Origin of the sequence: Streptococcus sp. 1343 (genome assembly GCF_013277355.1) — a bacterium.
GTDB classification, from domain to species: domain Bacteria; phylum Bacillota; class Bacilli; order Lactobacillales; family Streptococcaceae; genus Streptococcus; species Streptococcus pseudopneumoniae.
This window is the reverse complement of record NZ_VMMT01000003.1, coordinates 1-41,035: the sequence shown is the minus strand read 5'-3', so window position 1 is coordinate 41,035 and position 41,035 is coordinate 1. Positions and strand designations below refer to the sequence as shown.

General features: G+C 40.0%; 42 protein-coding genes, 2 pseudogenes and 1 other annotated feature. Of the genes and pseudogenes, 6 read left to right on the top strand and 38 right to left on the bottom strand.

Going from position 1 to position 41,035, the window contains the following annotated elements; all coding sequences use genetic code 11:
* Positions 1-161: 161 nt before the first annotated feature.
* The gene (gene eno, locus HT709_RS00600) at positions 162-1,466 is read right to left on the bottom strand and encodes a surface-displayed alpha-enolase (protein ID WP_000022813.1); all 1,305 of its coding nucleotides are present in this window, start codon (positions 1,464-1,466) and stop codon (positions 162-164) included.
* 163 nt (positions 1,467-1,629) lie between these two features.
* On the opposite strand from eno, the gene HT709_RS00595 reads away from it, so the two are divergent.
* Positions 1,630-2,076: a DUF1694 domain-containing protein gene (locus HT709_RS00595; protein WP_000131108.1), complete on the top strand. Its 447-nt coding sequence runs from the start codon at positions 1,630-1,632 to the stop codon at positions 2,074-2,076.
* Here HT709_RS00595 and HT709_RS00590 read toward each other — a convergent pair.
* The 15 genes and pseudogenes from HT709_RS00590 to HT709_RS00515 all read right to left on the bottom strand — a co-directional run bounded on the left by HT709_RS00590 (position 2,073) and on the right by HT709_RS00515 (position 20,886).
* Positions 2,073-3,188, bottom strand: a pseudogene (locus HT709_RS00590) (glycerate kinase). The gene HT709_RS00595 and the pseudogene HT709_RS00590 overlap by 4 nt on opposite strands.
* A gap of 8 nt (positions 3,189-3,196) precedes the next feature.
* Positions 3,197-3,526: an HAD hydrolase family protein gene (locus HT709_RS12015; RefSeq protein WP_171039144.1), complete on the bottom strand. Its 330-nt coding sequence runs from the start codon at positions 3,524-3,526 to the stop codon at positions 3,197-3,199.
* Positions 3,471-3,842, bottom strand: coding sequence for an HAD-IB family phosphatase (locus tag HT709_RS00575; protein ID WP_171039143.1), 372 nt, complete (start codon positions 3,840-3,842; stop codon positions 3,471-3,473). The genes HT709_RS12015 and HT709_RS00575 overlap by 56 nt, the downstream gene beginning before the upstream one ends.
* A gap of 58 nt (positions 3,843-3,900) precedes the next feature.
* Positions 3,901-5,334 carry a glycogen synthase GlgA gene (gene glgA / locus HT709_RS00570; protein WP_138703539.1) on the bottom strand — a complete coding sequence of 478 codons (1,434 nt, stop codon included), beginning with the start codon at positions 5,332-5,334 and terminating at the stop codon, positions 3,901-3,903.
* Entirely contained in the window at positions 5,331-6,470 is a 1,140-nt protein-coding gene (glgD, locus tag HT709_RS00565) for a glucose-1-phosphate adenylyltransferase subunit GlgD (RefSeq protein WP_000687036.1), read from the bottom strand. The genes glgA and glgD overlap by 4 nt, the downstream gene beginning before the upstream one ends.
* A complete protein-coding gene (locus tag HT709_RS00560) occupies positions 6,460-7,602 on the bottom strand; it encodes a glucose-1-phosphate adenylyltransferase (protein ID WP_050261562.1) in 1,143 nt (380 codons plus the stop codon). The genes glgD and HT709_RS00560 overlap by 11 nt, the downstream gene beginning before the upstream one ends.
* Positions 7,592-9,520 (bottom strand): 1,4-alpha-glucan branching protein GlgB, encoded by a 1,929-nt coding sequence (gene glgB, locus HT709_RS00555; protein ID WP_050261564.1) that lies wholly within the window; start codon positions 9,518-9,520, stop codon positions 7,592-7,594. The genes HT709_RS00560 and glgB overlap by 11 nt, the downstream gene beginning before the upstream one ends.
* Before the next feature lie 381 nt (positions 9,521-9,901).
* Complete coding sequence (gene pulA, locus HT709_RS00550) at positions 9,902-12,181, bottom strand: type I pullulanase (RefSeq protein ID WP_172925409.1); 2,280 nt, start codon at positions 12,179-12,181, stop codon at positions 9,902-9,904.
* Positions 12,182-12,203: 22 nt separating this feature from the next.
* A complete protein-coding gene (locus HT709_RS00545; RefSeq protein ID WP_138703536.1) occupies positions 12,204-13,163 on the bottom strand; it encodes a diacylglycerol kinase family lipid kinase in 960 nt (319 codons plus the stop codon).
* A 2-nt stretch (positions 13,164-13,165) separates the two neighbouring features.
* Positions 13,166-15,124, bottom strand: a complete 1,959-nt coding sequence (ligA, locus tag HT709_RS00540; RefSeq protein ID WP_172925408.1) for an NAD-dependent DNA ligase LigA — start codon at positions 15,122-15,124, stop codon at positions 13,166-13,168.
* Between the two features lie 92 nt (positions 15,125-15,216).
* Positions 15,217-16,395, bottom strand: coding sequence for an MFS transporter (locus HT709_RS00535; protein ID WP_172925407.1), 1,179 nt, complete (start codon positions 16,393-16,395; stop codon positions 15,217-15,219).
* Between the two features lie 79 nt (positions 16,396-16,474).
* Positions 16,475-17,338 carry an XRE/MutR family transcriptional regulator gene (locus HT709_RS00530; protein WP_138704241.1) on the bottom strand — a complete coding sequence of 288 codons (864 nt, stop codon included), beginning with the start codon at positions 17,336-17,338 and terminating at the stop codon, positions 16,475-16,477.
* A gap of 2 nt (positions 17,339-17,340) precedes the next feature.
* Positions 17,341-19,242 carry an ABC-F family ATP-binding cassette domain-containing protein gene (locus HT709_RS00525; RefSeq protein WP_172925406.1) on the bottom strand — a complete coding sequence of 634 codons (1,902 nt, stop codon included), beginning with the start codon at positions 19,240-19,242 and terminating at the stop codon, positions 17,341-17,343.
* Between the two features lie 422 nt (positions 19,243-19,664).
* A complete protein-coding gene (locus HT709_RS00520) occupies positions 19,665-19,940 on the bottom strand; it encodes an HU family DNA-binding protein (RefSeq protein WP_001284639.1) in 276 nt (91 codons plus the stop codon).
* Positions 19,941-20,046: 106 nt separating this feature from the next.
* On the bottom strand, positions 20,047-20,886 hold the full coding sequence (locus tag HT709_RS00515; protein ID WP_023933529.1) for a DegV family protein: 840 nt from the start codon (positions 20,884-20,886) through the stop codon (positions 20,047-20,049).
* Between the two features lie 141 nt (positions 20,887-21,027).
* Between HT709_RS00515 and HT709_RS00510 the strand changes: the two genes are divergently transcribed.
* Entirely contained in the window at positions 21,028-21,876 is an 849-nt protein-coding gene (locus tag HT709_RS00510) for a YitT family protein (protein ID WP_100103962.1), read from the top strand.
* Positions 21,877-21,968: 92 nt separating this feature from the next.
* On the opposite strand, the gene HT709_RS00505 is transcribed toward HT709_RS00510, so the two are convergent.
* Complete coding sequence (locus tag HT709_RS00505) at positions 21,969-22,886, bottom strand: bifunctional riboflavin kinase/FAD synthetase (RefSeq protein WP_100103963.1); 918 nt, start codon at positions 22,884-22,886, stop codon at positions 21,969-21,971.
* A 436-nt stretch (positions 22,887-23,322) separates the two neighbouring features.
* On the opposite strand from HT709_RS00505, the gene HT709_RS00500 reads away from it, so the two are divergent.
* A complete protein-coding gene (locus HT709_RS00500; RefSeq protein ID WP_171043512.1) occupies positions 23,323-23,493 on the top strand; it encodes a hypothetical protein in 171 nt (56 codons plus the stop codon).
* Positions 23,494-23,733: 240 nt separating this feature from the next.
* Here HT709_RS00500 and rpmA read toward each other — a convergent pair whose 3' ends face one another.
* The 4 genes from rpmA to HT709_RS00480 all read right to left on the bottom strand — a co-directional run bounded on the left by rpmA (position 23,734) and on the right by HT709_RS00480 (position 25,636).
* Positions 23,734-24,027: a 50S ribosomal protein L27 gene (gene rpmA / locus HT709_RS00495; protein WP_000916509.1), complete on the bottom strand. Its 294-nt coding sequence runs from the start codon at positions 24,025-24,027 to the stop codon at positions 23,734-23,736.
* Positions 24,028-24,043: 16 nt separating this feature from the next.
* On the bottom strand, positions 24,044-24,388 hold the full coding sequence (locus tag HT709_RS00490; RefSeq protein WP_023933525.1) for a ribosomal-processing cysteine protease Prp: 345 nt from the start codon (positions 24,386-24,388) through the stop codon (positions 24,044-24,046).
* 15 nt (positions 24,389-24,403) lie between these two features.
* On the bottom strand, positions 24,404-24,718 hold the full coding sequence (gene rplU, locus HT709_RS00485; protein ID WP_000109141.1) for a 50S ribosomal protein L21: 315 nt from the start codon (positions 24,716-24,718) through the stop codon (positions 24,404-24,406).
* Positions 24,719-24,753: 35 nt separating this feature from the next.
* Positions 24,754-24,873, bottom strand: a sequence feature (ribosomal protein L21 leader region).
* 64 nt (positions 24,874-24,937) lie between these two features.
* Positions 24,938-25,636, bottom strand: coding sequence for a YoaK family protein (locus HT709_RS00480; protein WP_023933523.1), 699 nt, complete (start codon positions 25,634-25,636; stop codon positions 24,938-24,940).
* Between the two features lie 395 nt (positions 25,637-26,031).
* Here HT709_RS00480 and HT709_RS00475 point away from each other — a divergent pair, with 395 nt between their 5' ends.
* Both HT709_RS00475 and HT709_RS00470 read left to right on the top strand, forming a co-directional pair.
* Positions 26,032-26,331, top strand: a complete 300-nt coding sequence (locus HT709_RS00475; RefSeq protein WP_000981524.1) for a YbaB/EbfC family nucleoid-associated protein — start codon at positions 26,032-26,034, stop codon at positions 26,329-26,331.
* A gap of 135 nt (positions 26,332-26,466) precedes the next feature.
* A protein-coding gene (locus HT709_RS00470; protein WP_172925405.1) for an IS3 family transposase occupies positions 26,467-27,824 on the top strand; the annotation gives its coding sequence in 2 pieces (ribosomal slippage) (positions 26,467-26,908 and positions 26,908-27,824; 1,359 coding nt in all).
* A gap of 281 nt (positions 27,825-28,105) precedes the next feature.
* Here the strand turns inward: HT709_RS00470 and pta are convergent.
* Genes pta through HT709_RS00450 form a run of 4 tightly spaced genes read right to left on the bottom strand, consistent with a single transcriptional unit; the run spans position 28,106 to position 31,490 of the window.
* Positions 28,106-29,080: a phosphate acetyltransferase gene (gene pta / locus HT709_RS00465; RefSeq protein ID WP_000451579.1), complete on the bottom strand. Its 975-nt coding sequence runs from the start codon at positions 29,078-29,080 to the stop codon at positions 28,106-28,108.
* 43 nt (positions 29,081-29,123) lie between these two features.
* Positions 29,124-30,020, bottom strand: a complete 897-nt coding sequence (locus HT709_RS00460; RefSeq protein ID WP_054393139.1) for an RluA family pseudouridine synthase — start codon at positions 30,018-30,020, stop codon at positions 29,124-29,126.
* Positions 30,017-30,835, bottom strand: coding sequence for an NAD kinase (locus HT709_RS00455; protein WP_000799048.1), 819 nt, complete (start codon positions 30,833-30,835; stop codon positions 30,017-30,019). Before HT709_RS00455 ends, HT709_RS00460 begins: the two co-directional genes overlap by 4 nt.
* Positions 30,819-31,490 (bottom strand): GTP pyrophosphokinase family protein, encoded by a 672-nt coding sequence (locus tag HT709_RS00450; protein ID WP_172925404.1) that lies wholly within the window; start codon positions 31,488-31,490, stop codon positions 30,819-30,821. Before HT709_RS00450 ends, HT709_RS00455 begins: the two co-directional genes overlap by 17 nt.
* Positions 31,491-32,188: 698 nt before the next feature.
* Between HT709_RS00450 and HT709_RS00445 the strand changes: the two genes are divergently transcribed.
* Positions 32,189-32,377, top strand: a complete 189-nt coding sequence (locus HT709_RS00445; RefSeq protein ID WP_000109850.1) for a hypothetical protein — start codon at positions 32,189-32,191, stop codon at positions 32,375-32,377.
* 186 nt (positions 32,378-32,563) lie between these two features.
* Here the strand turns inward: HT709_RS00445 and HT709_RS00440 are convergent, their stop codons facing one another.
* From HT709_RS00440 to HT709_RS00380, 13 genes and pseudogenes are all read right to left on the bottom strand, one after another.
* The gene (locus HT709_RS00440; RefSeq protein ID WP_000379281.1) at positions 32,564-32,995 is read right to left on the bottom strand and encodes a DUF2335 domain-containing protein; all 432 of its coding nucleotides are present in this window, start codon (positions 32,993-32,995) and stop codon (positions 32,564-32,566) included.
* Positions 32,979-33,185: a hypothetical protein gene (locus HT709_RS00435; RefSeq protein ID WP_000917045.1), complete on the bottom strand. Its 207-nt coding sequence runs from the start codon at positions 33,183-33,185 to the stop codon at positions 32,979-32,981. Before HT709_RS00435 ends, HT709_RS00440 begins: the two co-directional genes overlap by 17 nt.
* A 176-nt stretch (positions 33,186-33,361) precedes the next feature.
* Positions 33,362-34,318 (bottom strand): N-acetylmuramoyl-L-alanine amidase family protein, encoded by a 957-nt coding sequence (locus HT709_RS00430; RefSeq protein WP_172925403.1) that lies wholly within the window; start codon positions 34,316-34,318, stop codon positions 33,362-33,364.
* A complete protein-coding gene (locus HT709_RS00425) occupies positions 34,318-34,653 on the bottom strand; it encodes a phage holin (protein ID WP_054388048.1) in 336 nt (111 codons plus the stop codon). Before HT709_RS00425 ends, HT709_RS00430 begins: the two co-directional genes overlap by 1 nt.
* A 14-nt stretch (positions 34,654-34,667) precedes the next feature.
* Complete coding sequence (locus tag HT709_RS00420; RefSeq protein ID WP_023937803.1) at positions 34,668-34,985, bottom strand: hypothetical protein; 318 nt, start codon at positions 34,983-34,985, stop codon at positions 34,668-34,670.
* Positions 34,986-34,993: 8 nt separating this feature from the next.
* Positions 34,994-35,776: a hypothetical protein gene (locus tag HT709_RS00415; protein WP_000067166.1), complete on the bottom strand. Its 783-nt coding sequence runs from the start codon at positions 35,774-35,776 to the stop codon at positions 34,994-34,996.
* Between the two features lie 5 nt (positions 35,777-35,781).
* Entirely contained in the window at positions 35,782-36,102 is a 321-nt protein-coding gene (locus HT709_RS00410) for a hypothetical protein (protein ID WP_050207561.1), read from the bottom strand.
* Positions 36,103-36,108: 6 nt separating this feature from the next.
* A complete protein-coding gene (locus HT709_RS00405; RefSeq protein WP_000227062.1) occupies positions 36,109-36,585 on the bottom strand; it encodes a hypothetical protein in 477 nt (158 codons plus the stop codon).
* Positions 36,586-36,600: 15 nt separating this feature from the next.
* Complete coding sequence (locus HT709_RS00400; protein WP_000134981.1) at positions 36,601-36,879, bottom strand: hypothetical protein; 279 nt, start codon at positions 36,877-36,879, stop codon at positions 36,601-36,603.
* Positions 36,880-36,889: 10 nt separating this feature from the next.
* Complete coding sequence (locus HT709_RS00395; protein WP_000036642.1) at positions 36,890-37,042, bottom strand: hypothetical protein; 153 nt, start codon at positions 37,040-37,042, stop codon at positions 36,890-36,892.
* Positions 37,035-37,568, bottom strand: coding sequence for a hypothetical protein (locus HT709_RS00390; protein ID WP_023937845.1), 534 nt, complete (start codon positions 37,566-37,568; stop codon positions 37,035-37,037). The genes HT709_RS00395 and HT709_RS00390 overlap by 8 nt, the downstream gene beginning before the upstream one ends.
* On the bottom strand, positions 37,565-37,771 hold the full coding sequence (locus HT709_RS00385; protein ID WP_000368698.1) for a hypothetical protein: 207 nt from the start codon (positions 37,769-37,771) through the stop codon (positions 37,565-37,567). The genes HT709_RS00390 and HT709_RS00385 overlap by 4 nt, the downstream gene beginning before the upstream one ends.
* Positions 37,764-40,827: pseudogene (locus HT709_RS00380) on the bottom strand (tail fiber domain-containing protein). The gene HT709_RS00385 and the pseudogene HT709_RS00380 overlap by 8 nt, the downstream one beginning before the upstream one ends.
* Positions 40,828-41,035: the final 208 nt, after the last annotated feature.

Genomic DNA, 41,035 nt, shown 5'->3' with positions numbered 1-41,035 from the left:
GTAGCAGGTGCCCACCGAGGACTTACACCTCAGATGCACGACATGCCCGTCGTACCAAAAATAGCCCTTCGGATAAAATCCGAGGGGCTAGAAACGTTGTTAAATCAACGGCCGAACTTTTGAATTTCAAGGTTCGGGATAAAATAGTTTACTGAACTACTTTATTTTTTCAAGTTGTAGAATGATTTCAATCCACGGTATTCTGCTACTTCACCAAGTTGGTCTTCGATGCGAAGCAATTGGTTGTATTTAGCGATACGGTCTGTACGTGAAAGTGAACCAGTCTTGATTTGTCCTGCGTTAGTTGCAACTGCGATGTCAGCGATTGTTGAATCTTCAGTTTCACCTGAACGGTGTGATACAACGGCAGTGTAACCAGCTTCTTTAGCCATTTCGATAGCTTCAAAAGTTTCAGTAAGAGTACCGATTTGGTTAACTTTGATAAGGATTGAGTTAGCAGCACCTTCTTGGATACCACGTGCAAGGTAGTCAGTGTTTGTTACGAAGAAGTCGTCACCAACAAGTTGTACTTTCTTACCAAGACGTTCAGTAAGAGCTTTCCAACCATCCCAGTCGTTTTCATCCATACCATCTTCAATAGTGATGATTGGGTATTTGTTAACCAATTCTTCAAGGTAGTCGATTTGTTCTGCAGATGTACGAACAGCAGCACCTTCACCTTCAAATTTAGTGTAGTCGTAAACTTTACGTTCTTTATCGTAGAATTCTGATGAAGCACAGTCAAATCCGATAAATACGTCTTTACCTGGTACATATCCAGCAGCTTCAATCGCAGCAAGGATAGTTTCAACACCATCTTCAGTTCCTTCGAAACGAGGAGCGAACCCACCTTCGTCACCTACGGCAGTTTCCAAACCACGTGATTTAAGGATTTTCTTAAGAGCGTGGAAGATTTCAGCACCGTAACGAAGGGCTTCTTTAAATGTTGGCGCACCAACTGGCAAGATCATGAACTCTTGGAAAGCGATTGGAGCGTCAGAGTGAGAACCACCGTTGATGATGTTCATCATTGGAGTTGGAAGAACTTTAGTGTTGAATCCACCAAGGTAGCTGTAAAGTGGGATTTCAAGGTAGTCAGCAGCAGCACGAGCTACAGCGATAGACACACCAAGGATTGCGTTTGCACCCAATTTACCTTTGTTAGGAGTACCGTCAAGAGCGATCATAGCACGGTCGATAGCTTGTTGATCACGTACATCGTAGCCAATGATAGCTTCAGCAATGATGTTGTTTACGTTGTCAACAGCTTTTTGTGTACCAAGACCACCGTAACGAGATTTGTCACCGTCGCGAAGTTCAACTGCTTCGTGTTCACCAGTAGAAGCTCCTGATGGAACCATACCACGTCCGAAAGCACCTGATTCAGTGTAAACTTCTACTTCAAGTGTTGGGTTACCGCGTGAGTCTAGGACTTCGCGAGCGTAAACATCAGTAATAATTGACATTTTTTACTCTCCTTATGAGTTAAATTTTTTACACCTCTATAATACCTTAAAACCCCTCCTTTTTCAAGAAAAAACGTTATCTTTGTGCAACTTTTCCTTAACTTTATAAAGTAATCGCTTTCTTTTGTCTGTTTTATTCTAACTTTTATGATATACTGTTTTCATGACAGATTTATCAAAACAATTACTTGAACAAGCTCATGGTGGAGCAAAATTAAATCCGGATGAGCAAAGACGCTATCTTGGTACTTTTGAGGAAAGAGTTCTTGGATATGCAGATATTGATACAGCAAATAGCCCTCAGTTAGAAAAAGGATTTTTATCTATTTTAGAAAACCTTCAGGAAAAAGCAGAGCCACTATTTGTGAAGATTTCACCAACTATCGAATTTGACAAGCAAGTTTTCTACTTAAAAGAAGCAAAAGAAACTGATAGTCAAGCTACCATAGTATCTGAAGAGCATATTACTTCTCCCTTCGGTCTGGTTATCCATAGCAATGCACCCGTTCAAGTAGAAGAAAAGGATCTTCGACTTGCTTTTCCAAAACTTTGGGAAGTTAAAAAGGAAGAACCATCCAAAACATCCTTATGGAAAAAATGGTTTGGCTAAATATTGCGCATAGTTAATAAGTGCCCAATATTGGCAGCCGTGTGCTCCAGATAGAGACTGGCATTTTTCAAACTATCTTCTAAAGGTTCACTTTTCTCCAAAATAGAAAAGACAGCTTGGATATTTTCAAATGGTAGGGGAGGTAAATCTTCAGCAAGACTACCGCAAATAGCAATAACAGGAACTCCAACAGGGGTTCTTTTTGCAACACCTATAGGCGCTTTCCCAGCAAAGCTTTGACTGTCAAGTCTTCCTTCTCCAACAACAACCAAGTCAGCATCTGAAACTTTCTTATCAAAGTTGATTAAGTTCAAGCAGGTATCAATTCCAGACACGATATTTGCCTGAGCAAAGGCACACAAACCGCCAGCAATGCCTCCACCAGCTCCTGCTCCTTTAATTTGCAATATTGCAGGTGAGACTTTTTCATAAAAGTCTTGGATTGCTTGATCTAGGACTGGAAACATAGTAAGATTTAGGCCTTTTTGCTTGCCAAAAGTGTAAGTCGCACCTTGATGACCACATAAGGGACTCACGACATCTGATAAAATATGAATTTGAACACCTTCAGGAATTTTATAGCGATTTTCTGTTGAAACAGAAGCTAAGTTTAATAAGGATTGACCGGAAGCAGGCAAGACATTTCCGTCCCTATCATAAAATTGATAACCTAAACCAGCAGCAATCCCCAGTCCTCCATCATTACTGGCCGTGCCACCAACACCGATATAAATATCTTTAATCCCTTTAGAAATGAGATGGAGAATCAACTCTCCGATACCACAAGTTTGGATTTGAAGTGGATTTCGTTTCTCTAGCGGAATTTTTCCAAGACTAACCAAGTCAGCTACTTCAAATAGTGCCAGTTGACTTTTTTGAAAATAGCGCATGGCTTCTTTTTGTCCAAAAGGGTCTGTCACTTGGATCCATTTTTCTTTTAGGTCAAGAGAATGTCGGATAGCATCTACAGTACCTTCTCCCCCATCACCAACAGGGCAGAGGAGACATTCTACATCTGCTATCGATTACTGGAAGCCTCTTTTTATTGCTTCAGCTACCTGTTGAGCTGTCAAGCTTTCCTTAAACGAATCCGGTGCAATTACAATCTTCATATTTTCCCTCATTCTAAACAGTCAATCAAAGGAAGAACTTCTAAAAAATCCCTCTTGTCAACATGATGTGGTATTTCTTTTTTGAGTACTTCTTTGGCACAAAAAGCGATTCCCAGTCCTGCTGATCTCAACATCAATAAATCATTGGCCCCGTCACCGATTGCAATCGTTCTTTCTTTAGAAAGTTTTAGTTCCTCTCTCCATTGTTCCAGAGTCTCTTTTTTAATCTGGGGACTTATAATTTGTCCAACTAATTTTCCTGTTAAAAGACCTTCTTTGACTTCAAGCTGGTTGGCAGTGAAATAGGCAATACCAAGGGATTTTGCTAATCTCTCCAACTATTGGTGTAAATCCACCAGACACCAGAGCAACTAGGATGCCATTCTTTTGGAGAATAGAGATGAACTCTGGGACATTTAGCGATAGATGATTTGAGTTGAAGACGTTATCAAAGACCAAAATAGGAAGACCTTCCAACAAGGACACTCTTTTTCTTAAACTGCTTTCAAAGACCAACTCTCCTCGCATTGCCCGACTTGTAAGCTGCGCAATTTCCGCCTCACGATCTGCCTCTCTTCCCAACAAATCAATCACTTCTTCTAGGATTAAGGTTCCATCTACATCCATAACACACAAGCCTTTTACTTGAGACATTAGTTCTCCTCTCTAAACAGCCCAAAAATCGTATGAAGTCATCATACGATTTTATCTATTAATTAACTAAACTATGGTACAAGTCAAGGTATGACTTGCAGGCTGTATCCCATGAGAAATCACACTCCATAGCTTGTTTTTGTAGGTTTCTCCAAACGTCAGGATGATTTCTATACAAGTCCAAAGCTGTTTGGAAAGTCCAATTTAACCAATAAGGTGATAGATTGTCAAAGCTAAAGCCAGTACCGCTTCCTTCGATTGGATTAAATGCTTTAACGGTATCTCGCAAGCCTCCAACTTCATGGACCAATGGCAAGGTTCCGTAACGCATAGCCATCATTTGAGACAAGCCACATGGTTCAAAACGACTTGGCATGAGGAAGAGGTCACAAGCAGCGTAGATTTCTTGAGCAAGTTTGACATCAAAAGTGATATTTGCTGATAGCTTGTCTGGGTATATCTGAGCAAACCATGAGAAAGCTCCTTCAAAGCCTGGATCTCCAGTTCCCAAAAGAACAATCTGAACATCATTTTGCAAGATATGGTGAAGACTTTCGACCACCACATCAAAACCTTTTTGACGTGTCAAACGAGAAACAATTCCCACCAGTGGAACGTCAGCTCTAACTGGCAAGCCAACTCTTTCTTGCAATTTTGCCTTGTTTTTGGCTTTCCCAGACAAATCTTCCTGATTGAAATGATAGTCTAAAAGAGCATCCGTCTGAGGATTATAAAGATCAGCATCAATCCCATTCACGATACCAGATACTTTACCAGACTCCATTCTAAGAATCTGATCCAAGTTACATCCGAATTTACTGGTCATAATTTCCTGAGCATAACTAGGTGAGACGGTTGAAACACGATCCGCATAGAGAATACCTGCCTTCATCCAGTTCAGACAGTTGTTCCAGCGAAGGGTACCATCAGCATAACGTTCAAAGCCAACTCCAAACAAGTCCCATAACATTCCTTCTGAAAATTGTCCTTGGAATTCCAAATTATGAATGGTTAAAACAGTTTTTATTCCTTGATAGGCTTGAATCCAACGGTATTTTTCCTTTAACAAGAAAGGAATCATGGCTGTATGGTGATCATGAACATGGAGAAGGTCAGGAATAAAGTCAATCCTTTCCATAGCCTCAATGGCAGCAAGTTGGAAAAAGGCAAAGCGCTCTCCGTCGTCAAAATCACCGTAAACATGACCACGGAAGAAATAATATTGGCTGTCAACAAAGTAGAAGGTTACACCATTTAATACTGTTTTCTTAATTCCACAATACTGTCTGCGCCAACCGACGCTCACCTCAAAATGAAGAACATCTTCAATCTGATTTCCAAATTTAGCCTCTACCATGTCATAGTAGGGTAAAATCACTGCAACTTCATGTCCCGCTTTTACAAGTGATTTAGGAAGAGCGCCAATGACGTCTCCCAAACCACCTGTTTTTGAAAAGGGTGCACCCTCTGCTGCTACAAATAAAATTTTCATGAATGAATATCCTCTGTTACTTTGCTACCTTTCTTAACGACAACTGGATGTTCTGCAGTTCCTCGAATCACAACACCAGGCTCAACTTCAACACCCTTGTCCAAGATAGCATATTCTACCTGAGCTCCTTCTCCAATCACAACACGAGGGAAGAGTAGGCTATCTTTAACCAGGCTATCCTTATGGATATGAATATTACGTGATAGAACAGAATTAGCCACTTGACCTTCAATGATACTACCAGAGGCAAACTGAGAAGTACTTACCTTAGATGTATTAGCATAGTAAGTTGGTTCTTCGTTCTTAACCTTTGTATAAATCTTTTGGTTTGGTGAGAAGAGAGAATAGAATTTCTGTGATTCAAGCATATCTTTATTAGCTTGGTAATAAGACTCTACAGAGTGAATATTGGCTAGGTAGCCTGTGTACTCGTAGGCGAAAGCTCCCTCTTTTGCAGCCAAATCACGTAAAACATAACGCAATTTCTCTGGATGTTCTTTTTTAGCTTCTTCTTCCAAGCGTTCAATCAACCACGGTGTATCAACGACAAAGATATCTGTAGACATATTGAACGTTTCAGCTGTTGACTTGCTATCAAAGAGTTTATGAGAAAGAACATGGTCTGTTTCATCCACTTCTAAGATTGCATTTACTTCTGAAATATCTTTCTTAGCTAGTTTTTTATAAACTACAGTGATAGGCCCTTTTGTTGTACTATGTAGATGGAAAACTTGGTTCAAATCAATGTTAATCAAGACATCGCAGTTGAGGGCAACCGTTTGGTTTGATCCAGAGCGTTTTAAATAAGTAAGAAGCTGTTGGTAGTATTCTTTTCCTACTGTGCTACTCTCCACACGAGTATTGTAAATACCTAGATAATAGTGACTGAGAAGGGTTGATAAGCCCCACTCGCGTCCTGAACGAATATGGTCAAAGACTGAGCTGATATTATCCTGCTGGAAAATACCAAAGACACTACGAACACCTGCATTAGCAAGGCTTGAAAGTGGGAAGTCAATCAAACGATATTTCCCACCAAATGGCAAACTTGCTACTGGACGGTGGTCTGTCAATGTCGACATATCGTGAAAACCAACTGTGTTTCCTAAAATGGCAGAATATTTATCAATCTTCATCTGTTGCTACCCCCACTACTTCATTATATCCTACAACTTGTACTTCATCTGTTCCATCAATTTCGACACCGTCAGAAATAATCGCACCTTCACCAATAATGGCACGTTTAATCTTAGCTCCTTGACCAATGATAGCTCCACTCATGATAACTGAATCAACAACTTCCGCTCCTTCGCGAACTTGCGCGCCTGTTGAAAGGATAGAATGTTTAACAGTTCCATCAACGAAACATCCGTCTACAACTAATGAGTCTTCCACATCAGCATTTGCTCCGAGGAAGTTTGGTGGTGAAATCAAGTTTCTTGAGTAAATCTTCCATTGACGGTTACGACTATCCAAGGCATTCTCTGGAGAAATGTACTCCATGTTCGCTTCCCAAAGAGACTCAATCGTACCAACATCTTTCCAGTAACCGCTAAATTCGTAAGCATAAACACTTTCACCTGACTCAAGGTAATTTGGAATGACATTTTTACCAAAATCTGACATATCTACATTGCTCTTTTCAGCAGCAACGAGCATATTGCGGAGACGTTGCCAATCAAAGATGTAAATACCCATAGAAGCTTTTGTAGATTTAGGTTGAGCCGGTTTTTCTTCAAATTCAACAATGCGGTTATTGGCATCTGTGTTCATGATACCAAAACGGCTCGCTTCTTTAAGAGGGACGTCTAAAACTGCTACTGTCAAGCTGGCATTATTATCCTTGTGAGACTGGAGCATATCATCATAATCCATTTTGTAGATATGGTCCCCAGACAGAATCAAGACATACTCAGGACTGACACTGTCGATATAGTCGATATTTTGGTAAATAGCATGACTAGTCCCTTCGAACCAACGATTTCCTTCACTTGCAGAATAAGGTTGAAGAATAGAGACACCAGAATTGATACCGTCTAGTCCCCAGCTTGAACCATTCCCGATATGGTTGTTGAGAGCAAGTGGTTGATACTGGGTGATGACTCCAACATTGTGAATACCTGAGTTGGCACAGTTTGAAAGAGCAAAGTCAATGATACGGTAGCGCCCACCAAATTGCACAGCTGGTTTTGCGATGCTTTGAGTGAGTTTACCGAGACGAGTTCCTTGCCCACCAGCAAGAATCAAAGCTAACATTTCATTCTTCATTTTCTACTCCTTTTTGGTTTTTACTTGTGACGGTTTTTGCAGATTTCAAGCGGCGTTTGATTTTCCAAACACTTGCTCCCATAGCCGGTAGGGTAAAGGTCAAGGTCTGCTCATAATCTTTCCATAGTCCTTCTTGCGTTTGAACAGTTTGATTATGTTCTTTCCAAACGCCTCCCCACTCTTCTAACTCAGTATTCCAGACTTCTTCATAAATCCCTGCAACAGGCAGACCGATTGTAAAATCTTTTCGTTCAACAGGTGCCATATTAAAGACGCAGACTAGCATGTCGCCCTTCTTACCCTTACGGATGAAGGAAAGAACACTCTGGTCTCGATTATCCGCATCAATGATTTCAATACCATCATAGCTGGTATCGATTTCCCACAGACAGCGATGATCTTTGTAAAACTGGTTTAGCTGAGAAGTGAAATACTTCATCTTAGCATTCATAGGGTCTTCTAGATTAGACCATTCCAACTGCTCTTCAGATCTCCATTCTAGGAATTGGCCGTATTCACTACCCATGAAGAGCAATTTCTTACCAGGGTGACAAATTTGGTACGTATAGAGATTGCGCAAGCCTGCGAATTGATTATAGCGATCTCCCCACATCTTGTGCATCATACTCTTCTTGCCATGAACAACTTCATCGTGTGAGAATGGTAGGAGATAATTCTCCTTGAAGACATACATAAAGCTGAAAGTCACTAGGTTAAAGTCGTATGTACGATAAATCGGATCTTCTTCATAGAAACGGAGAATATCATTCATCCAGCCCATATTCCATTTGTAGTCAAAGCCAAGACCATCTGAATCCTTTGTATCAGTAATCTGAGTAGCTGATGAACTTTCCTCAGCTATCATCATCACATCTGGATGAGCTAGTTTAATGACATCATTCAAGCGTTGAAGGAAATAATATCCTTCATAGTTGAGATTACCGCCATCTTTATTCGGTGTCCATGGGGCATCATCGTAATCTAGATAGAGCATGTTGCTAACCGCATCCACGCGAATACCGTCCAAATGGTAAAAGTCAATCCAAAACTTAATGCTAGAAATCAAGAAGGACTGGACTTCATTCTTCCCAAGGTCGAAATTGAGTGCTCCCCAACCATAGTTATGAGCCTTATTATGGTCCTGATACTCAAAAGTCGGTGTCCCATCGTAATAGGCTAAGGCATCATCATTAATAGTGAAGTGACCAGGTACCCAGTCCACAATAATCCCAATATTGTTTAAGTGACATTCCTCAACAAAATCTTGAAACTCTTCAGGACGACCATAGGCATGCTCTAAAGCAAAGTAACCCATAAGCTGATAGCCCCAACTCAAACCGAGAGGGTGAGACATCAAGGGCATAAACTCAATGTGAGTATAGTTCATCTCAACTAGGTAAGGAATGAGTTCATCTTTCAATTGAGCAAAACTATAGGGACTACCGTCTGGATTTCTCTTCCAAGAGCCAGCATGAACCTCGTAAATATTGACAGGACGCTCTTCAAAGCTTAAGCGTTTTCTACGGGCTAGCCAGAGTCTATCCTTCCATTTTTTCTCTGGAATCTCTGTTAAAATCGCTCCAGTACCAGGTCGTGCCTCATACCGTACAGCCAAAGGATCAATCTTCATAAGCTGATGACCATTTGCACGTGTGATATGGTACTTGTAAATTTGGCCTTCTTGAGCAAAACTGGTAAAGACTTCCCAGACTCCAAATTCATTCCGTTCCATCGGAATTTGATTTTCAACCCAATTGGTGAAATCCCCTACCAAGTGAACTGCCTGAGCATTGGGTGCCCAAACTCGGAAAGTATAGCCAGACTCACCATCTTTTTCTTCCCTATGCGCTCCCAGATAATGCTGGAGGTGAAAATTCTCACCTGTCATAAAGGTGCGCAATGCTTCTCTTCTATCCATATACTCCCTTTCTACTGTAAGCGTTTTCTGTGTTTTTATTATACTACTTTTTTAGAGAAGATTCAAGTAAATTACTATACTTCTTTAAAATTATTTTGAAAATCTACAAAAAGTTCACTTAGTTGTTCAATTGTAAATTAATATTTTTTCAAAAAAATTGCGAAAATGCATTTCTTTTTCTACTACAATACCAAAAAGTTCGTATTTTTTCTATGATTATTATTATTTTATAGCAAAAAAATAAAACCAGGAAAACAATTTCCTGATTTTACACGTTTGATGAAAATATATATCAAATTTTCTATACGAGTGAGTTATCAACTAAGTTCTTTCTATTCGTTCACTTCCAATGATCTGTTAGAATAGCGAGATAGATGGTCTTTATAAAACACTCAAGACAGCTAGACTAATATCATCTAACACATTGTCTTCTTTTGAGCGACTGTTGGTTACCAACATAGCTAAATTTCCTGCATTTTCAAATGGATAGGGTTCTGATTTAGCATTCACAACAACCAAGAGGTGTTCTTTCCCATGAACTTCATAGATAAGGCAGCCGCTATGTTCAATCGCAGAATGCACAAAGACATGATGGTAAATTTCATCATAGCTAGAGTAAGAAAAGGCATCAGTTTTTGTCTTCAATCGGATGACTTGACGAATAAATTCAATACTGTCTTGACGCTCATTAATCGAGTCCCAGTTCACTTGGTTCACACTGTCTGGAGCATTATAGCTATTCATAGCACGCTCTCTATCATCATGGGTCAACTCACCATTTTCACCAGTCGCAACTAGTTTGGTCCGACCAAATTCTTGACCGATTTCCATAAAGGCCATCCCTTGCATGAGTAGGTTCATAGCTGTGGCTGTCTCAACCTTGCGCATGATTTGTTCTGAACTTTGGTCTGGATGAAGAGTTGCCAATAAATCGTGAAGATTGTAATTGTCATGGGCTTCCACATAGTTAAGCACCTGATTTGGATGTGTATAGGTTCCTAATTCACGACTGCCTAGGATTGCTTTAGCAAGAATTGGCTCTGTCGCAGCACCGCTGACAAAACCTGACTTGATAGCACCATAAACTTCTCCACCTTTGACAGCATCACGCTGATTGTCATTAAAGAAACCAATATTTGGCATTTCGTAGGCGTTGTCTTTCTTAGCCTTATCATAAGGTGCAAGACCTGTTCCCATGTCCCAACCTTCTCCATAGAGGATAATGTTAGGGTCGATTTCATCTAAGCTTTGACGAATCATCTGCATAGTCTTGACATCATGAATCCCCATTAAGTCAAAACGGAAGCCGTCAATATTGTATTCCTGAACCCAGTATAGAAGAGAATCAATCATATACTTGCGGAACATTTCGTGTTCACTGGCTGTTTCATTTCCAACGCCTGTTCCATTCTGGAAGGTACCGTCTGGATTCATACGATAATAGTAATCAGGGACAGTTGTTTGGAAAGGTGCATCAACAACTGAGAAGGTATGGTTATAGACCACATCCATAATAACACCAATACCCGCATCGTGGTAAGCTTGAACCATGGTCTTCAAATCACGAATAACCTGAGCTGGGGCGTCTGGATTAGTTGAAAAACTAGTTTCTGGCGCGTTATAGTTTTGTGGGTCATAACCCCAGTTGTAGGTTACATTCCCATCCTCATCGTATTCTTTGTGACGGTCTGCAATTGGTTGCAACTGAACATAATTGTAGCCCAGCTTCTTGATGTAATCAAAAGCAGTTGCTTGGCCGTACTGGTTAACCGTTCCAGTCTGTGCAGCACCTAAGAAAGTTCCTCGAAGATGTTCATCCACACCTGAGGTCGGTGATTTGGTCAAATCACGAATGTGCATTTCACAAATAACTGCCTTACATGGATTTGCCAAGCGCCAAGTAGCCTCTGAACCGTGCTTGACCTCGAAGTTTGCAACTTGCTTTTCTTCATGGCTCAGGATAGCTGAACGTTTGCCATCAGGACTGGTCGCGATGGTATAGGGATCGCGTGTCACTGTTTGGTGGTGAGGGAATTGGACTTGATACTGATAAGCCTTACCAGTCAAATCTTCCTCAACATCCAAACTCCAGACACCGATTGTATTGTCCTTGTGATTATAAGAGTAGCTATTGCCTCTCTCCATCTCAAAGGTCTTCCAAACAGGAGCATCATTAGCAGCTGATTCATAAACGACAACCTGCACTTCTGTCGCTGTTGGAGCCCAGAGAGCAAAACGAGCCTGATTGTCCTCTACACGGCAACCCAATTCCCCTTGGTAGCCCCAGTGGTGGTCGAAACTAGCGCTATTGATAGCCTTGTCAAAAGCAAAAGGATTTTGATTTTTATAGAAAGGACTTGCAATTGCAGGATTTTCAGAATAATAAATTCTATCATCGCCTTCCAAAATCCAGACCTCTGTTAAGAGGGGATAGTGATTAAAACGGATAGCATATTCTTTACTAGTTTGGCCTGTGTGAACCACAAAATTCAAGCTTTCTAAGGGATGAGCACTTGGGTGTTCAAAGCTAAATAAGGCTCCAAAATAATCTTCTTGGTAAGTTAGTAAATCAATTCGTTGATCCTTACTCTTTACAAAAGAGCAAGTGTCGTATTCACCATTCTTGCGATGGTAATGAATGCGCATAGGGTAGTTATACATTTTTATTTTTCCTTTTTACTTTTTAATTCGTTTCTATTTCACTAATAAATTCTTGACTAATCTCGTCTCGATTGACAAAAAATTCGATGTGATGATGGCAGACTTGAAGTTCAACTGGGGTATCTCCTCCATATTCCCCATCTAGGTTCAGCATAAATCGTTCTTGGTCATCTAAAACTTCTAAACGTAGTTTGCTAGTTTTAAGGTATTCGATATTGACGTCTGAGACATGCTGACCACCATTAATGGCCTGTATCAATAAGCCCAACATATCAAATAGCTTGTCTGTCTTGACCAAAATCAGAGTAAAATTACCATCGTCTAACTTGGTATCAGGCGCTAACTGCTCAAACCCTCCAATGGAATTGGTCAAGGCAACAAAAATCAAGGACACCTCTCCTTCAAAGACCCCCTGATCGTGTGTGATTCTCACTGGACGAACCTTGGTCTTAGGAAACATTTCAATGCCTTTAGCAACATAGGCAAAATAACCAAGACGCGTCTTGACTTCACTTGGAACACTGTAAGTCAATTCGGTTAAGGTTCCAGCAGCGGCAATATTAATAAAATATTTGTCGCCAAAAGCTCGTCCAATATCCATATGAATGGTCTCATTTTTAGCAATAATCTGAGCAGCCGCAACAGGATCACCCATTGGAATTTTTAGGGCACGCGCATAATCATTAGTCGTACCTGTTGGGATGATAGCAAGCCGAGGTCTCTTATCGAGCGAGGCAACCCCATTGACTACCTCATTAATTGTTCCATCACCACCTGCAGCAATAATCAAATCAAAACCAGCTTTGGCTGCTCTCTCAGCTTCTTTTTGTGCCGAAAGAGGTTCTGGAGTCGTTTGAAAGGCACTGGTTTCATAGCCAATATTTTCCAAAACATCCAGCACTTCTGCTATATTTTTCTTGATAATTTCCTGCCCTGAGGTTGGGTTATAAATTAAACGCGCACGTTTTCTTTCTTCTGTCATTGTTACAAACTTTCTAGCCAAGTTTCATCTCGAACTTCGATGCCAAGTTCTTGTGCTTTTTGCAGTTTACTTCCAGCATCTGCTCCTGCAACGACGAGGTCGGTCTTTTTAGAAACACTGCCTGTCACTTTGGCACCTAGACTTTCGAGTTTACTTTTAGCTTCTGAGCGCTTGAGTCGTTCCAATTTTCCGGTCAATACCACTGTCAAACCTGACAAGGCTGCGTCTGCTACTACAGTCTGACCTTTATAGTCCAGATTAACCCCAGCTTCTTTCAATTCTCTGAGGAGAATTTCAGAGCCTTCTGTCGCAAAGTAAGTCTGAAGACTCTTGGAAATCACGCCACCTAAACTTTCAATACTAGCCACTTCCTCTGGATCTGCCTGAGCCAGATTTTCAATCGAGAGAAAATGTTGAAGTAAAAGCTGACTGGCCTTACTGCCGACATGGCGAATTCCCAAACCAAACAAGAGTTTCTCAGCTGAGTTTTCCTTAGATGCTTGGATGGCCTGATACAGTTTAGTAGCAGACTTTTCCTTAACCCCCTCTAAAAGGAGAAAATCTTCCTCTTTCAAACGATAAATATCCGCCACGTCCTTAACCAAATTGGCAGCAAAGAGTTTTTCAACTACTGATGGACCAAGGCCTGTAATATTCATGGCATCTCGAGAGGCAAAGTGGATCAAACCTTCCATGATTTGGGCAGGGCAACGTGGATTGATACAACGGAGAGCCACTTCATCTTCAAAATGCAACAAATCAGAGTCACAACTTGGGCAGTTTGTAGGGATATCTAGTTTCTCTTCAGAAATCCGTTTGGACTCTACCACACGTAAAACGGCAGGAATGATATCTCCAGCCTTATAAACGATAACCGTATCGTCTTTGCGGATATCTTTTTCAGCAATATAATCCACATTGTGTAGGGTAGCACGACTAACAGTTGTACCAGCAAGCTGAACAGGTGTCAGATTGGCAGTCGGAGTTACAACACCCGTACGGCCAACTGTCCAATCAACTGATAAGAGTTGAGCTTCTTTTTCTTCAGCTGGGAACTTGTAAGCCACTGCCCACTTTGGAGCCTTAACAGTAAAGCCGAGTTCTTCTTGGCTTGCTAGGTCATTGATCTTGATTACAACTCCATCAATATCATAAGGCAGATTTTCCCGTTCCTGTCCTACTTCTTGAATAAAATCCCAGATTTCATCTATGTTTTCAGCCAAGATTCGCTTAGGATTGACCACAAAACCTAGTTGTTCTAGGTGCTTCAAAACCTTTTCTTGACTATCACGAGTTGAAGGGCTGGCTTCTTGATAAAGGAAAGTGGCAAGATTACGCTTGGCAACTACTGCTGTATCCAGCTGACGCAGTGTTCCTGCCGCTGCATTACGAGGATTAGCAAATTCGGGCTCTCCATTTTCTTGGCGAGCTTGGTTAACCTGGTCAAAAGAAGCGCGTGGCATATAACATTCCCCACGAACTGTGATATCTAGTTCTTCTGGCAAGGTCAAAGGAATGTCCTTAACACGTTTGAGATTTTCTGTTATATTTTCACCAATAGAACCATCTCCACGCGTTGCCCCAGCAACTAAAATCCCCTTTTCATAAGTCAGCGAGATAGACAAGCCATCGATTTTCAGCTCACAAATATAGGTTGGGTGGGCCACTTCCTTACGAACACGCACATCAAAAGCTTCAAGCTCCTCACGTGAAAAAGCATCCTGCAAACTATAAAGAGGATACTGATGACTGTATTTTTCAAAACCATCTAAGACTTTGCCACCAACACGATGGGTCGGACTGTCTGCTAGCACTTGATCTGGATAGGCAGTTTCTAACTCAACCAACTCTCGGTAAAGGCAATCATACTCACTGTCTGAAACCGAGGGATTATCGCTGGTATAGTACTCAGCCGCATAGCGATTGAGCAAGGCGACTAACTCATTCATTCTTTTATTCATAAAACCATTTTACCATAAAACAAGCCCTCCTCACAAACGAGAAGGGCGGAAAAAACACTTAGATTGGAATTATTTTTAAAACTCAAGCAACCTTATATAAATTTTTCAAAATGAGTTCGAACATAAATAAACGATATACAAGACAAGATGATAACACCACTTCCAATTATCAGGAAAGAAGAGAGATGTACACTTGGCAGGACTGTCATAAATCCTTTTGCAATAGGCATAAATAGAATAGCTAAGGTAAAAATTGTACTTAGTACTCTCCCAAGAAATTCGCTCTCAACCTTGGTTTGTACTTGAGTAAAAAAGTGAATATTAAAAATCGTCATAAACAATTCACAAACTAAATTTCCAGAAAAGGAAAGAAAAGTTGGCAGTGGTAATCCCATCATAAAAACTCCGACACCTGTCAAAGCCAGTAAAATCAAAAGATTATAAACATTAGCTTTAATTTTACTAGCTAGAAGAGCCCCAATGATGGAACCAATAGCCCCCATAGTTAAAATACTTGCATAGGCTCCTTCTGACCCGTAAAGCTGATTCGAAAAGGGGAGGAGAAATTCAAAAGCTGCAAAAAAGAAATTAACGCTGGAAGCTACCAGCAAAAGGAAGAAAATTTCTTGCTGATGCCAGATATAGTGTAACCCATCCTTGATATCTACAAACATATCTCTCCCAGTAAAAGCCTTTTTCTCTCGAACTTTTGCTTCCTCTTTTGGAAGGAAAGCCACTAGAACAAAAGCAATGAAAAAAGTCAGCGAGTCTAGCAGTAGCGTCATATGGAGACTTGCAAACTGTAAAACAAGGAAGGAAAGAACAGGAGAGCTAACACCTACAACCTGCAAAACTAATTCTAGGCGAGAGTTATAGATCACAATCTCATCTTTCTCCACCACTTCAGTTATGATAGCTTTATTGGCTGTACGAGAAAATGCAAAAGCAATAGCCTGAACAATATTGGCAACAATCAAAGCTCCAATCATCCAGCTGTCATTTCTTATAAAAGAAATAGCCAGACAAAGAATCCCACAAACAAGGTCTGCCACCATTAAAATCTTACGACGAGAAAAACGGTCTGAAATGACTCCACCAAAGGGATTGACTAGAATAGATGTGACGAGTTCAGAAATCTGATACATTCCTAAAACTGTCTGTCCGATAGTTCCCATGGAAGCCAACCAGACACTATTGCCATAATCATAGAGCATATTCCCTATCCTGTTAACAGCTCCACGGCTAATCAACTGTACTGCATAGCGATTCATATAAAAACTCCTCTCAAATTTTGAAACTATTGTATCAAAACCGAAAGGAGCTTTTTATTTTTTCCCTTATTTGGGAAAATTAATCTTTGACAAATTTTTCGTAGTGTTCCTGATAGTAGGCTACTTGCTCTGGAAGACCTAGCACATCAAAAATATGCATGGCCTCTTGCATTTGGCTACAACCTTCTTTACACTTTCCTTTTTGATATAAGGCAAAACCTTTTAAATAATGGAAAACATTACGCTCATAAAGCTTAATACCTTTACCAATAATCTTCTCTGTATAAGTCTCGAAATAGCTTGCATTGTCAAAAGAAAGATGCTCTAAACAATACTGGTAACAATTGAGGGCCAAAATCAACACTAATCTCTTATGGCGACCAATCTCTTGGTAAAATTCCTCCCTCTCCATGACTTCTCTACCAATCCGAGTGACATAGTCCACATCGTAGAAACTATAGAGGTTCCCGAAAAGAATCAACTCATACATGGTCCATTCTTCTGTTTTGAAGAGATAATCTGCTACCTTATCCAAATCATCCTGCTTCATATCATAACTCGCATCTCTTTGACAAATCAGACCTTGTAGCAAAATCCAGTTCAGCTCAAAATAAAGGGGAGTCGTCGAACTCTTAGCCTTTTCAAGTTGTTCTTCTTGAAGCTTTTGAAAACCTGCAATATCATTTGAGTAGTAAAGTGGGATAATCTGTGCCATCATAGCAACATGTTCATGATTTTGAAAATCCCTAGCCTTGTCCATGAAATTTTCAATGGTCACATGAATATTATCCAAAATTTCAAAAAAACGTGAGACTGCTAGGTCAGATTCCCCAAGCTCAAAGCGAGATAACTGAGAGGTTGAACAGGACTCGCCTGCTGCTTCCTTTAAAGAATAATTTCCACTTGTTCGAAATTCACGAAATACTTTTCCAAGATGTTCCATCTTTACACCTGCTCTGATAATTCTTCCCACTCAAGCATAGCTTCTTCCTGACGGTGGCTGATTTTGTCCAGCTCAGCCTGCAATTCCATCAGTTTGTCGGCATCGTTTGTTTCCAACATTTGTTCAGAAATGGCTTGGCTTTGACTTTCTAGCTCTTCAATTTCAGCTTCTAGACTTTCGATTTGTCGCATGAGCTTACGAACTTCTTTTTGACTTTCTTTCTGAGCTTGATAGTCATTAACTGGGCTTGCTTCTTTTGCTTGATTGCTGGTTGAAGCTTCCTCTGTCAGACCGACTTCCATTTCAGCCTTTTTATCGACATAATAATCGTAATCTCCCAAGTAAAGAGTCGAGCCATTCTCAGACAATTCCAGTACATGAGTTGCCACACGATTGATAAAGTAACGGTCGTGGCTGACGAAGAGAAGAGTTCCATCGAAGTCAATCAAGGCATTTTCCAACACTTCCTTGCTATCAATATCCAAGTGGTTGGTTGGCTCGTCCAGAATCAAGAAGTTGTTGTTTTCCAAAGACAATTTAGCCAAAAGCAAACGTGCTTTCTCGCCACCAGACAGCATGCCAACTGATTTTTTGACATCATCTCCTGAGAAAAGGAAGGCACCTAGACGGTTACGGATTTCAACTTCTGGTGTCAACTTAAAATCATTCCAGAGTTCATCCAGTACAGTATTACTTGGTGTCAGCTTGCTTTGGGTCTGGTCATAGTAACCAACCTCAACATTAGCGCCAAAGCGCTTTTCCCCCTTGATAAAAGGAATCTGGTCCACAATAGACTTGATAAAGGTTGACTTGCCGATACCATTTGGACCAACGATAGCGACAGCATTCATCTTACGAAGATCTAGGCTAATCGGTTGTGACAGGACTTCCCCATCATAGCCAATAGCTGCATTTTCAACAGTCAATACAACATTACCAGACGTTTTTTCAGACTGGAAGGTCATATTGGCTGATTTCTTGCCAGCTTCAGGCTTGTCCAAACGCTCCATTTTTTCTAGTTGTTTACGACGGGATTGGGCGCGTTTGGTCGTTGAAGCACGGACTAGATTGCGATTGACAAAGTCTTCCAGAGCAGCGATTTCCTTTTGTTGCTTTTCATAGTTTTTTGCTTCAGTAGCTAGCTTCTGCTCCTTCAACTCAACAAAACGAGAGTAATTCCCCACATAGCGATCCAAGGAATGCTTGGTCAAATCCAGCGTAATCGTCGCAACCTTATCCAAGAAATAACGGTCGTGGCTGACGATAATGAGGGCGCCGCTATAGTTTATCAAATAATTCTCTAGCCAGGCGATGGTTTCAATATCCAAGTGGTTGGTTGGCTCGTCCAAGACCAAGAGATTTGGCTTTTCAAGAAGCATTTTGGCCAGCGCCAGACGGGTATTTTGACCACCAGAAAGCTCAGCAATTTTCATCTGCCACATAGACTCGTCAAACTTGAATCCATTCAAAATCGCTCGAATATCAGCTTCATAAGTGAAACCACCTGCTTGGTGAAAATTTTCAGATAAGCGGTCGTAATCTGACATCAGTTTATCCAAATCCTCACCAGACTTTTCACCCATCTCCAGCTCCATCTGACGCAGTTGTTTCTCAGTCCGACGCAAATCATCAAAGACATGAAGCATTTCATCGTAGATAGTGTTTTCAGATTCAAAACGGCTATCTTGGGCTAGGTAAGACAGAGAAATATCTTTTTTCTTATTGATTTCTCCGCTAGTTAGCTCCTCTTCTCCAACTAAAATCTTCAAAAGAGTAGACTTACCTGCACCATTTTTCCCAACAAGGGCAATCCGATCTCGTTCATCAACTTGCAGGTTGATAGTATCGAAAAGAACCTCTCCTGCAAAAGAACGTTCAATTTTATTAGCTTGTAAAATAATCATACAAGTAGTATAGCATGTTTCCCTAAGGCATTCAAGATAATGGTAAGTATTTTAGTGAAGGGTTTGTAACATAAAGTAAATTATGTAAAATTTATGTTAGATTCCTTCGCTATCTTGTTGGACTTTCTAACCAGCTAATCTTGCTTCAAATAGTTATCGCACAAGTCTATTATTTAGTTCTTTTCATTATATACGTACGTATAGCAAATTGAAATAAGATGAGAACAAATCGATTGGGAAAGTAAAATTAATTTCTATAAATGTTTTAGCAATTGTTTCGTACTATTTTAGATTCAGTCTACTATATATACAATATTTTCGGAACATTCAACTTTTTAACTCTATTTATTACTAGATTTCATAATTAAAAAGCCTACCGACCAAGCTAGAAAGCTTGATACAATAGGCTTTTTAAAGACTGATTATTTAACAGCGTCTTTAAGAGCTTTACCAGCTTTGAATGCTGGAACTTTAGAAGCTGCAATTGTCATTTCTTTACCAGTTTGTGGGTTGCGACCTTTACGTTCTGCACGCTCACGAACTTCAAAGTTACCAAAACCGATCAATTGAACTTTTTCACCAGCTGCAAGATAGTCAGCTACTGCTGCAAATACAGCTTCAACTGCTGCTGCTGAGTCTTTCTTAGTCAATTCTGTAGCTTCTGCTACTTTAGCGATCAAATCTTGTTTGTTTGCCATGTTAACGATTCCTCCAAATAATTTCTAATTAACAAATATAATCATATCCTAAAATCCCTTTTAGGTCAAGTTAAAAACGCTATTTCTTCCCATTTTATTTATTTTTTTAGGAATGGTAACGTACCAAAATAGCCCACGCATTCTCACCCGTGTGAGTTTGAATAATGGAACCTGTTTCTAAAACAGAAATTGGCTTTTCAACATAAGCTTGTAAGCTTTCTTTCATCTCTTTTGCCCAATCAGCACTACCAGAATATGAAATTCCAATCTCTGCTACAGAATGTTCAGAAAGCGATGTTATCAACTCATCTAACCATTTTTTAAAAGTTTTAGCACCACGACCTTTAACCATTGGCTGCAATTCATGGTCTTTCATTTGCATGACAACACGGATATTGAGAAGGGAGCTCAACAATCCAGTTACACGGCCAATTCGTCCACCTTTGACAAGATTTTCCAAAGTTGAAACGCCAATATAAAGTTCTGTGTTGTTTTTAACCTCTTCTACATGAGATAAAATTGTCTCCATGTCTTTGCCTTCTTGTGCTAATTTAGCAGCTTCGACAACTTGGAATTTCAAGGCTTGGTCAGTGAAGGAACTATCGATAACTGTCACATCGGCAGTAGATAAACTAGCACCTTGGCGCGCTGCTTCTACAGTCCCCGAAAGAGCATGGGACATATGAATAGCAAGAATCTGGCTACCATCCTTGCATAGGTTTTCAAACACTTCAGCAAAGACACCTACAGGCGGCTGGCTTGTTTTCGGAAGATTCTTAGCTTCTTGCATCAAGTGAAGAAATTTACCTTCTTCTTTCAAATCAGCATCAGAATAAACAACATTATCAATCATTACAGATAATGGAACAATTGTAATATCTAATTGCTTTACTAGTTCAGGTTCAATAGTAACAGATGAATCGGTTACAATCTTAATTTTTGTCATAGTATCAATCTTTCTATTTTAGGATTCAGATTGGTTTCCTTGCTTCTAATTATATCAAAAAAAAGATTAAAAATCCTAATGGAGTCAATCAAATTTTCTGTAAAATTTGATATAATCAACTTATAAGAAAAGAGGTGTCCTATGATTAAAAAAATTTACCCCATTTTTACCATTTTACTAGGTGCTGCTATTTATGCTTTTGGACTGACTTATTTTGTAGTTCCCCATCATCTCTTTGAAGGAGGGGCGACAGGCATTACCCTCATCACCTTTTATCTTTTTAAAATCCCTGTTTCCCTCATGAACCTGCTGATTAATATTCCCCTTTTCATCCTAGCTTGGAAGATTTTTGGAGCCAAATCCCTCTATTCTAGTTTACTAGGAACCTTAGCTTTGTCCGCCTGGTTAGCTTTTTTTGAGCATATTCCCTTTCATATTGATCTTCAAGGTGATTTACTAATCACAGCCCTTATAGCGGGAATCCTATTAGGAATTGGCCTTGGAATTATTTTTAATGCTGGAGGTACAACTGGCGGAACTGATATTCTAGCTCGTATTCTCAACAAATACACTCATATATCCATAGGAAAACTGCTCTTTATCTTAGATTTTTGTATTCTCATGTTGATTCTCCTAATCTTCAAGGATTTGAGATTGGTTTCCTACACGCTTTTGTTTGATTTTATTGTTTCTCGTGTTATTGATTTGATTGGTGAAGGAGGATATGCCGGCAAAGGCTTTATGATTATCACAAAACGTCCTGACCAACTTGCTAAGGCAATTAATGATGACCTCGGAAGAGGTGTTACTTTTATTTCTGGTCAAGGCTACTATAGTAAAGAAAATTTGAAAATCATCTACTGTATTGTCGGTAGAAATGAGATTGTGAAAATGAAAGAAATGATTCATCGAATCGATCCTCAAGCCTTTATAACCATTACAGAAGCCCATGAAATCCTAGGAGAAGGATTCACCTTTGAAAAAGAATAAAAAGAGGTAGTGTAGTGATCTCAAAAGTTAGACTAAATCATCTATCTTTTGGGTTACAGACAACCTCTTTTTTGTTTTATTTACTCAAGCTCTTAAGACCAATTCCGAGTTACTTCTTCATCAGCCTTTAACTGATCCACTAATTGGTCAACTGAGTCAAATTTGGTCATATCTCGAATGCGATCAAGCCAATAAACCATGACGGTTTCCCCATAAATATCTTGATTAAAATCAAAAATATTGACTTCAAAACGTGCTTCTTCTCCATCAAAGGTCACATTTTTCCCGACACTAGCCATAGCACGATACTTCTGTCTTTGAATCTCAACATCAACGACATAAACGCCATCTGCTGGCATATAAGTACGGTCTAAAAGCACTAAATTCGCTGTCGGATAACCAATTGTACGACCACGAGCATTACCATGAACCACCATACCTCTTGATGGAAGCGGTGCCCCCAAAAGTTCTCCTGCTTCTTTCACATTTCCATCTAAAATAGCTTGACGGATACGAGTTGAACTAATCTTTCCTTTCTCATCTTCTATAGGTGGAACAATGATAACTTCTCCATCAAAGTAATCCTTTAAATCTTCTGCTGTTTTTTTGTCAGAACCAAATGTATAATCAAAACCTGCAACAATAATTTTGGCATTCATAGCCTTGATATAAGTTGCAAAAAATTCTTCTGCCGTGAGACTAGCGAATTGACTACTAAAATCAAGGAGATATAATTCTTCTACACCTTCGCGCTTTAATTTTCTTTCACGTTCAGCAGGGTTCAAAATATGCAAAAACAAATCTGGATGATAAGGCTCTAAAGCGATCTTTGGAGATTCATTAAAGGTCATAACGACGATAGGCAATAAATCCTTTCTCGCAGCTTTGTTGGCAACACGAAATAATTCTTGATGCCCCTTATGTATGCCATCAAAATAGCCGAGAACAACGACTGAATCAGATGGTGTGCCAATATCTTTTTGGTTTTTTATAGGAATAGTAATAATCATAAAATAATTATATCATAGCGATAGCTATTTCTGGAACAGAAAATCTGAAATGTCGTTTTTTTCACCTGAAGTGTAGCTGTTTTCAAAAAGCACTTCACTCTATCGTTGCTTAACTATGAACTTTGCAATATTCTTCTCAAAAACTTGTAGGACATCTTCAAAAGTTTGAAAGGAGTGATTAGACTTGTTCGGTAACCATAAAGTGTCATACTATGCTTATGTATGAAAAAGCAATGCAACTAACTCCTGAGAACTTTAAATTACTAATTGGTGTCGAAAAGGTAGAATTTAGAATCGAGGTACACCTATGGCTGTAAAATTTACAAAATGAGACAACTTGGGCAAGATGTTTGAAGAATTTCCTAAACTCCCTGATTTGAAGCAAGTCACTTTCCCTGATGACAAAGAAAAAGCCAAAGCAGCAAAGAAAAACTAGATGACTGCTTTCCAACAACTCCCATCTAATGTGCTTCAGACTGGGTTATTTTTCTCTCCATCTGTTATCTTGGATTCTCAGACAGTTTCAGCTAAAGAATATCTTTTCCCTTATCAGAAGGAACGGCTCAAGCCATTCAGACAAGTTAAGGGACGACAAGCCAATATTTGAAACCAGATACCAGTTCTTATAGTCAATTGAAATAAAATCTGAAGAAATCGAGTAGGAAACTCAAATCAATTTTTAGCAGTGTTCTATTCCAGATTCAATCCACTATACATATTAAAAAGTATGGGTATCAAAACAAAAAAATAGGCTCTCCGAAAACTCGGAAAGCCTTATTTAATGCTACTTCTAGCTTCCTCGCCTTTACAGTTCAAGGCTCGGGATAAAAAGGTTCACTGAACCTTTTTATTTAGCGATTGGGTAAACAGAAACTTGTTTTTTATCGCGTCCTTTACGTTCAAAGCGTACTACGCCTTCAACTTTAGCGAACAAAGTATCGTCTCCGCCACGACCAACGTTTACACCTGGATAGATGTGTGTACCACGTTGACGGTAAAGGATTGATCCACCTGTTACAGTTTGTCCGTCAGCTGCTTTAGCTCCAAGACGTTTTGCTTGTGAATCACGTCCGTTTGATGTAGAACCTCCACCTTTTTTGTGGGCGAAAAGTTGCAAGTTGTTAAGAGTCATTTTTAACATAATGTTTTCCTCCGTGTTAGTTTTCTGTGATAACTCTGGTTTGGACGAACTCAGACGAGTTCTCCGATAAGTTTGCCATACCTAAGAAAAATGATTCAAAGAATAACTGGGTCATTTCTCTCTGGTGTGAAGGAAGAGCTTTTGGAATTTCAACCATCAGATAACCACCTTCATCTTCGTTTAATTCTAGGATTGGTTCATAGCCTGCAAATTTCTCAATAGAATTGATAAAGTTAATGGCAAGCGTAGAAACCGATGCACACACGACATCTAAGCCGCATTCGCCACTCTCGGCGTGTCCAGTAATTTCCGCATTCCTCAGCTCGCCATCTTCGGCTCTCTCAAAGACTGCTTGTATCATGTGTTCTCCTTAAAATTAAGCGTTGATTGCGTTGATGACAACTTTAGTATATGGTTGACGGTGACCTTGTTTACGGTGGCTACCTTTTTTAGGTTTGTACTTGTAAGTAACCACTTTCTTTTGTTTTCCTTGTTTTTCAACAGTTCCAACCACAGTAGCTCCAGCAACAAGTGGAGTTCCGACAACAGTGTTTTCACCACCAACAAGAACAACTTCGTTAAAAGTAACTTCTTGACCAGCTTCAACGTTCAATTTTTCAACGTAAACTGCTTGACCAACTTCAACTTTAACTTGTTTTCCGCCAGTTTTGATAATTGCGTATGTGCTCATTATGCACCTCCTATGATTTTTATGGGTTTCCCCGACTTTTTGTGAAGACTCGCCTAGCATCGTGGGACGAACCACTTAAAAGAAGAGCTCTATGTAGAACAAAGTTTAAATTTGTTCTACGACGAGCAACGATGTTCGTGCGGTTGCACAGGATTGTGCATAGTCAACTCTCTAAGTATAGCATATCTCCTATTTTCTTACAAGTAATAACACCTAAAATCAAGCTTTTTCTTTTACTTTTTTCCGCCACGAGGCAAAAAGCATGCTGATATAAAAAATGCTCATCATAATAGGAACACCAAGAATGGTCTTTTCATGATAGAAAATCGTCAAATAGGCTGAAAAGACAACGCCAAGGATAAAACTACTAAGCAGGCTAACAAATATGAACCCTTCACGCAAAAAAGGAGTGTGCTTAGTTCGGAAATAATTTCCAAAAGCTAGCATTGTTCGTTTGATATTCCCTGTCATAAAGGCATTATTATAAGCAATACCCGAAACCTCACCAAAGGCAGTTGTCACCAGTCCCATACAGAAGGCCAAGGGCGGCACTAGATAGATATTATCTACAGTTTGTGGCACAAAACCAATAATTATTGATAAGATTACCAAAGGAATCAGTGACAGAATTGGCTTTTTCACAATTCTCAATTTTTCCCTATAAATGGTTAGTAAAAAAACTCCCAGCATAAACGCTATTAAGGTTAAAAGCTTATCCCTAACATCCGAAACATTATTCTGTATTAGCTCTACCGAAAGAAAGACAACATTTCCAGTTTGTCCAGCTACAAGGGTATTCCCGCGAACAATAAAAGTGTAAGCATCCACATATCCAGCACAAAACGTCAAAAAAAGTGCTAACCTTTTAGACTGACGTGATATTTTTCTTATAGGTAATAACCTCATTTTCCCTCCCATTGTATTTTCTCTTAGAATATTGTACCATTTTCTTTCTAAAAAATCGTAGGCTACCATTTAGATTTTACTATTAGCATAATAATAGACAACTATTTATCCAAAAATAGATAGAGATAACATGTTTGTAAACAAAGCATACGAACCTTTAGTAAAATCATTTCCATGAAACTAGAATAGAGCCCCTCTTAGCAAAAATCATTATTTTAATTTATTTCTAATCACTCCTTGACATAAATAACTCTCACCAATAAAAGACTATGTCTTAAAAAAATGGTATAATAAAATCAATACTTGGGCTTGATGGCTATGCTACTAATAACAATTAGGAGAGAAAATCAGGCACTTGTTAACAACAAGGATTATCCCCTTGAGATGAAAGGAACTTTAGAAATCTTATGATGAACATGCAAAACATGATGCGTCAAGCACAAAAACTTCAAAAACAAATGGAACAAAGCCAGGCCGAACTTGCTGCCATGCAATTTGTTGGCAAATCTGCTCAAGACCTTGTCCAAGCGACCTTAACTGGAGATAAGAAAGTTGTCAGCATTGATTTCAATCCAGCTATCGTTGACCCAGAGGACCTTGAAACTCTTTCTGATATGACCGTTCAAGCCATCAACTCTGCTCTTGAACAAATCGATGAAACTACCAAGAAAAAACTGGGTGCTTTCGCTGGGAAATTGCCATTCTAAAAACAAGGACCTAGAGCAATACTTGTCGATAACAAAGGCTAAGAAAGGTGCAAAAATTATAAAAAACGCATAATAGCAAATGAACTGCACCCCAAAAGTTAGACAGAATAAATCTAACTTTTGGGGTGTTTTATTATGAAATTGAGTTATGAAGATAAAGTTCAGATCTATGAACTAAGAAAGCAAGGACAAAGCTTCAAACAGCTTTCAAAAAGATTTGGTGTGGATGTTTCTGGTCTAAAGTACATGGTGAAATTAATTGACCGTTATGGCATAGAAATCGTTAAAAAGGGGAAGAATCGTCACTATTCTTCTAAATTGAAACAAGAAATGATGGATAAAGTCTTACTGGAAGGTTGTTCACAAAGAAGTGTTAGTCTTGATTATGCCCTCCCAAACCAAGGAATGCTTTCATTTTGGCTAGCACAATACAGGAAAAACGGGTATACTATTGTTGAGAAAACAAGAGGGAGAGTACCTAAAATGGGACGTAAGCCAAAAACGAGACCTGAAGAGAGGACAGAATTAGAACGTCTTCAAGCAGAAAATGAGTACCTGAGAGCGGAGAATGCCATCCTAAAAAAGTTGAGAGAACTCCGCTTGAAGGAGGAAAAAGAGAAAGAAGAGAAAGAAGAAAGACAGAAATTGTTCAAGAATTAATGACTGAGTTTTCGTTAGATCTTCTTTTAAAAGCCATTAAACTAGCTCGTTCGACCTACTACTATCACTTGAAACAGCTAGATAAACCAGATAAGGATCAAGAGCTTAAAGCTGAAATTCAATCCATCTTTATCGAACACAAGGGAAATTATGCTTATCGTCGGATTTATTTAGAACTAAGAAATCGTGGTTATCTAGTAAATCATAAAAGAGTTCAAGGCTTGATGAAAGTACTCAATTTACAAGCTAAAATGCGACAGAAACGAAAATATTCTTCTCATAAAGGAGACGTTGGTAAGAAAGCAGAGAATCTCATTCAACGTCAATTTGAAGGCTCTAAAACAATGGAAAAGTGCTACACAGATGTGACAGAATTTGCCATTCCAGCAAGTACTCAAAAGCTTTACTTATCACCAGTTTTAGATGGCTTTAATAGTGAAATTATCGCCTATAATCTTTCAACTTCACCCAACTTAGAACAAGTAAAAACAATGTTGGAACAGGCATTCACAGAGAAGCACTATGAGAATACGATTCTCCATAGTGACCAAGGCTGGCAATACCAACACGATTCTTATCATCGGTTCCTAGAGAGTAAGGGAACTCAAGCATCCATGTTACGCAAGGGAAACAGCCAAGACAACGGTATGATGGAATCTTTCTTTGGCATTTTAAAATCGGAAATGTTTTATGGCTATGAGAAAACATTTAAATCACTTAATCAATTGGAACAAGCCATTATAGACTATATTGATTATTACAACAACAAGAGAATTAAGGTAAAACTAAAAGGACTTAGTCCTGTGCAGTACAGAACTAAATCCTTTGGATAAATTAATTGTCTAACTTTTGGGGGTCAGTATAAAATGCACTCAATATTATGCGTTTTCTCATGAAAAATTCTCTTTTCATACTCATTTAAAAGGAAATTTATCGTTTTACGGACATGTATATTACAGATTTCTATAGGTCGTATATAGACAGGATATCATCGCTTGGAAGTTGTCCTTTTTGACACCAATCAGTAATTTAGTTCTCAGGAGTTAATGGCAGTGCTTTTCGTACATAGTTTCATAACTACAGTATAGCATAGTATATCGCTTTATAGTTTTCACTATTGATGAACTGCTTGAGCTGCTGTGATAAGGGTTAACTTGTAAACATCATCTGCATTACATCCACGAGAGAGGTCGTTAACAGGCTTGTTCAAACCTTGCAAAACAGGACCTACTGCCGCAAAGCCACCAAGACGTTCAGCCATCTTGTATCCGATATTTCCTGCCTCGATACCTGGGAAGATGAAGACATTTGCTTGACCAGCTACCGTACTTCCAGGAGCTTTCAAAGCTGCAGTTTCAGGAACAAAGGCTGCATCAAATTGCAACTCACCATCGATTTCAAGGTCAGGGCGCAAGTCGTGAGCAATTTTAGTTGCTTCAACGACCTTATCAACGCTTTCACCAAAACCTGAACCTTTAGTAGAATAGCTTAGCATAGCAATTTTAGGCTCGATTCCAAACATCTTAGCTGTGATTGCTGAGTTGATGGCAATTTCAGCCAAAGCTTCTGCATCTGGATTGATGTTGATAGCACAGTCTCCAAATAGGTAACGTTCAGAGCCACGAACCATGAGGAAGGCACCTGAAGTACGAGTTACATTTGGACGAGTTTTAATGATTTGTAGGGCTGGACGAACTGTTGAAGCAGTTGAATGAATCGCACCTGACACCATTCCATCAACCAAGCCCAAGTAAACCAACATAACACCAAAGTAGTTTACATCTTCAACCAAAACCTTGCGTGCATCTTCTTCAGACATTTTGCCCTTGCGACGCTCCACCAAGGCAGCAACCATTTCTTCAAATTGAGGATAATGTTGAGGGTCAATGACTTCATAACCATCCATGATCCCTTCAATTTCAAGATAAATTTTAATTTTTTCAGGATTTCCAAGCAAAACAGGAATCACTTCTGTTTCTTTTACCAAGCGTTTAGTTGCTTGAAGAATACGTGGCTCTTCCCCTTCAGGGAGAACGATACGAGCATTTTTACCAACCAGGTTGGCTTTGAGACTTTCAAAAACTTCCATGAGTTTTCTCCTTTAAGATAATAATTATACTCTGAAACAGTTTTTATAGAGTATTAGTTGATAACTGGGTAATAAGGTTGCTAAAATCATCCGGCAAGGGACTTTCTAACTGCAAGTCTTGCTTTAAAAATGGATGATAAAAAGATAGGAAATGGCAATGCAGAGCCTGACGTTGAATGCCGTCATCCAAGCTACCACCGTACAAATCATCGCCCAACAAAGGAAAACCAATATGAGAAAAATGGACTCGGATTTGGTGGGTTCGTCCAGTATGCAGACGAATATCAACCAAGTGGATATTTCCATAAGAAGCGACAATCTTGTAAGAAGTATGGGCATACTTTCCACCTTTAGCCACCCGTCTGGTGATAATAGAGTCTTCGTCACGCGCAATCGGGGCAATAATTTCCCCCTCTGACTCCAAGTGTCCATCACCTTTAACCAAAGCAAAGTAGCGTTTTTCAATGGACTTCTTCTGCAACTGCTTGTCCAATCGTGCATGGGCATAGCCGTGCTTGGCAAAGAGCATCGAGCCAGAAGTATCCCTATCAAGCCTGGTCACAATGTGAACTTGCTGATTTTCGTAATTTTGCTTGACGTAGTAACCCTTGATAAAATTGGCAATGGTATTGGAGTGGTTAACACTAGGAATAGAGGCAACTCCATAGGGTTTATTCAAGACTAGAAAGTGGTCATCCTCATAGAGAATATCCAGTGGGCGCTCGATAGCTTCCAAGGTTTCAAAGCCTTCCTCAGCGGGAATATCGATAGTAACGCGGTCCCCAAGATCCAATAGATAGGTTGCATTTTGTGGTTGGTCATTGACCAGAATAGCCCCACCTCGAAACTTAATCTTGGCCAGAAGCCCCTTAGAAACCTCGTGCTTTTTTAAGAAGGTCTTAACCTTGACATGCTCATCTGCGATAAATTCAAACCTCATTCGTCCACCTCGCCGATAAAGGCATCCTTAACACGGTTCCAGAAACTAGTATGGCTAGGAGTCGCGACAAAGTGAATCTTATGATGATCGATTTGATACTCAATACGCTCAATATTACGGAAAGAATAAACGCTATTGTCAACCGAAATGGTATGGTAATCATTTCTCGTTGGAATGAGTTCAATCTTATCCTTCTTAGGAACGATAATGGAAGAGCCCAGCGTTCGATAGACACGATTATTGAGGCTGGCAATTTCCGTTAATTGCAAAGCTTCAATGGTAGGGTGTAAAACAGCACCGCCAAGAGACTTGTTATAAGCCGTACTACCAGTCGGTGTTGAAACTGTTAGCCCGTCTCCACGAAAACGTTCAAAGGGAACACCATTGATGACAATATCTGCCACCATGGTTCGATCAGACCTGCGGATGCTGGCTTCATTGAGGGCACGAAAAATCTTGACCTCTCCATTTCCAAGAAAAACCTTCACATTTAGAACAGGGTAAGAAACCCTTGCTCCGGTATCTAGCTGCAAATTGGTCATTAACTTATCCAACTCAAAATCACGATAATCGGTATAAAAGCCCAGATGTCCTGTATGAAGACCGATAAAGCGTACCTTATCAAGTTGGTCTTCATACTTATGAAAGGCCGATAAGAGCATGCCATCTCCACCAATGGAAATGACAATGTCCGGACTGCTATCATTGAGTATAAACTGATTTCTTTTCAAACGATCTCGCAATTCATACAAAACCCTTTGACTCTGCGGTTTTCTATTGGCTATCAGGTCAATTCGTTTACCTGTATTCTTCATCTGTATCGTCACTGTTTCCTACACCGTCGTTTAATTTTCTACTCAAAGGATCAAAAAGTGCCTGGGCTTCTTGGATATCATCACGAATTTCACCCATTTCTTCATCCAACTGATGGGCGATTCTAGCTGTAATTTCCAGTCGCTTCTTAATCTCCTCTGGGAAATCCCCTTGGTACTTGTAGTTGAGAGAATGTTCTATCGTTGCCCAGAAATTCATGGCCAAAGTACGAATCTGAATTTCCGCCAAAATGGTCTTGGCTCCATTGATGGTATCAACCGTATATTCTACTACCACGTGATAGGAACGGTAGCCTGAAGCCTTTCGATGAGTAATGTAATCTCGCTCCTGTATGATTCGCATATCCTGACGCTTATGCAAAATCTCCACTACTTCCTTGACGTCATCTACAAACTGAACCATCACACGTAAGCCAGCAATATCCTGCAAATCGTGTTCCAAGGTTGCATAAGTAATGCCACGACGAGCCATTTTTTCTTTGATGCTCTCAATTGGCTTGACCCGACCCGTCACAAACTCAATCGGAGAATGCTTATTTTGCTTACGATATTGCTTGCGAATACCACGAAGTTTAATCTTTAACTCACCAACAGCTTGAATGTAAGGATCTAGAAATTCTTCCCATTCTAAGGTCATATATTCTCCCTTGTTCTCATATTATCCGTCAAAAATATCTTTGATTTTTTCTCCAGATTCATATACAATAAATACAATGCTTATTATACCATAAGTGAAAAACGTTTACAAATAGTTATCATCACTTGTAAATAGTTGAGTTTTTACTTATTTTTCGTTAAAATCATTTACACTAATTTCCATCGTTTTTTTAAATCGTATTCATCTTCGTATTCATTTTTACAATCATCTTTGCCCGTATAGTTGAGAAGGTTGCAATTTAATTCTAATAGTTTATAAATAGAAAACCGTGATTACTCACAGTCTTTTAAAAATAAAATAAAAAAACTCCATCAAAACTATTGACATTATGCAACAAAAGTTGTATAATGGATACATAAGGTTAAGGAGGAAACCTTAGACAAGGAAACTAGTAGAAAGGAACATGAAATGTTTAAGTTCAAAAAGAAACCACTCAAAGCAAAAACAAATAAGCTAGTAGTCAAAATAAACTTATTTATAATCAGCTTTGAATGGCACATCGAATTTGGATAGTGAAAAATCACTATCCACCCCTTCGGGGGTGTACTTAAATTATAACAGGAAAAACAATGAAAGTAAATCTTAAAGTTAGAAAAACCACCAAGCGTGAAAAAGTTGAATTTATTATTGGACTTCTTCTACTCCTATTTGCAGTTTGGTATTTTACGAGGTAATATATGTCAGTAGATATTGAAGCTATCCGCTGGCTTTTAGACAACGCCACAGCCTATGCTATTAGCAAAAACTGTGGCATGTCTATTCAGGCCGTGGACAAGTATAAAAATGGTGTATCGGATATTATGAATATGCGTCTAAAACACGCTATCAGCATGATAACATACGCCCAGGAACTTAAAAAGCAGTGATTTCGGTCACTGTTTTTTATTTTTAACAAAACACCGTTTTTGACAATAATACACCACGATTTCCTCTCCATATTATTCATGTAAACGCTTTTTTGAACAATAGGATTGTGATTTTGCTTTCTAATCGTTCAAAATGTGTGTTTTTGAAAAATAAAAAAACCGCAAGCCTGAGCCTGCGGTGAAAAATTATTCTTTGTCTTTGTTTTTATTTTGATTATTCCCTGTAAACAAACCAATTAGCCCTAATGCAGTAGTTCCAGTTAAGACACTACCTGCAATTTGTTTATCTGTTGCTATTAAGTAAATTCCACCAATAATAACAACGAGGGCGATTAAAAAGCCAAATAACTGTCCCAATTTATGAGAAGCAATATTCCCTGATAAGTATTTATCTTCCATCTCTCTACGATGTTGGCTTTCTGCAATACCATTATCAATAATCTTTTGAGCAGCATCCGGATATAGCTCTTTATATCCTTTGAGAATATCTGGATGAGGTAGGTCACCTTGATAGATTTCCAACTTCTGTAAAACTACTTGACGCTGTTCATGTGGTAAGCGCTCGACTTCATCAACAATATTATTGACTTCAATCAAATCTTTATTCTCGGTATCCAAATTTCATTACCTCTTTCTGAATGCCCATCGTTGATTTCTTGTAATCACTTTTGACTTTCTTCCAGTCTGGGACTGTATCAGCTTTTACTTTCGAAATGTTCTGGTTAAAGCTAAAAACAGGCAATACAATTGCTGTCATACCAAGTAAAAAAGACTTAAAGTATTGAGGTTGTTTTGTATTTTTTAACATCCCAAATTCCTCCTACTCGCTCCATAATATTTTTTTGAATTAACTTGATTATGACATCTTTCTTTAAAAAAGTCAATGTTTCTTACTCTTTTTAACAAAAAAATCCCCACAAGGACGAGTCCTGTGGGGTAGATAAACATTTTAGAAAAGTTTTCCTTTCCTTTTATTTTTTTAAATTATTTAGTCGTAATCAAGACGTCTGGCTCTACTGTGAACTCTGGCTTGTCTGCCATTGTTCCGTCTGGTTTGAGGTAGTACCAGCCTGTTCCGTCCGCAGACTGGATAAAGGCGTTTGATACCATGGCACCTTCTTTACCGTCTAAGTAGTACCAAGTCTCCTTGTACTTGACCCATCCTGTCTTCATAGCGCCCTCTACGTCGAAATAATACCACTTCTCAGCGATTTTCTTCCAGCCTGTCGCCATTTCACCTGACTGGTCAAACCAGTACCAGTTGCTGTCTGTGTGCTTCTTCCAGCGGTCTGCAAACATATAGCCTGAGCCGTCAAAGTAGTACCAAGTGCCGTTAATTTTCTCAAACTTATCTTTTGAATAAGAGCCGTCTGAGTGTACATACCAATAGCCTGTATCGTTCTTCTTCCAACCTGTTTCAATTGTCAAGCCACTTTCAATATCCTGCTTGAACTGTTCACGGCTAATGCCCCATTTGGCAAGATAAGGATACGGGTCAACGTGGTCTGAATGGTTGTCTGGTTGGTTATTGGTACAGTATTCATGTGTTTTGATACCTTCCAAACTGCTTGTATCAAGCGTTTTCGGCAAACCTGCTTCATCTGCTAGATTGCGTAAGAGTTCGATATAGAGACGGTAGTCTGTCATGAACTCTTCTTTAGTTGAATGGCTTTCAATCAATTCAACTGCCGCATAGCTTTCCGCATTCCAATCGCCCCCAACGTCCCAGGCACCATTATTTACAGGACCGACCTGCAGGACACGACCGTTACCAACCACATGAGAGAAGAAACCAAGCTCAGGGTTCTTTCTGTAGTGGTAGTCTGCCTCATTTTGAGCGGTAGAATTACGGTTCCCCGTAGAGTGAGCGTGCACTTGTCGATATGGCGCATAGCCTACTTGTGGCAAGCCTGTACGTAGTCTGCTTGTATCGATATCCATTACTCTTGTCCTTTCCAAGCGTCGTTCATCTGTTTCACGGCTGACTCCACAAAGGTATCCAAGTCCTTATTGGTCATACTGATATTATATTTGGTCAGCTCAGCTCTAACTTTATCACGAGCTTGCTCTAGCTTTTCATCACCTTTATAACCTGTCTCAGCAGCCACCTGCTCCACGGCATTCACTGCATTCTTGGCTAGGATTTCAGCGATGATTACCGCTTTCTCTCCGCCTTTACGCAAAAGATAGTCTTTCACCATTTTCACGATACTGCCTACTGCTACTGCTAAAAAGCCTGTCGCAAAAGCGATAATAAATTCATTAAATTGTGTCATGTGTTGTTTCCTTTCTATTCTCTATAAAACTTAACATTAACGCTACCTATATACTCCCTTAAGTTTGTACCAGTTAGATATATGACTCCTCGGTTATACATATCAGCCTGAATTCTTATTAATTTGCTATTATTGAGTTGTACATATCGTATAGCAGCAACCTTAATATCATTACCTTTAATATCAATATTGTACCCACCCCAGTACTGCCACATTCTTGTGTTTAACACTTCCAATAATAATGACGGTCCACTCGACCACACCAACCTATCGCCAATATAGCGCTTGACAATCTCTCTACTTCCTAACATGATTCTTACTCTATCTCTCATAGCTTCACCTACTTAAAAATATCGTAAATCGTGTGAGGGTCTTTGGTAGTAATAGCATCGTACTGCTCTTGCGTACCGGCCCAATAGTTGAGTGCCTGCGAACCGTTCTGATTGACAATGTTCTGACCTGGAACTCCACTTCGCCCTTGTTCACCATCGTTGACATTATCCAAATGGGTAAAAGCAGAGGCTCTCAATCCTCTGTAATTCACTTCAATGCGAACTTCAAACCAACCACCAGAACGCTGAGAAGCACTCCATGTGCCAAATTTTCCTGCTGAATCAGGGGTCTGATTTCTCAAAGAACGCCAGTTTGTATAGCCAAAACCACGATAGTAATAATCAAGAGTATAGCCGCTCGTGACTGCTTCGCCATCGTAGAATACATCCGCAAACAAATTCAATCGGCTAGTAGAGCCATTCTTATAAGAACCCTCAATACGAACGCTGGCATTCAAACTATGCCCATTATCCCCTTTTAAGCTATCCCGTTGAGTCGGTGTCAGCGTATCGAATGATGGACGATTTTCTAAGGCGGAAATCCTAGCCTTGATGGGGATATCATTGTACAACTCCCATTTTTGGGCATAAGTAGACAAGTCTTGGTGGGAGGTCAAGTAGCCTTTCTCTTCCAGCTCCGCTTTTGTAACGAGGGTTTCTGGATGGACTTTCGGTCTACTCTCAAGGGTGTCCAGTCTTTTCTTAACCTCCCTATCCTTTAGCTCTGAGTCTTCTTTGATAGCCTTGACATCCTCACCGATTGCTCTTGCTAGATTTTCAAGGTTACTCATAGCACTCACGCTTTCGCTGCGTTATAGGTTGCGACCAAGTCAACATTGGCAATCTGGTCTACACGTCCGCTGACTTCAGTTACTTTGCCAAGAAGTGCGCTATTTTCATCTTGTCCCATACTTGTGATTTTTTCCGCGATTTCTTTCAGTGTGTCCAAATTCTCAGGCGTTCCTTCACCCAAGATTTCAGCCTTGACCTCTGATTTAGCTTGAGAGATTGCTTGGTTCATGTCAGACGTGCTGACTTTCGTTTTCAGCTCTTCGTTTACCTTTTTGTTATCTTCCCCCACTGCCTGCGCAAATGCTGTTAATTTTGTAGTATCCATTTTGTGTTACACCTTTCCTAAATTGTAATAAAAGAGTAGGTCTGGCAATTCCTGACCTACTAGGCTCTCGCCTACAGTTCTACCTGCAAGCTGTTTTTTTACTTCTTCTGCGATATCCAGCTCTTTTAAAGCATGGACTTCCTCTGTGACCAATTCTTTATCTGAGGCCACTATCTTGATATGGACAGATTTATCACTGGGGAAAACATAGCCTCCAGCCGTGATTTCCAAGCGATAACTCCCAATGGGCAAGATAGCGTCCAGATGAAAACTCACACCTTGACCGGTAACGGTTACCTGCTTCTTCCACTGGTAGCCCTCCTTGGTCAGACTGATCAGTGCCTCCTTCCCTTCCAGAGAGGAGATGACTTGGTAATCTTCGTCTAAGAGGGCAAAACCAAAGGTGGAAGCCAAGTCCCCTTGCTTAATCAGGTGCCCACCGTCAATTTGCCGCAAATTGGTCATATTGAGATTACAGACCATTCTGCACCTCTTTCTTTACTGTTTACTTTGTATCAAGGTTTTCAGTTCTCTCACATCTTCACCTAGCGATTTGACCTGTTCAGCCAGCACCAGAATAGCCTTATTTTGTTCGTCATGGTTATCCAATCTTTTGTTAGCCGACATTCGAAATTCGCGTAAGTTCTCAATGTCTTTTTCTATGGCTGTCATGCGATTTTCCTGCTTGGTTGCCCTGTCCTTCATGGAAAAGTACAAGACAACCACAGGAATCAGAGAAAAGAGAAACCGAATCAATAAGTGCTCAATCTCTGTCATAAACACCTCGCTAGTTTGCCAGATGGCTCAAACCACGTCGCTTCAATTCCTTGCGCACACGGTCTTTCCAGCGTTTATGTACCCATGAAAAGTCAACTGCTCCACGTTCCAGTAGGTTGATGTACATGTCGATTTTGGCTTGGTCTAGTGTAATCTTACTCATTGCTGCTACCTCCATTGTCTTCACTAGGGCTCTCTTGGTTTGTCGTTTCAGAAATGTCATCTTCTTTCTCGCTTTCTTTCTTATCTTCTACCGCTGGGGTTGGTTGTGCTTCTTCAGTTTGCTTTTCTGTGTCCGTAACCTGAGGGGTGTCCTCCTCTTTCTCCTCCTGGTCAGACTCTCCTTGAGCTTCCAGCTCCTCCAATCGCGCTAAGATATCCTCAATATCCTGAGCATTCTGGAGATTGACCTTCTGCATGCCATCCATGAGCTGATTGGCTCTCTCCAGCGCTTCCGTCGTCTTAGCCAATTGTTCTTGGTTCTTGACAATGGCACTAGTCGGGTCCAGTTCGGTGCGAACCAATTCCAAAACCGCTTGGATAAGGGCGTCCTCACTATCCTGTGTGTGGTCACCTGGCAATTCGCACTGCTCATAAGAATAGCGCCCCTTGTTTTCCATCTTGATTGCGACAACTGTTACATTTTCCCCACCTTTCAAGTAGGGATTAATTGCTACTTCGTAATTCATTCCTTATTTCCTTTCATTTTAGCTTGCGTTTCGTCAAAAAGTTCTTTAAGCGCTGGGTCATATTCCAGCACCGCCTTAAAGGCCTGTAATTCAGCCAAAGCCAGCCTATGGTGTACATTTAAATGCGCATAGTTCAATTCGATATCAGCCAAACGGTCGACGAGTGACTCAGCGACTAGCTTGTCGATTGTGTGATTATCCATGTCTGTTCTCCATTTTTTCTATTTTTTGATTTAATTCTTGAATGGCCTTGATTAAGTAAGGCACCAATTCAAATGTGCGATATGAATATGCACCGTCAGGATTCTCATAGAATGCTTCAGGGGCATATTTCTGGACATCCTGAGCCATGATACCACATGAGATATCCTCAATTTGGCCATCGTATTCTTTACGATAGCTGTAAGTCTTCAGCTTTTCGATGACATCTAGACCAGATACTTGACTGTCTTGAATATTTGATTTATAGCGACGGTCTGAGATTCTTTTATTCATCTCAATCCAGTCGCTACCTCCGTTACCTTGTCTATTCAAATATAGCCAGGTACCTCCTTGTGAAGTATCTTTCCATAATTTATTATATATAGGTGAGTAAAGCCACTCACCGCCACTATAAGTGATACGACCAGACACCCTCAAACTACCATTTATCACTGCTCCATTTGAAAACGACGGTTGACTATAAAAAATTCACTCTTGATCTATCCGAAAAGTCAACCCTACCGTGAAAATTTGCTCCGTTTCGGCAATGCATGTTTCCTAACGTTGTCACATACCAAGCATTGGGGCCAGGACTGTTCCAATTGTAACCCCAGTTCGCCCAAAATGCGGTATTTTCGCCATTGTAGCTTCCGCCTTCGCCGTTTCCCATGCCGACCGAGAATTGGTTGACACCAGAAATCCAGCGACCTCTTCCTTGAGCAAAACGACCAATTGTAAACCCTCCTATTTGACCCTGATAAGCTTCTAAGAAAGTCGAGCGATTCACAACTGATTCAATCTTAGTCGCAAAGATACGTTTAGAAGTTAGTTCTCCAATAAAGGCGTCGTTGGCAATAAGTTTCCTAATAAACGCATCATCAAATCTCACTTTATCAGCTGTGACCGCTTCGGCAGCTAAAACAGCTGTCGTTACTGAACCTGATTCAAAATTAGCTGTCTTCAACTTATCAACCATGGCAGACTTGATGACTGCTCTGTCAATCAGGGTCTCGCCTGTTATATGGGTTAATTTCCCAGAAAGACGATTATGACCATTGGCTCCTAGATTGATACCCGAAATCAAATCACCTGCACTGTTGATGTTTTGAACCAACCAGGAGCCAGCTAGTTGAGTCATTTTTGTTTGCGTTGCTTCAAGCTTCTTATTCGCATCTGCGACTGCATCTTCTGGATGTGGTTGCCATGTTCTAGGTTTATAACCTTTGTACAAGTCAACTTCTGTAATATACAAATCAGCTGTTCCTGATGATGAGCCATTGTTCTCAAAACGAATGTAAGCATTATCCATTTCTCCGGAATTAAAAGTTACTGAGACATCTTCGCATCTAGAGGTAGATAGTTTCTTGCTACTAACAACTTTCTTAAAGATTGTGAATCCATCGCTCTCGCCTGCTCTTCGTCCCAAAATATAAACATCATAGCTTGCTAGAGCACTGTTGTTAAATCCTCTAAAATTCAGTACATAGTCAGTATTTCGTTCAAGATTAAAACGGTGACTAGACAAAAAGTTTTTGTTTTTAGTTGCATTGCTTAAACGCATAAGGTCTTTCTGCCCGTTGTGATAAAAGCTATGCTTAACCAATCTTCCTAAATTTTGAGTTGAGACCCATTTATTCGTATCATTTTTAAAATCACTATTCTTAATGAGGTTAGGGCCGCTTACACTATATTTCCCAACCTCAACCTGAAACAGTTGATTGGTCATAGCCATGCGAGCAACCTTATCCGCAATTCCATTTTCAGTATTGCCCAAAATCCGCTCGTAAAGTTCACTGGTTTCCTTAACACGCTGGAAGTCAGTAGTCTCTACCTTACCTGCCAGTTGATGGGATAGGTTCGCAATGTTCCTGGTCATATCCTGCTTATAAGTTGTTATTTGGCTTGAAATATCCCTAAATGTCCCGTCGGCAGATTGACGATAGCTAGCTATTTGGCTAGTTATTTCTCTATTCGCACTCGTTTTAACTCCTTCAATTCTCCGATGAATCCCCTCCACGTCTTCTTGATAGCTTGATTTCCCTACATAATCTCTGGATATCTGCTCACGAACTGCTCTTGCTTGTCTCGCGCTCTCCTCACGAGTATAGCGCTGTAAGCTTTCCTGTCTTTGACCATCTTGAGTAACATAGGCCTGAACAGCCGACAAATCCGTTCGCAATTCCTGCGCTGTTCGCTCAAAGCTAGCCTTAGCTTGTGTGATGAGACCATTGGTGTCTTCAAGCGCTGGACTCCAGTCTGTCGCTAGGGTACCTTTTTCAAGTTTAATCCTACGAATGAAAAGAGTTCCTTCGTATCCTAAATCTGAATTGAATAGGATCATCTGTAGCTTGGATTCAGAGGGCGCATCCTCTTTAAAAAATACCGGACCTGTAAGCCTAAATCGCTGCCACTCCCTAGTCGCAGTGGACTTTTTTTGTCCCTCTATACCAAAGCCATTCCCACCATTATGCATCATGTGGAAAGGAAAAGAACCATCAACTTCATCGAGTTTATAATCAAACGAGAGAGTCCAAGTTGTCCCAATATCGGACTTTGAAAGATAGGGATCTAGATTATCAAACACAAAACCAAAACTAAAAGGAGACTGTTGAATTTTCTCGGAATCACGATAATAGTTCCGACCACCAACTTGCATATTTGAAAATTCTTCTCGCAATTTTCCAGCTTCAGCCACAACTAAGGTCTTATCTGCCTTGTCCTTGGTTGCGTTCAGGATTTCCTGGCGGATAGAGCCAGCTCGCACCTCAAATTCAGCCTGACTCAACTTCTGATTTAGTTTGTTCTGCGTGTCTGTCTCAAGACTCTTCACAGATTGCCGGATATTCTCAGCAGTCACGTTGAGGGAGCTGATATCCGCTTTGGTTCTGAGACCTTCAGTCAAACGCCTCACTCCAGCATCAAGCGCATCAGCGCGCTGATTAAAACGAGAGGTCATTGTTGAAATACGAGTAGAGCTCTCTTCTTGTATACGGTCTATCTGACTCGTCAGAGTCTCTGCTGTTTGCCTGACTTCTGATTTGTTAGCTTTCCCTTCCATTCTGTTCGTCAGTGCAGTTAGCCTGCCTTTAGTCGTCTCTTCATATCTTGCCTGAGAGCTTCTGACTCCAGCCAAGTCATTCTTTATCTGACCGAGAGCTTGAACTTGTTTGGAAATGTCAGTTTTAAGTTGCCTTTGCTTGGAGCTTATATCATTGGTAACTGTCTGCTTTAGAAGATTCAAATCACCCGACAAAGCCGTCTGAGCA

What these genes read in the sequence shown, in the direction of transcription:
- eno (WP_000022813.1), bottom strand. Translation starts at nt 1,466, where the DNA reads ATGTCAATTATTACTGATGTTTACGCTCGCGAAGTCCTAGACTCACGC.
- HT709_RS00595 (WP_000131108.1), top strand. Translation starts at nt 1,630, where the DNA reads ATGACAGATTTATCAAAACAATTACTTGAACAAGCTCATGGTGGAGCA.
- HT709_RS00575 (WP_171039143.1), bottom strand. Translation starts at nt 3,842, where the DNA reads ATGTCTCAAGTAAAAGGCTTGTGTGTTATGGATGTAGATGGAACCTTA.
- glgA (WP_138703539.1), bottom strand. Translation starts at nt 5,334, where the DNA reads ATGAAAATTTTATTTGTAGCAGCAGAGGGTGCACCCTTTTCAAAAACA.
- glgD (WP_000687036.1), bottom strand. Translation starts at nt 6,470, where the DNA reads ATGAAGATTGATAAATATTCTGCCATTTTAGGAAACACAGTTGGTTTT.
- HT709_RS00560 (WP_050261562.1), bottom strand. Translation starts at nt 7,602, where the DNA reads ATGAAGAATGAAATGTTAGCTTTGATTCTTGCTGGTGGGCAAGGAACT.
- glgB (WP_050261564.1), bottom strand. Translation starts at nt 9,520, where the DNA reads ATGGATAGAAGAGAAGCATTGCGCACCTTTATGACAGGTGAGAATTTT.
- pulA (WP_172925409.1), bottom strand. Translation starts at nt 12,181, where the DNA reads ATGTATAACTACCCTATGCGCATTCATTACCATCGCAAGAATGGTGAA.
- HT709_RS00545 (WP_138703536.1), bottom strand. Translation starts at nt 13,163, where the DNA reads ATGACAGAAGAAAGAAAACGTGCGCGTTTAATTTATAACCCAACCTCA.
- ligA (WP_172925408.1), bottom strand. Translation starts at nt 15,124, where the DNA reads ATGAATAAAAGAATGAATGAGTTAGTCGCCTTGCTCAATCGCTATGCG.
- HT709_RS00535 (WP_172925407.1), bottom strand. Translation starts at nt 16,395, where the DNA reads ATGAATCGCTATGCAGTACAGTTGATTAGCCGTGGAGCTGTTAACAGG.
- HT709_RS00530 (WP_138704241.1), bottom strand. Translation starts at nt 17,338, where the DNA reads ATGGAACATCTTGGAAAAGTATTTCGTGAATTTCGAACAAGTGGAAAT.
- HT709_RS00525 (WP_172925406.1), bottom strand. Translation starts at nt 19,242, where the DNA reads ATGATTATTTTACAAGCTAATAAAATTGAACGTTCTTTTGCAGGAGAG.
- HT709_RS00520 (WP_001284639.1), bottom strand. Translation starts at nt 19,940, where the DNA reads ATGGCAAACAAACAAGATTTGATCGCTAAAGTAGCAGAAGCTACAGAA.
- HT709_RS00515 (WP_023933529.1), bottom strand. Translation starts at nt 20,886, where the DNA reads ATGACAAAAATTAAGATTGTAACCGATTCATCTGTTACTATTGAACCT.
- HT709_RS00510 (WP_100103962.1), top strand. Translation starts at nt 21,028, where the DNA reads ATGATTAAAAAAATTTACCCCATTTTTACCATTTTACTAGGTGCTGCT.
- HT709_RS00505 (WP_100103963.1), bottom strand. Translation starts at nt 22,886, where the DNA reads ATGATTATTACTATTCCTATAAAAAACCAAAAAGATATTGGCACACCA.
- HT709_RS00500 (WP_171043512.1), top strand. Translation starts at nt 23,323, where the DNA reads ATGACTGCTTTCCAACAACTCCCATCTAATGTGCTTCAGACTGGGTTA.
- rpmA (WP_000916509.1), bottom strand. Translation starts at nt 24,027, where the DNA reads ATGTTAAAAATGACTCTTAACAACTTGCAACTTTTCGCCCACAAAAAA.
- HT709_RS00490 (WP_023933525.1), bottom strand. Translation starts at nt 24,388, where the DNA reads ATGATACAAGCAGTCTTTGAGAGAGCCGAAGATGGCGAGCTGAGGAAT.
- rplU (WP_000109141.1), bottom strand. Translation starts at nt 24,718, where the DNA reads ATGAGCACATACGCAATTATCAAAACTGGCGGAAAACAAGTTAAAGTT.
- HT709_RS00480 (WP_023933523.1), bottom strand. Translation starts at nt 25,636, where the DNA reads ATGGGAGGGAAAATGAGGTTATTACCTATAAGAAAAATATCACGTCAG.
- HT709_RS00475 (WP_000981524.1), top strand. Translation starts at nt 26,032, where the DNA reads ATGATGAACATGCAAAACATGATGCGTCAAGCACAAAAACTTCAAAAA.
- pta (WP_000451579.1), bottom strand. Translation starts at nt 29,080, where the DNA reads ATGGAAGTTTTTGAAAGTCTCAAAGCCAACCTGGTTGGTAAAAATGCT.
- HT709_RS00460 (WP_054393139.1), bottom strand. Translation starts at nt 30,020, where the DNA reads ATGAGGTTTGAATTTATCGCAGATGAGCATGTCAAGGTTAAGACCTTC.
- HT709_RS00455 (WP_000799048.1), bottom strand. Translation starts at nt 30,835, where the DNA reads ATGAAGAATACAGGTAAACGAATTGACCTGATAGCCAATAGAAAACCG.
- HT709_RS00450 (WP_172925404.1), bottom strand. Translation starts at nt 31,490, where the DNA reads ATGACCTTAGAATGGGAAGAATTTCTAGATCCTTACATTCAAGCTGTT.
- HT709_RS00445 (WP_000109850.1), top strand. Translation starts at nt 32,189, where the DNA reads ATGTCAGTAGATATTGAAGCTATCCGCTGGCTTTTAGACAACGCCACA.
- HT709_RS00435 (WP_000917045.1), bottom strand. Translation starts at nt 33,185, where the DNA reads ATGTTAAAAAATACAAAACAACCTCAATACTTTAAGTCTTTTTTACTT.
- HT709_RS00430 (WP_172925403.1), bottom strand. Translation starts at nt 34,318, where the DNA reads ATGGATATCGATACAAGCAGACTACGTACAGGCTTGCCACAAGTAGGC.
- HT709_RS00425 (WP_054388048.1), bottom strand. Translation starts at nt 34,653, where the DNA reads ATGACACAATTTAATGAATTTATTATCGCTTTTGCGACAGGCTTTTTA.
- HT709_RS00420 (WP_023937803.1), bottom strand. Translation starts at nt 34,985, where the DNA reads ATGAGAGATAGAGTAAGAATCATGTTAGGAAGTAGAGAGATTGTCAAG.
- HT709_RS00415 (WP_000067166.1), bottom strand. Translation starts at nt 35,776, where the DNA reads ATGAGTAACCTTGAAAATCTAGCAAGAGCAATCGGTGAGGATGTCAAG.
- HT709_RS00410 (WP_050207561.1), bottom strand. Translation starts at nt 36,102, where the DNA reads ATGGATACTACAAAATTAACAGCATTTGCGCAGGCAGTGGGGGAAGAT.
- HT709_RS00405 (WP_000227062.1), bottom strand. Translation starts at nt 36,585, where the DNA reads ATGGTCTGTAATCTCAATATGACCAATTTGCGGCAAATTGACGGTGGG.
- HT709_RS00400 (WP_000134981.1), bottom strand. Translation starts at nt 36,879, where the DNA reads ATGACAGAGATTGAGCACTTATTGATTCGGTTTCTCTTTTCTCTGATT.
- HT709_RS00395 (WP_000036642.1), bottom strand. Translation starts at nt 37,042, where the DNA reads ATGAGTAAGATTACACTAGACCAAGCCAAAATCGACATGTACATCAAC.
- HT709_RS00390 (WP_023937845.1), bottom strand. Translation starts at nt 37,568, where the DNA reads ATGAATTACGAAGTAGCAATTAATCCCTACTTGAAAGGTGGGGAAAAT.
- HT709_RS00385 (WP_000368698.1), bottom strand. Translation starts at nt 37,771, where the DNA reads ATGGATAATCACACAATCGACAAGCTAGTCGCTGAGTCACTCGTCGAC.